This window comes from Geopseudomonas sagittaria (genome assembly GCF_900115715.1).
Classification (GTDB): Bacteria; Pseudomonadota; Gammaproteobacteria; order Pseudomonadales; family Pseudomonadaceae; genus Geopseudomonas; species Geopseudomonas sagittaria.
The window spans coordinates 227,945-283,905 of sequence record NZ_FOXM01000006.1 but is presented as its reverse complement, the minus strand read 5'-3'; the positions used below and the strand labels follow the sequence as shown (position 1 = coordinate 283,905).

Below are 55,961 nucleotides of genomic sequence, written 5' to 3'. Positions count from 1 at the left end.
GACGCTTCGAGGCTCGGCAGGCGCCGACGCGGCTGTATTCGGCGCTGCTCGGTCTCGAGCTGCACAGCCCGGATGGTGCCCATCTGGATCTGCCGCTGGAGAGCACCTTCGAATACGGCGTCCTGCCCCTGGAAGGCTCGCTGCAGATCGGCGCCGAGCAGTTCGCCGCCGACCAGCTGGCCTACCTGGGGCGCGGTCGCGATCGTCTGCAGCTGCATCTGGCGCCCGGCAGCCGGGTCCTGCTGCTGGGCGGCGAGCCGTTCGGCGAGGAGATCCTCATCTGGTGGAACTTCGTCGGCCACAGCAGGGCGCAGATCGCCCAAGCCCAGCGCGACTGGGAAGCCGGCAGCCCGCGTTTCGGCGGCGTGCCGGCCTACGACGGTACGCCGCTGGTGGCGCCGCCGCTGCCCTGGCGAAACAGCTGACGACGCGCCTGGTACGGCGCTTGCGCGCCACTAGTGGTGGCCCTCGGCATGCTGGGCGATCTGATCGGTCCGTGCCGCCATGATGAAGTCGTTGCGGTGCAGGCCGCGGATCTTGTGGCTCCACCAGGTCACGGTGACCTTGCCCCACTCGGTGAGCAGCGCCGGGTGATGGCCTTCCACCTCGGCGATGGCGCCGACCGCATTGGTGAAGTTCAGCGCCCGCTGGAAGTCGGGGAAGCTGAAGACCTTCTCCAGCTGCATGACGCCGTCGCGCACCTCGATGTTCCAGTCGGGAATCTGCCGGATCAGTTCGGCCAGTTCGCTTTCGGAAACCTGCGGCTCATCGGCGCGGCAGGCTTCGCAGTGGTCTTGGGACAGGGGATTCATGGCAGGGCTCCTCCGCGTTCGCTGCCCCATGAGTGTAGGGCGCTCCCGCCGGATTGCCGGCCCCCGCCGATGAATGCGCCAGGCCGTGGCGGCCCGGCAAGCCGTCGCCGCCGCTCAGATGACCGCAAGGCTGGCGGCCAGAGCGGCGAAGTCCGGCCGCTGGCCGACCTGCTCGACCAGGCACTGCTCCTGCAGCTGGCGCAGACGCTGCTGGCGGTCGAGCTGCTGGTCCGCCGGGCAGCGTTGCAGCAGCTCCTCCAGCAGGCAGCCGAAGGCGCGCGTTTCGATGCGTTGCAGCGTCTGGCCGCTCGAGCTGCCCGGATCGAAGAACGAAGCGGCGCCGAAGTCGCCGAGCAGGCAGTCGCCCGCCGGGTTGACCAGCAGGTTGTGGGCGTACAGGTCGCCATGCAGGATGCCGCGCTCGTGCAGGTGCGCCACCGCCGAGGCCACGCCGCGGGCGATGTGCAGGGCCTCGTCGACGCCGAAGCGCCGCTCGGCGGCGTAGCAGTCGCGGGTGCAACTGGCCAGCGACGGTGGCCCGGCCAGCGGCTGGAAGGCGGGGTCGATCAGCTCCAGCAACAGCCCCGGCGCGGCATCCGCCTGTTCGGCCAGCGGCCCGGCCACGCGGATCAGGTTGGGATGGCTGCCGGCGGCGATGCAGGCGGCCATCTCGCTGTGCGGCAGGCCGTCGCTGGTCACGCTGCCCTTGAACAGCTTGGCGGCCATCGGTTGCGCCGGCTGGCCGGCGAGGTGCCAGTCGGCGCGATGGATGACGCCGGAGGCGCCCTGTCCCAGCACCTCGCCCAATTCGATGCCGTCGCGGGCGATCGGCGGCTGCGGGTGCTCGGCCAGCACCTGCGCCTCGCGGGTGTCGCTGAACGGGTTGCCGGCGAAGGCCAGCCAGGTCAGCCGCGGCAGTTGCAGCAGCATCTCGGGCAGCCGCTCGAAGCGGTTGGCGGCGATGCGCAGCAGCTCCAGGCGCTGCAGTTCGGCCAGGCTGTCCGGCAGCGCGCGCAGATGGTTGCCGGCCAGCGCCAGCTTCTGCAGCCGGTCGCAGCTGCCCAGTTCGGCGGGCAGGCTCTCCAGCTGGTTGTCGGTGAGGATCAGCCAGCGCAGACGGGCGGGCAGGGCGGTCGCCGGCAGGTGCGCGATGCGGTTGGCCTTGAAGCCGACCATCTCCAGCTTCGCGCACTCGCCGAGCACTTCCGGCACCGCGCTGAACGCGTTGTCCGAGCAGAACAGGATGCGCAGCCGGTGCAGGCGCGCCAGGTCGTTCGGCAGGTAGCGCAGTTGATTGCCGGAGAGGTTGAGCACCTCCAGGCTGTCGGCGAGGTCGAAGATCTCTGCGGGGAATTCGGTCAGCTCGGCGGACAGATCGAGGCGGCGGATGCCGGCCAGTTCGCCGCGGCGCAGTTGTTCGAGGGTATGCATGGTTGTGTGTCGCCCTCAGATCGCCCGCTCGAAATAGGTGGCGGTGTCGGTCAGGCGCGCCACCTCTTCGACGTAGGCGCGCACCGCCGGCGGGAAGGCCAGGCCCTTGACCATGCTCAGGTTGCGCAGGCCGGGATAGAGCAGAACGTCGTCCCAGCCCAGGGTGTCGCCGTGGGCGCTGGGCAGTGGCAGCGGCGGCAGTGTTGCCAGCATCGCTTCAACCGTGGCCTTGTGCTCGGCGCTCTCCGCCAGGGCCTGGGCGAACGGGCGCTGGATGATCTGCTCCTTCTTGGCCTGGAAGTAGTCGCGCGCGGACTGGGTGGCGAACTCCGGCAGGCCGAGGGCGATGTCGCGGGGGAACAGCAGGCACCAGTTCGCCAGGCGCGCCTGGTTGATGTGCTCCTGGGTCGGCAGATAGTCGCCGTGCGGGCGGATCGGCCGCTGCGGGTTGCCCAGTTCGTCCAGCTTGCGGGCGATGTCCAGGCTCTCGCCCATGGCGCGACCGTCGTCGAACTGCAGGATCGGCACCTGCTTGGCGCCGATCAATTCGATGCAGGTCGCCTCGTCGTCGTTGAGCAGGTAGACCTGCTCGACCGGCACCTGCTTGTAGTGGGCGACCATCTCGGCGCGCACGCAGAACGGGCAGTGATCGTAGAGATAGAGCTTCATGCAGCCTCCTTGGTCAGAACAGGCGGCAGAGTTTAACCGTTCGATCCGTGCTTGAGCCTCTCCATGTTGTGCTTGATGACCTCCTTCACCGCCGCGGTCATCACCCCGGTGGAGATCCCCAGCATGAGCACGCCGTTGCCGGCCTCCAGCGCGCCAAGCAGACGCCAGCGCTCGGAGAGGACGATATCGCCGTAGCCGAGGGTGGCGAAGGTCACTCCCGAGTAGTAGGTCGACGTGGCGAACTCGTCGAACTCGCCGAGCAGCATGAACAGCCCGGCCCACAGGGCGATCTGCACGAAATAGCCGAGCATCATCAGCAGCATCACCAGCCCCAGCACCAGGCAATCCCACAGCAGGGTCTTGTCGCCTGCGCCAGCCCTGCTGGTGCGGGCGTAGTAGCTCACGTAGTAGCGCAGGCTCAAGACCACGATGTAGGCCTCCATCACCAGGCACAGCAGCATCACGGGAATGCCGACCAGCAGATTTAGCAGCATGGGTGAAACTCCTCAGCAGCCGGGCTGCCGCAGATGGCGGCGTTGGCGGTATTGGTCGAGCAGGTAGACCATCAGCCAGGCATACAGGCCGAGGGCGATGAACAGGCCCATGCGCAGGGCGAAGGCGCTGTAGACATCTTTGCCGTTGGCGCTGTCCTGCACCGACAGGCCGAGCAGGATGATCATGGTCACCAGGCTGTTCAGCCAGAAGCCGGGGCTTTGCCGGGTCGGACTGAAGCCGTAGAGCTTGCGCGCCAGCAGCAGGCCGAACAGCAGCATCCACAGGAAGAACATCCACAGGTGCACGAACAGGCCCAGGGCCCACCAGAACAGGATGGCCAGCAGGCCGCCGAGCAGGGTCGAGCCGATCAGCTCGCGCGCGGCATCACGCACCGTGGCGGTGCAGCTCTGCTGGCCGAGGCCGACCGATTTTAGAATGATCGCCATGTAGGTGGCCGGATCGATCAGCGCCAGCAGCCAGGCCGGCAACACCACCAGCGCGGCGCGCAGCGCCACCCAGCCGGCCTCCTCCGTGGACAGCGTCGGCTCGCTCGGCAACGCCTGCGCGCCGGCCGGTTCGGGAAACAGCCAGTGGCCGACGGGCAGCATCAGCACGGCGAGCAGCAGGTTCTGCACCAGGGCGCTGATGACCAGCAGCGCCAGGGCGAAGTCGGCGGTGCCGGCGGCCGAAATCATGGTCAGGCCGATCACCAGGAAGGTGGTGACCAGGTTGTTGCCGCCACTCAGCCCGTGGCGGAAGGCCAGGAACAGGCACAGGCCGACCAGCAGCACGCCGCTGAGCGCGGCATGGCGCAGCAAGGGGATCAGCAACAGGCCGCTGCCGGTGGTCAGCAGCACCACCAGCGTCAGGCCCAGCCCGGCCTTCAGCGACAGCGGGCGGTCGAACTTGGCGAGCAGGAACAGGGCGAACAGCGGAGCAATGAAGGGCAGCGGCAGGCCCAGGCCGAAACTGACCGCCAGGCACAGCGCGGTGCCGCTGGCCAGGCGCAGCGCACGCTGGGCGCGGGGCTCACGGCGGCTAGCCATGGGCGCGCTCAGTAGGCATAGGACAGCCAGCTCATCAGGTAGAGGAACAGACGGCCGAGCGGATTGAGCGGATTGCCCTCGCTGGGGAACGCCATCACCTCCGCCTGGCCGCCCACGCGGATACCGCGCAGCTTGGCCAACCGGGCCACCTCGCCGGGGGCGAGTTCGACGATCACCGGGAAGCGCTGCGCCGGGCGCAGCCAGTCGCGGCTGTTCTCCACGCTGGGCAGGGTGCCGGGCGCGGTGCTCTGCCCGACGCTGACGCCATAGCCGACGCTGCGCACCCGGCCGGTGAACACCTCGCCGGGCAGGGCATCCAGCACGATGGCGACCGGCGTGCCGGGTTCGACCCGGCCGAGGTTGTTCTCGGTCATTTCCGCATTGATCCACACATCCTGGATGGTGATCAGGGTCATCACCGGATTGCCCGCCGCCGCGAACTGGCCGACGTCGGTGCGCAGGTCGGTGATCAGCCCGGCCGAGCGAGCCCGCACCCGGGTATTGGCCAGGTCCAGCTCGGCCTTCTCCAGGGCGGTGGCGGCGCTGCGCAGCAGGGCGTTCTGCTCCTCGCTGCCGCCCTGCTGCTCGCGCGCCCGCTGCACTTCGGCGCGGGCCGCGGCGACCTGGCTGATGGCCTGTTCATGGCTGGCGCGCGACACCTCGAGGCGGCGCAGGGAAATGGTGCCCGGATCCTCGCGGTACAGCCGTTCGAGGCGCTCGCGGTCCTGCTGCGCCTTGAGTTCGTTGGCCTGGGCGGCGCGCAGGGAGGCCTGCGCCGACTCGATGCCGGCGGTGCTGGCGGCGATCTGCCGGCGGGTCGACTCGAGGTCGGCGCGCGCCCGCTCGACGGCGATCTGGTACTGCTGCGGGTCCACCTCGAAGAGGACTGCGCCAGCCTCGACCACCTGGTTGTTGCCCACCAGCACCCGGATCACCTTGCCGGCCACCTCGGCGGCCACCGGCACGACGAAGGCCTGCACCCGCGCCTGCTGGGTATAGGGCGTGAAACGGTCGGCCAGCAGGTACCAGAGCAGGCTGAGGGCGATCAGGCCGAGCACCCACTTCACCCCCTTGTTCACCGGGTCGGCGGGCGGCTTGGGCGGAGGAGGGGCCGGAGCCGGGGGCGCGGGTTGCGCTTCATCACTCATCTTCGCGCTCCTTGTCTGGCTGCGGGGCTTCACTGGCCGCTGGCGCATCCAGCAGTTCGCCCCAGTCGGTGCGTTGCTGCATCTGGGCGCGGCTGGCCGCATCGACCCTCGGCTGGGCGCTGTGCCAGCCGCCGCCGAGGGCCTTGTACAGGGCGATCAGGTTGCTCACTGCACTGTTGCGGGTGACCAGGTAGTTGTCCTGCTGCACCAGCAGCGCGCGCTGGGCATCCAGCACGCGCTGGAAGTCGGCGTAGCCTTCGCGGTACTGGGCGCTGGCCAGGGTCAGCGAGCGCTCGGCGGAGATCGCCGCCTCGCGCAGGATGATTTCGCGCTCCAGCGCCTTGCTCAGGCCGCGGGCGGCGTCGTCGGCCTCGCGCGCCGCCTGGCGCACGCTGTCGCGGTAGACCTCGATCAGCTGCTGCAGACGGGCGTCCTGCACGCGCACGTTGTTGCGGGTGCGTCCGTAGTCGAACAGGTTCCAGCGCAGGCTGGGGCCGCCGATCAGGTCGATGGTATCGGGCGCGCCATCCAGCGAGCTGGTGGACCAGACGATGCTGCCCAGCAGGCTCAGCGAGGGGTAGAGGTCGGCCTCGGCCACGCCGATCAGCGCCGACTGGGCGGCGACGTTGAGTTCGGCGGCGCGGATATCGGGCCGGCGGCGCAGCAGGTCGGCCGGCACCCCCTGCAGCACGGCGCGGTCGAGCAGCGGGATCAGCCCTTCCTTCTCGGCCAGTTCCGCCAGCGGGCCGGGCGGACGACCGACCAGCACGGCCAGGGCGTTGCGGGTGCGCGCCACCTGGTCCTCGAACTCGGGGAGGCTGCTCAGGGTGCCCAGATACTGGGTCTTGGCCTGTTGCAGGTCGAGCTCGTCGCTCTCGCCGCTGGTGAACAGCCGTTCGGTGATCTCGAAGCTGCGCTTCTGCTGCTCGGCGTTGCGGCGGGCGACGCGCAGCCGTGCTTCGGTGGTGCGCAGGGCGAAGTAGGTTTCCGCCACCTGGGCACGCAGCAGCACCAGCACGTCCTCGTAGTTGGCTTCGGCGGCGAAGTAGGCGGCATCGGCCGACTCGATGGCGCGGCTGAAGCGGCCCCAGAAGTCCAGCTCCCAGCCGATGTCGAAGCCCAGGCTGTGCTGCCAGAAACGGCTGTCCTGCGGGTTGCGCCCGCCGGACTGGTTGCGATCCAGATAGACACTGTCGGCGGTGGCCTGCTGCAGCTGCGGGTAGCGGCCGCTCTGGGCGATGCCCAGCTGGGCGCGCGCTTCCATCACCCGCAGGCCGGCGATCCTCAGGCTGGAGTTGTGGGCATCGGCCTCGGCGATCAGGCGGTCGAGCAGCGGGTCGTCGAACACCCGCCACCACTCGCGGATGTCGGGTTGTGCCCCTTGCTGGCTGGCCTGCTCGATGGCCGGGCTGCGCCACTGGTCGACCCAGGCCTCGCCCGGCGGCTGGAAGTCCGGCCCCAGGCGCACGCAGCCGCTCAGGCCGAGGACGCCGAGCAGCAACAGGCGGCCTGGGTGAGGTGAAGTCGACATGCTGCCGGCGCCTGGCCGTCAGGTCTGCTACTGGCTGCCCGGTCCGTCGCCCTTTGGCTGGTCCCTGACCCATTGCCAGAACAGCTGATAGCCGACCGCCAGCACCACCGGGCCGATGAACAGGCCGATGACGCCATTGGTGACCATGCCGCCCAGGGCGCCGATCAGCACCACCGGCATCGGCACATCGACACCGCGCCCGAGCATCAGCGGCTTGAGCACGTTGTCGACCAGGCCGGCGACGAACACGTAGACGGAAAAGACGATGGTCGCCGTGCTGACCCCCTCGGTGGTGAAGACGAAGGCGATCACCGGGACGGTGATCAGGGTGGCCGGCAACTGCATGATGCCCAGCAGCAGCACTGCCAGGGCCAGCAGGCCGGCGCCGGGGATGCCCTTGAGCACGAAGGCGACGCCGATCAGCAGCATCTGGATGAAGGCGATGCCGACCACGCCCTGCGCCACCGCCCGGATGGTAGCGGTGCACAGTGTGGTGATCTGCGGGCCCCGTTCCGGGCCGGAGAGGCGCGAGGAGATCTCCACCGCGCTGCGGCTGCCGCTCTCGCCGTAGGCCATGAAGACCCCGGCGATGACCAGGGCGACGATGAACACCAGCAGGCCCATGCCGAGACCGGCGAGCTTGCCCAGCAGGGCGATCACCAGCTCCTTGATCTGTGGGGTGAACTTCTGCGCCGCACCGGTGAGGTCGGTGGAGGCTTGCAGCCAGAAGGCATGCAGGGGCTTGCCCACCAGCGGCCAGCTGGCGACCGACTCGGCCGGCGGACGAATCTGCACATTGCCGCTCCTGACCATGGTCAGGGCATTTTCCACCGAGTCGGCCAGCGAGGAACCCAGCAGGTAGATCGGCACCATGAGGACTGCGATGGAGAACGCCACGATCAGCGTTGCGGTGCGACCGTCGTTGTTGCCCAGCCGGCCCCTGAGCCGCTGGTGCAGCGGATGGAGAGTGATCGCCATGATCAGCGACCAGAGCATCAGGTTGAGAAAGGGGTGGAAGATCTGGAAGCAGAACATCACCAGCACGGCGATCAGGCCGGCACGGATCAGTACATCGAGCAGGCCGCGGGACAGCGCCTTGTCAGAAGCAGGGGCGGGCAGCATCGATAGTCTCCATGCCAGTCGCTGAAGCGATGTGAAATCTCTCAACCCAGCATAGTTACTCCGCAGGCGGCGGAGGGCGGCAACAGAGTCCGAAGTGGTTGTTCGCGATGAGCGCGGTTGGAACCGGGCTACGCTCAAGTGGCTGCGCCTTGTTCGGCGGTTCCATGGCGCAGAACACTACGGCCTGATTTTTATCATGGCGGATGGCGGTTTATTGGCTGCTGTTCGGTTGTCGATTGGCCGTTGAGAACTAACCTGCAACCTAAAGTCATTGATCGCGTGGTCAGCACACAGGAGCAACACCATGAAGCGTTCCCGCATCGCCGTCACCGGGCTACTGTTTTCCGCACTGTTGCTCGGTGGCTGCGCGTCGCAAGTCACCAAGCCGGAACAGTATTCCGGCTTCCTCAAGGACTACTCGCGCCTGCAGCCGGCCACGTCCGCCACTGGCCAGCCGGTCATGCGCTGGATGGCGCCCGGCGTCAAGCTGGACAACTACCGGCACGTGATGGTGCAGTCGATCGGCTTCTATCCCGCCCCGACTCCCTCCGAGCAGATCGGTGCCCCGGCGTTGGCCGACTTGCAGACCTACACCTCCGAGCAGATCAAGGCCGCATTCGGGCGTCGCTTCCAGGTGCATGAGCCGAGTACCACACCGAAGGGCTCCCTGCCGGGTCCGCAAACCCTGGTATTGCGTGCCGCCATCACCGGTGTGGACACCAAGGCCGAAGGCCTCAAACCCTACGAGGTGATCCCGATCGCCCTGGTCACCGCCGCCGCGACGACTGCCGCGGGGGCGCGCGACCGCACCACCGAGCTGTTCGTCGAAGCCGAGCTGATCGATGCCAGTACCGGCCAGCCGGTGCTGCAGGTGGTGCGCAAGGGTTACGGGAAGGAACTGGAAAACAAGGAGGAGCAGGTCACCCTGAACACCCTCAAGGTCGTGATCGACGGCATCGTGCGCGATATCGAGAAGTTCGAGTAGAAGCCGGCGCCCAGGGCGTGGATGACGATCGGAACAGGCTGTGGCGCTGGCGCGATCGTCTGGCGCAGCGCCCGTCTGCTGCGGGCTGTGAGCTTCGTCGGTCACGGCTGAATGAAGCTCTGCAATGAACCGCGGAGCGCCATCGTGGGTGATGGCGGTGAGCTATCGTTGAGCGGAGAGGTCAAGGCCAGTCCGAGTTGCCAGGCACTGGGAGTCAGCATCCATGATCGTGGTTTTTTTTGTGGTAACGGTCCTTCTGGTGGTCATGGCTATCGAGGTGGGGTACCGGCTTGGCTTTGCCGTGCACAAGAGCTCAGAGGAGGAGAAGGAGTCGCCGGCCTCGGCGATTGCCGGAGCCACCATGGGCTTGCTGGCCTTCATCCTGGCGTTCACCTTCGCGATAGTCGCCGACCGCTACGACACGCGCAAAGCCCTGGTGCGCGACGACGCCAACGCGATTCGCACGGCCTTTCTGCGCGCCGACTTCCTCCCGGAGCCCGACCGCGAAAAGGCGGCAGGGCTTCTCGCTACCTACGGAGACATGGGGCTGGCGGCAGCGCGGGGGGGCGATGTCGACAGCGTCCGCAAGACGGTGGCCGAGATGAAGGGGATTCAGCGACAACTCTGGGCAATGGCGGTCGCCAATGCCCGCCTGGACATGAACTCGGATGTTGCAGCCCTGTATATCGAATCGCTGAACGAGATGATCAATGTGCATGCATTGCGGGTGAGCATCGGGATAGAAACGCGGCTGCCCCAGGAGATATGGCTGGTTCTATTCGCGCTGCTGATCCTGACCATGCTCGGCTTCGGCTATCAGACGGCGATTGCCGGTTCCGGGCGCTCATGGGCAATCCCGCTGCTGGCGATCGCGCTTTCGGTGGTGCTCACGCTGATCGCGTTGCTCGATCGCCCGGAGAGCGGCTATTTCAGGCCTTCTCAACAACCGCTGGAGGTCGTCCTGGCCGAGATGGCCACTGCCATCGAAAACCGTCAGCCGCGCTAGGTTGTTCCTGAGGGTGTCCGCTGATCCAGCTTGTCTAGCTGCAGAACCAGTGTGGAAGTCGTGAAACAGAAATGGGCCGTGCCCGGTATGGACCGGGTGGCTGAGCCGTTTTGAAACCAGGCTCACGAGCGCGCCGCAGTTTTTCTGCGCGTCATTCGTGTGACGGAGCCGATCGTTAACGGATAACCCCCATGGCAAAGACCACGCAGCCTCTCCTGATTTTCGGCATGACCCTGGCGCTGGTGCAGACGCTGCTCGGTGGCTGCGACAGCAAGGAGCCGCCGGCGGCGGCCGTACTGGAGGTTCCATTCGTCACCGTCGCCGCGCGTGATGTGAGCATTCCGCTGGATCTGATCGGCGAGACCATCGGCTCCACCGACGTGACCATTCGCGCCCGCGTCGACGGCTTTCTCGACGGCATCCATTTCAAGGAAGGCACCTTCGTCGACAAGGGTGCGTTGCTCTACACCATCGACCCGCAGCCGTTCCAGGCCAAGGTCGCGCAGGCCAATGCACTGCTGGCGCAGGCGCGCACCAGCCTGGTCAAGACCAAGTCTGATCTGGACCGCATCCGGCCGCTGGCCGCGATGAACGCCGTCAGCAAGCTGGACCTCGATGCTGCGGTGGCCAACTACGAAGCGGCGAGGAGCTACGTGGACGCGGCCATGGCCCAGGTCGAGCTGGCGAGGATCGAACTGGGTTACACCCGGATCCACGCGCCCGAGCGCGGGCTGATCGGCCTGTCCGAGGCCGAGGTCGGCGACTTCGTCAGCCAGCGCAACAACGGCGGCCTGCTCAACGTGGTCTCGCGCACCGACCCCATCGCCGTGCGGGTCTCCATCACCGAGCGCAGCTATCTCAACGCGGCGCGGCGGCTGGCCGACCAGCAGCAGGGCAGGGCCGCCAATGGCGCCATCCCCGCATCGCAGCAGCGCCCGCTGTCGCTGATCCTCGCCGACGCCAGCCTCTACGAGCAGCGCGGCGTGCCGACCAAGGTCGACCGCAACATCGATCCCACCACCGGCGCGCTGACCATCGAGGCCGAGTTCCCCAATCCGCAGGGGTTGCTGCGCCCCGGCATGTTCGCGCGCATCCGCTTCGATGCCGACGAGATCAAGGGCGCCATCCTGCTGCCGCAACGTGCAGTCAGCGAGCTGCAGTCGGTGCACCGGGTGTTCGTCATCAAGGCGGACGACACGGTGGAGGTGCGCCAGGTGCAGGTGGGCCAGCGCCTGGGCAGCGACTGGGTGATCGAGTCCGGCCTGCAGCCGGGCGAGCGGGTCGCGGTGGCGTCGCTGCTGCGCCTGCGTCCGGGCATGACCGTCAAGCCGCGCCCGGCCGATGCCAGCGAACTGCCGCCGGTGGCGGAGGGTGGCAAGAATGGGTGAGTTCTTCGTTCGCCGGCCCATCTTCGCGATGGTGATCTCGATCATCATCGTCATCGTCGGCCTGGTGGCGATGGGCAGCCTGCCCATCGCCCAGTACCCCGACATCACCCCGCCGGAGATCAAGGTGGAGACCACCTACGACGGCGCCAACGCAGTGAACGTCGAGCAGTCGGTGGCCACGCCGCTGGAGCAGAAGGTCAACGGCGTCGAGAACATGCTGTACATGAAGTCGACCAACGCCAGCAACGGACAGATGACCCTGTCGGTGGCCTTCGAGGTCGGTGCCGATCTCGACATCTCCAACGTGCTGGTGCAGAACCGCGTGTCCGAGGGCTCGGCGCAGCTGCCCGAGGACGTCAAGCGCCGCGGGGTGAAGGTCAAGAAGGCGCTGGCCTTCCCGCTGATGCTGGTGACCCTGCGCTCGCCGGGCGGCAGCTACAACGCCGACTTCCTCACCAACTACATGTCGATCAACGTGCTCGACGAGATCGCCCGCATCCAGGGCGTCGGCCAGGTCACCATCTTCGGCGGCGCGGACTATGCCATGCGTATCTGGATCAAGCCGGACCAGCTCAGCCGCCTGGGGCTCACCGTGCCGGACATCGTCACCGCTGTGCAGCAGCAGAACGTGCTGACCCCGGCCGGCAAGCTCGGCGGTCCGCCGGCGGCGCCGGGCACCGAGTTCGCCTACGCGGTGCAGACCCGCGGCCGCCTGGAGACGCCCGAGCAGTTCGGTCAGGTGGTGGTGCGCTCCAATCCGGACGGCTCGCAGGTGCTGCTGCGCGACGTGGCGCGCATCGAGCTGGGCGCCGAAACCTACAACCAGATCGGCGCCTTCGGCTCCAAGCCGGCGGCGGTGCTGGCGGTCTACCAGCTGCCCGACGCCAACGGTCTGGAGGTGGCGGAGAAGATCCGCGCGGCGATGGAGCTGATGAAGGAGCGCTTCCCGCAGGACGTCGAGTACGTGGTCTCCCTGGACACCACCAAGCCGGTGTCGGCGGGCATCAAGGAGATCGTCCGCACCCTGTTCGAGGCCACGGTCATCGTCACCCTGGTGGTGTTCATCTTCCTGCAGAACTTCCGCGCCACCCTCATCCCCACCCTGGCGGTGCCGGTGGCACTGATCGGCACCTTCGCGGTGTTCCCGCTGCTCGGCTTCTCGATCAACACCTTCTCGCTGCTCGGCCTGGTGCTGGCCATCGGCATCGTGGTGGACGACGCCATCGTGGTGGTGGAAGGGGTCTCGGAGAAGATGGAGCGGGGCATGGAGCGCCGCCAGGCCACCGTCGAGACCATGAAGGAGGTCAGCGGTCCGGTGATCGCCACCGCGCTGTCGCTCACTGCGGTGTTCGTGCCGGTGGCCGCCATGTCGGGCATCACCGGCCGGCTCTACCAGCAGTTCGCGATCACCATCGCCATCTCGGTCATCATCTCGGCGATCGTCGCCCTGTCGCTCAGCCCTGCGCTGTCGAGCACCCTGCTGCAGCCCCACGGCCATGGCAGCAAGGGCTGGCTGGGGCGCTTCTTCTCCGGCTTCAACCGCATCCTCGACGCGGCGACCGACAGGTACATCGGCCTGACCAGCCGCTTCACCCACCGCCCGCTGCGCGCGCTGGCGGTGCTCGGCGTGCTGGTGGTGCTGCTGGTGGCGTTGTTCCGCAGCGTGCCCGGCGGCTTCGTGCCCGAGGAGGACCAGGCCTACCTGATGGCCAACCTGCAGCTGCCCGACGCCGCCTCGCTGGAGCGCACCCACGCCGCCGCGGCCAAGGTCGAGGCGATCCTCGCCGCCGAGCCGGCCATCGAGTCCTACACCACGGTGACCGGCTACAGCTTCCTGTCCGGCGCCTCGTCGACCAACAACGCCTTCTTCTTCATCCAGCTCAAGGACTGGGACGAACGACCGGCAGCCCAGGACAAGGCCACCAACGTGGCGCACCGTCTGAACGGCAAGCTGGCGGCGGTCAACGAGGGCATCGCCATCGCCTTCGGCCCGCCGGCCATTCCCGGCCTCGGCACCGGTTCCGGCTTCTCGATCATGCTGCAGGACCGCGTCGGCAACAGTCCGGACTACCTGGCCGAGCAGACCCGGGCGTTCATGGAGGCGGCCGGCAAGCGCCCGGAGATCGCCGGGCTGTACACCACCTACCGGGCCACGGTGCCGCAGATCTACATGGACGTGGACATCCAGAAGACCATGAAGCTCGGCGTCACCCCGGCGGACGTCAACCAGACCCTGGGCTCGTTCCTCGGCGGCGCCTACGTCAACGACTTCAACCGCTTCGGCCGGCTGTACAAGGTCTACGTGCAGGCGGAGAGCGACTACCGCAAGGATCTCGCCGACGCCTCGCTGTTCTACGTGCGCAACGCCGCCGGCGCGATGGTGCCGATGAACACCCTGCTTACCGACGAGTCCACCAACGGCCCCGAGTTCACCTACCGCTTCAACATGTTCCGCGCCGCCGAGGTCACCGGCCGCCCGGCGCCGGGCTACAGCTCGGCGCAGGCGCTCAAGGCGCTGGAGGAGGTGGCGGCCGAGGTGCTGCCCAGCGACATGTCCTACGCCTGGAACGCCATGTCCTACCAGGAGAAGGCCGCCGAAGGCAGCGGCAGCATGGTGTTCGTCATGGCGCTGGTGTTCGTGTTCCTGATCCTCGCCGCGCAGTACGAGAGCTGGTCGCTGCCCTTCGGCGTGCTGTTCGGCACGCCCATCGCCATCTGCGGGGCGATGTTCGGCCTGTGGCTGGCGCGCTTCTTCAGTTCCAGCTACGAGAACAACGTGTTCGCGCAGATCGGCCTGGTGATGCTGATCGGCCTGGCGGCGAAGAACGCCATCCTGATCGTCGAGTTCGCCCGCACCGAGATCGAGAAGGGCAAGGGCCCGGTGGAGGCGGCGCTGGCGGCGGCGCGGCTGCGCTTCCGGCCGATCCTGATGACCTCGTTCGCCTTCATCCTCGGGGTGATTCCTCTGATCCTCGCCAGCGGCGCCGGCGCCGAGGCGCGCAAGATCATGGGCATGACCTCGTTCGCCGGCATGCTGACCGCCACGGTGGTCGGTGTGGTGCTGGTGCCGGGGCTGTTCGTGATCGTCGAAAAGTATCTGGGTGGCAAGAAGAAAAAAGCGCCTGCCGCCGCCAGCAGCGAGGAGTCCAAGCCATGACGGGATTCGTCAGGCGGCCGCTGGCAGCGGCCATGCTGTTGGCGGGGTTGCTGGTCGGCGGCTGCATGGTCGGCCCCGACTACCAGCGCCCGCCGCTCGATGTGCCGATCACTTACAAAGAGCCGGCCGCCATCGATCCGGCGTTCGCCAACCTCGACTGGTGGGAATTGTTCGCCGACCCGAGGCTCAAGGCGCTGATCGAGGAGGCGCTGGCCAACAACCGCGACCTCGGCGTGGCGGTCGCGCGCATCGCCGAGGCGGCGGCGCTCCTGCGCATCGAGCGGGCCAACCAGTACCCGTTCCTCGATGCCGAGGCGGGCGCCGGGCGCTCATCGCAAAGCCGCAACATCCTGCCGACCGCCGAGACCGAGAGCAGCTACTTCTTCAACGGCGCCGCTTCCTTCGAGATCGACCTGTGGGGCAAGCTGCGCCGCTCGACCGAGGCGGCGCGGGCGGAGTTGCTGGGCAGCGAATCCAGCGCGCGCAACGTGACCATTTCGCTGATTGCCGCGGTGGCCACCAGCTACTTCCAGTTGCTCGACCTCGACGACCGCCTGCGCATCGCCACGCGCACCCTGAAGTCGCGCGAGGACGCCCTGGGCATCATCAAGGCGCGTTACGAAAAGGGTACGGTGCCCGAGCTTGACGTCAACCAGGCCGAGATCGAGGCCGCCGACGCCCAGGCCTCGGTGGCCGCCTTCGACCGCGCGGTACGCCAGACCGAGAATGCCCTGAGCGTACTGGTGGGCTCGCGTCCACGGGACATCGAGCGTGGTTCGCAATTGGCGCAACAGGCTATGCCGGTCGAGGTGCCGGCGGGGCTGCCGCTGACCTTGCTGGAGCGGCGCCCGGACATCCTCGCCGCCGAGCAGCAACTGGCCGCCGAGACCGCGCGCATTGGCGTGGCCCGCGCCCAGCGCCTGCCATCCCTTTCCCTTACTGGCAGCTTCGGCTATGCAAGCCGCGATCTGAGCGATCTGGTCGAGGGTGACAGCGAAAATTGGGGGATCTTCGGCAACTTCTTCGCGCCCATCTTCAACGCGGGTCAGCTCAAGGCGGTGGAAGAGGCCCAGCGCCAGCGTGCCGAGCAGGCGCGTCTGGGCTACGAGCAGGCCGTGCTCAACGGCTTGCGCGACGTGGACGACTCGCTGACCGGCCTGCGGACCTCGCGTGACGAACACATTGCCCGTCAGCGCCAGCTTGCGGCGGCACGCACGGCGGCGCGGTTGTCGCGGGCACGCTATGACGGCGGTCTGGTCAGTTACCTGGAGGTGCTGGATTCGGAGCGCAGTCTGTTTCAGGCCGAGCTGCTGGAATCGGAGACCCGCCAGCAGCAGTTGAGCGCGGTGGTGAGCCTGTATCGTGCGCTGGGTGGTGGCTGGTCGCCGTCCGACGACCAGTGAGCTCCTCTGTGCCAGGAGGTTTTATGTTGGCGCGCGGGCGATTCCTGATGGCCTTGGTGCTGTTCCTCGCCGTATGGCCTGGCGCATCCGCCTACGCAGGGCAGGTGCTGGACACCGTCAAGGCCCGCGGCGAGTTGCGCTGCGGCGTGAGTGAAGGCATTCCCGGCTTTTCCGAGCAGGATGCCGACGGTCGCTGGCGCGGTCTCGACGCCGACTTCTGCCGTGCGGTGGCGGCGGCACTGCTGGGCGACGCAGAGAAGGTGGCGTTCCTGCCGCTCAGGAGCTCTACCCGTTTCCCCGCCCTGCAGGCACGCAAGATCGACCTGCTGGTGCGCAATACCACCTGGACGCTGACCCGCGAGGCGCTGCTGCAGGTGCAGTTCCCGGCGGTACTGTTCTATGACGGCCAGGCCTTCATGGTGGCGAAGTCCAGCGGCATCGCCCGTCTGGCCGATTTCAAGGAGGGGCGGGTCTGTGTCGGCAAGGGCACCACGCACGAGGGCAACCTGGCCGACCATGCCCGTATCCACGGCCTGGCCTGGCAGCCGTTGGTGCTCGATTCGGCGTCGGCGGTGGCCGAGGCCTTCTTTGCTGGTCGCTGTGATGCCTACACCTCGGACTCCGCGGAACTGGCCGCCATGCGCCTGCGTGCGCCGGGCGGCCCCGAGGCGTTCGTGATCCTGCCGGAGCGCATTTCCAAGGAGCCGCTCGGTCCGGTGCTGGCAGCGGAAGATACGCAGTGGACCAGCCTGGTGCGCTGGGTGCTGTATGCCCTGGTGCTGGCCGAGGAACACGGCGTGACCCAGGCCAATGTCGAAACGAAGGTGCGGGAGTTCGGCGGGGCGACGGGGCTCCTGCTGAGCGGCCACGATACTCGCCTTGCACGGGCGCTGGGAGCCCGAGACGACTGGGTGATCCGGGCGGTGCGGGCGGTCGGCAACTATGGCGAGCTGTATGAGCGCAATCTCGGTTCCGCCAGTCCGCTCAACATCGAGCGGGGATTGAACCGGCTATGGAGCGACGGCGGGCTGATGTACGCGCCGCCGATCGACTGACGGGGGAGGGCGCATGACCGACCTGCAGATCTACCTGACCCTGGGCGTCTTCACAGCGGTGATCCTGGCGATCGCCTTCGATGTGATCGACATGGCCGTGGCGACCCTGCTGGGGGTGGGCGTGCTGCTGGTCAGCGGGATTCTCCGAGAGGACGAGCTGGATGCCGCCATGCGCATGGCAGGTGGCCCCATTTCCCTGCTGTTCGGCGGTATGGTGGTGGCGCGCGTGCTGGGCAGCACCGGTATCTTCGAGCGGGTCGGCGGGATCTACCTGCGCGCCAGCGGGGGCAGTGGCAAGCGCTTCCTGATCCTGCTGGTGCTGCTGGTCGCCCCGGTGTGCGCGTTCCTGCCCAACGCCACCACGGTGATCCTGCTCGCCCCGGTGATCATCAGTGTGGCTCGCGCGCTCAAGGTGGATTTCGTCGGCCCCATGGTGCTGACGGCGATCGTCAGCAATGCCGCCGGCATGCTCACCCTAGTGGGCGATCCGGCGACCTTCCTGGTCGGCAGCTCGATCGGCATGAGCTTTGTCCAGTACCTGCAGATGGTCAGTCTGGCCGGCCTGCTGGCTGTGCTGGTGGTCATCCCGCTGTTGCCCTGGCTGATGCCCGAGGTATGGAAAACCAGGGTCGCGCTGCCGCCACCGGAGCCGCCCGTGCCCCTCAAGAGGCCGGGCTTCGCGTTGCTGGCGCTGGCCGTGCTGGCCCTGATGGTGGGGCTGTTCCTGTTCGGCGAGCAGCTGCCGGTGCGTATCGTGCCGCCTGCAGTGGCGATCATCGCCGCCAGCCTGGCACTGCTGGTGGTCTATTCGGTGCATATCGAGCCGGTCGAAGCGGTGCTGCGCGATATCGACTGGAAGACGCTGGTGTTTCTCGGCGCGATCTTCTGTCTGGTGCAGGCCTTCACCCAGACCGGGCTGCTGCAAGGCTTCGCCCTCAAGCTGCATGCCTGGTTCGGAACCGAGTTCACTCTGGTGGCGCTGGCCCTGCTGGCGGGTATCGGCGTGCTTTCCAGTCTGCTGGCGAATATCCCGGTGGTGGCCGCGGCGCTGGTGATGACCAAGGGCTACCTGGTGGCCGCCGAGGCGGTGCCGGAGATAGCCCTGGCCGCGAGCTTCACTGACTGGCCGGCCGCCACCCTGCCGGTGTTCATCGCCCTGATGTTCGGTGCCACGCTGGGCGGCAACGCCACGCTGATCGGCGCCTCGGCCAATATCGTCACGGTCGGCATCTGTGCCGGGCAGGGCGAGAAGGTGACCTTCGTGCGCTTTTCGCGTTACGGCGTACCGATCACGCTCGTGCAGCTGACGGTATCGGCGCTTTACGTGGTCGCGCTGTTCTGGCTGGCCGGCTAGTCATGGAGAGGGAAGGCTCTGCAGGCCGGGACTACAGAGCCGCCGAACTACAGACTGGCGGGTGGCTTTCCGGGCTCGGCAAGGGGGCTTGAGCGATGGGCAGATTCTCCGTGGCGGCACTTGGCGTGGCGGGGTTGTGCATGGCGGTGGTTGGCTGCGCGAGCATCGGGCCGGGCACGGTGGAGCGCGACCGGCTGGACTACTCGGCAGCGGTGGGCGACTCGTGGAAGAGCCAGATGCTGCTCAACCTGGTGAAGATCCGCTACGGCGACGCGCCGGTGTTCCTCGATGTCGGGCAGATCGTCGCCGGCTACTCGTTCCCGCGCAGTTTCGCGGCCAGCGCGGCGGTCAACCAGTATGACGGCACCCCGGCGGCCAATGCCATCACCAGCTCGGTGGGCATGGCGGCCGGGGCTACCTTCAACGACAGTCCGACCATCACCTACACGCCCATGAGCGGCGAACGCTTCGCCCGTTCGCTGATGACGCCAATTCCACCCTCGGTGATCCTCAATATCATCCAGGCCGGCAATCCGGTGGAGGAGGTGTTCCGCACCTCGGTCCAGTCGGTGAACGGCGTCGACAACCGCCGGGTCGGCCGCCTGTTCGTGCGCCGGGCCAACCCCGAGTTCTACGCCCTGCTGCCGAACCTCGAGCGACTGCAGTCGTCGGGCGACATCGGCATGCGCGTCCAGCAGACGGGGGGCGAGCCGACGCTGCAGATGATTTTCCGCCCGAGGACCGCGGCCGCCGAGGAAAGCGCGCTGCGCAATGTAGCGCGGCTGCTCGGCCTGGATCCCGCCGCCCGGGAATACCGTGTCATCTACGGGACGGTGGCCGGCAACGACCGGGAAATCGCCCTGCTGACCCGCTCGATCTACGAGATTCTCGTCGACATCGCGGCGTACATTTCGGTGCCCGAGGCGCACGTAGCGGAGAAGCGGGTGCGGCCGACCGCGGAAGGCGATATCGGACCCGGCGGGGCGATTCCGCCACTGATTCAGGTGGCGACTTCTGCCCAACCGCCGAGCGACGCCTTCGTGGCCGTTCCCTATCAGGGCTACTGGTTCTACATCGACAACCGGGATATCCCTTCCAAGCAGGTGTTCTCGTCGATCATGTTTCTCTTCACCTTCGTCGAGACCCGAGGTCATGAAGCCGCGCCCATCCTGACCATTCCGACGACGCGCTGAGACGGGCTGAAAGGAGATAGCGAATGAGGCTCAACAGTGCGGTACTGGTGTTTCTCGGCATGCTGTTACTGCCAGGTCTGGGAGCGGTGCATGCCAATCCCCGCTCAGCGGAGCGCAGCCCGCTGCCGATGACCATCGGTTTCCAGGCGAACACTGACTGGCTGTTGCTGGTGGCCAGGGATCTGCAGCTGTTCGAACAGGCCGGTCTGCGGCCGACGTTCGTCAAGTTCGTCGCCGGGCCGCCGATGATTGCCGCGGCGCGGGAGCAGAGCATCGATGTGGCCTCCATCGGCAGCGTGCCCTTCCTCAGCGGACTGACCCAGGGCGTCGACTGGGTGGTGGTCGGGATCAATCCGGAGAACGCCTACGGCGAGGGCCTGGTCGCCCGCAAGGACAGCGGCATAGAAACGGTCGCCGACCTGGCCGGCAAGCGCATCGGCTTCTGCCGCGGCTCGACGGCCCACTTCGGACTGATGATGGCCCTGCGCCAGCTGGGCATCCGCCGCGATCAGGTCCAACTGTTCGACATGACTCCCGCGGAGCAGTTGAGCGCGCTGGCCAGCAACAAGATCGACGCCGCCATGGTCTGGGAACCCTGGATGCAGAAGATGGTGCATGAGGCGAACGGCCGCCTCATCGTCACCGAGGGAGGGATGGGCATCTACGCCTCGGTGTCGGTCTACGCTGCGCGCAGCGAATGGCTGCGGGACAACCGGGAGGCGGCAGTGCGCTTTCTTCGCGCGCTGCTGATGGCCAGCGACGTCATGCAGAAGAGCCCCGAAATCGGCATCAAGGCGCTGGCGCAGGAGATGAGCATCAAGGAGGAGTGGGCCGAGGCGATTTACGAAAACTCACCACCGCCCGATCTGTCCCTTTGGGTGGATCCCCGCTATCGCTATTCGCTGGTCAAGGGGGCGGAGTTCCATCGCCGCCTCGGCTATCTGGTGACCTTCCTGCTCGAAGAAGAGGTGATTGCCGAGGAAGTGGATGTCCGCAATATCCTCGATGTGTCGGTCATCTCCGAGGCCTTGAAGGCGCAGGAAGCCGGTCGCTGAGGGAGCGATTGGCAATCGTCGGCTCCCTCAGAAACGCCAGGTCATGTTGCCCGTCAGGGTCTGAACCCAGGCGTCCTTGAACTCGCCAGAGAGGCGCTCACCGGAAAGCGACTTGGTTTGCTCGACCGGCATGTCGCCGAACCAGATCAGGTCCCAGCTGACGTTCAGGTCGGTGTCTCGATCCAGGCGATAGGTCGCCCCGGTGCCCAGGCGCCATGAAGCCGCCATGGGCAGCAATACCGAGCGGTCGGAGTCGGACACGGCTGACGAGTCGTAGGCGGCGCCGACGTTCCACAGCAGCTGCGGGGTCGCCTGGTACTGGGCGCCCATGGCGAGCTGCCAGGTATCCTTGTAGTTGGCATCGATGGTCCGCGCTTGTGCGGTGCTTGCAGTGGTGTCGACTTCCACGCCGATCTCGCCGAACTCCGACCAGTCCTGCCAGTTGAGGGTCGCCAGCACGGCCCATTGCTGATCGAGCTGCTGATAGAGGCTGAGCGTCAGGGTTTGTGGCACCGTCGTGTCGAGCTGGATCTTCGAATTGTCCAGACGCGCCAGGGCGGGGCCGGAGCCATCGACGTTCAGGTGTTCGTCAAAGTCCAGATCGATCGGGCTGGTATAGGCGAGACCGATACGCGTACCTGGCCGTGGGGTATGGATGACTCCTATCCTGGCGCCATAGCCCCAGGTCTGGTCTTCATAGGAGAACTGCCCGTCCGCACGCTCTAGCAGAGCGAACGGTGCCCGATCGATCGCCGCCTCGGTCTCCAGCATGGTGTACATGGCCCTGAGCCCAACGCCCAGCGACCACGCGTCGTTGACGCGATAACTCGCACTGGGCACCAAAGACACACCGATGATGCTGGAGTCCTGGACCTGATAGCGCCCCGCCCAGTCATCGTCATAGTCCAGCGCCAGACCGAAGTCGCCGTAGAAACCAAAACCAAGGCTCCAATGCTCATCCACCTGAAGACTTGCGAACAGGTTGGCGCCTGGTATCAGCGGCAGCGCATTGCCGCCGTTACCCCCGGTGCTGGTTGTCGAGCTGTCGCGCTCGAAGCTGAGGTCGCCAAACAGGAGTTGGGCGCCGGCAGCGATTTGCGTACCGTCGAGATAACTCATACCGGCCGGGTTGCTGGCGATGGTCGCGGGCCCCTGCGCCCGGGCCGCGCTACCCGCATTGACCAGGCCCGTATTATCGGTGCCGATCTCATCCAGCAAGATCCCGCCGGCATGTGCCCATATGGGCAGGCCGAGACAGAGCAGACATCCAGTCAGCGGCTTGAGCATCATCAGTCCCCCTGCAGTTCGGTGTGGGCGGGGCCCCGGGCACTACTCCTCCTCGACAAGCGCCTGCAGCCGTCCGGAGTTCACGGCCTCCACCAGCACCGCGTGGTCCTGCTCGGTCTGGTCAGCATAGGCCAGGGCGAAGTCGCCCAGTGCCTCGTCGAAGGTGTCACCCTTGCCCAGGTAGCCGCTGATGGTCGCGGCATCGCCCGACTTGGCATGGGCGCGGGCCAGCACCAGGCCACAGAGTCCGGCGTAGCGCTTGAGTTGTGTGGCTGAAATTCCCTCCATGGGGATGGACATTTTCATGTCGCGCAACTGACGCACGAAAAAGTCACGCCCACCTCGGCCGCGCGCCCAGCCGAGAAAAATGTCGCTGGAGGACTGCATCAGCCGTTGCCCCATGACGATGCGCTGGCCCTGATTCTCATAGTGGCTTTTCCCCGCATAGGGCTCGAGGACCGAGTGACAGGCTTCCTTGAGCTGGAGAATCAGCGGGTGGTTTTCTTCGGAGAACATCAGCACGATGAAGCAGCGAGTGCCGACGCTGCCGATGCCCACCACCTTTATGGCGGCGTCCACCATGCGATAACGGTCCAGGAGCACACGGCGTTCGTCTGACAGTGTCGCCCGGTAGTCCTCCAGTCCCTCGTGAACTTTGTCCATGAACTCGGGATCGGCGACGTGGTAGATGATCGGCGGTTGATCGACGATGCGGGGGTGCCCGGCCACCTGCTCGGCCAGCTTGGGGAAGACGTTTTCGACCACCCGCTCGCGGGCCTTGTCGGCGAGTTGCTGGCGCAGCTTTCTCACCTTTTCATCCGGCGCCATCTCGATCAGGGTTGCCTCGTCCAGGCGCGAGTACCAGACCTCCAGAGGGTTCATCCTGGAGTATTCGCGCAGGTTCTCCCGATAGGCGAGCACACAGGCCACAGCCGCGTCCCGCGACTCGCTATCGGACAGCCGGTTGTCGCGCCCGGCGACCGCGAAACTGGCGGCCAGCCGTTTGATGTCCCATTCCCAGGGGGCGGGAAGGGTTTCGTCGAAGTCGTTGAGATCGAGGACCAGATTGCGTTCCGGAGTGGCGAACAGGCCGAAATTCATCAGGTGGCAGTCGCCGCAGGCCTGCACCCGGATGCCGGTGTCGGGGGTGGTGGCGAGATCGTGGGCCATCAGCGCTGCCGAGCCGCGCAGGAAGGCGAAGGGGCTGCGCAGCATGCGGCCGTAGCGGATCGGCACCAGTTCCGGCAGGCGGTCCTTGTTGGATTTCTCGAGGATGGCAATGGGATCGCGGTGCTTGGTTGGTGGCGTCCAGGCGGCATGGCTGCTGCGCGAGACCTTATCGCGCAGCGCTCGCCCGGTGTTGATGCGCTCGTCGCGGGAGCGGAAAACCGGGGCGGCCTCGGCGGCTTTGGTCTTGGTCTTGCTGGTCGATTTCTTCCCGGTGCTCATGGCTGCCCCTGCTGGATTGCTGTTGCGCAGCTGCGCTCTGTAGTGGTCATCAGTTGGCCGTGGTATTCACGTCCAGAACCTAAAACGGTCTTCCCAGATAGAAATAGAAGCTGCTGTTGCCATCCTCTGCATGCCCGTAGCCCAGATAGACGGGACCGAGCGGGCTGTCCGCGGCGATGAAGATGGCGGCGGACCTGAGCCAGTCCTCCGAGTTGCCGGGTACCAGCGGCTTGCCGATCCGGCTGGCCTCCAGCGAAAAGCCGCTGTAGGCACCCTCGAAAATGCTGCCCTCCAGGATCCGGTGGTAATACATCAGCCTGGCGAACTCCAGTTCCTCGCCCAGCAACTGGCCGGTGGAGTAGCCGGATCCCGTCAGGAATCCGCCCCACTGGAACTGGTCGTAGCGCGGCAAGGGGTCGTCGCCGAGCTTGTCGCCGACCTTGATGCCGAGGTTGACGGTGTGGTTGCCGAATGAAATCGCGCCATTGGCGTCGGCGTCCCACTTGGTGTATTCGTCGTCAGCGCCGAGCGTGTCGGTCGAGTCGAAGATGCTGGCTCCGGCGCGCCAGCCCGAGCGTGGGAAGTGCACGCTGTCGAGCTGGTCGAGCGTCAGCCGGGCGGTGAATGCCCCCTGGATGATCCGCGACTCGCCCGGCGAGAGAGCGTCTGGCCCGGTGTCCAGTTGCGGTTTGAGGCGGCCACCCAGCATGCCGACACGCAGTTCGCCATAGCGGCTGAACTGGCTGCCCAGGTCCACGCCGGCGAGCATGGAGGTCTTCTCGTAGGTCGCCACGCGGTCGTCGTCCCGGTAGAGATCGGTCGTGGTCCGCTCGATGGCGGCATGGGGCGCGATGAACAGCGGGCTATCGGCGCTGAATGGCTGGTAGAGCTCGGTGTACAGGCCCGAGGTGTGGCCGAGTTGCACATCGGTGCGCCACTCGGCGCCGCGGTCGTTGAGCCAGGTCTTGCGATAGCTGCCGAGGATGTTGAAGAACGCATCGCCGCTGAAATCGCTGGACAGACCCAGGCCGAAGCGCAGGTAGTTGGGTCCCCAGGCTTTCTCCACCGCATCCACCGCCAGGATGCGTTTGCCCGGTTCCTCGATGAAGCGGTAATTCACGTGCTCGAAGTCGTCGCTGCCGTAGAGGCGGCGCATGTCGCGGTCGAGCGTCGTCTGGTCGATCGGTTCGCCGACCTTGGTGTCCAGGGCGGCATGCGCGGTCTGCGGATGCACGCGCTTGAGGTTCTCGAAGCGGATCTCGTCGACCGGGCGCAGGTCGGGCACCACGGCGACCATCTGGCGTTCGCGCAGCGCGGCGTATTCGCCGGCCGGGATGGACAGCCGGGCGAGCCGGTCGGCGACCTTGCGTGCCGCCACCTCACCCAAGGGGGCGATCTGTTCCAGATGGTCGAAGTCACCGGTGGAAAAGTCGCCCAGCTCCGGGGAAATGAGGATGTCGTCGGGTTGAAGCGTGGCCAGCGAGGCCTGCACGTTCTGCTCGGTGAGGATGCTGAGCATCTGGTTGGACACGCCGAAGATCCCGGTCAGTTGTTCGCGCTTGAGCAGCGGTGTGCCGACGTTGACGGCGATGATGATGTCGGCGTCCAGCTCCTCGCGGGCGGTCTGCACCGGCAGGTTGCTGGTGAGCATGCCGTCGACCAGGATCCTGCCGTCGAACTCGGCCGGCGCCACTGCGCCGGGCACCGACATGCTGGCGCGCATCACGTTGGCCAGCTCGCCGTCGCGGAATACCACGGCCTTGCCGGTCACCAGGTCGGTCGCCACGGCTCGATAGGGAATGGGCAGCCTGTCGAACTGGTGGTGGCCCCTGGCCTTGGCCAGCCGGCGCAATACGGTTTCCAGCTGCACCCCGGAGACGATGCCCTTGCCGAACTTCAACTCGCCCTTGTCCAGACCGACCTCGGGGCTGAACAGGATGCCGTAGTCGTCCTGCTTGCGGCGCATGGAGCGTTCCTGGCGCGGTGGGTCTTCCTTGAACAGCATCTCGGTGGAGATGACCTCCAGCACCGCCTCCATCTCCGGCACCGACGAGCCGGTCGCGTAGGTGCCGCCGACCAGGGCGCCCATGCTGGTGCCGGCGATGCAGTCGATCGGCACGCGGTACTCCTCGAGCACCTTGATCACCCCGACATGCGCCGCGCCGCGCGCGCCACCGCCGGAGAGGACCAGGCAGATCCGCGGCCGTTTGAGACTGCCCGCCGATGGCGATGAGACGGCGGAGTCCGCCGGTACGGCGATGGCTGGAGGTACGGCAGCCACCGCCAGTGCTACAGCGACAAGGGCAGCCCAATCACGTAATTGCATCCCCATTTCTCCCTGTTTGCGCTGGCCCTGAATGGTGCAGTTCACTGCGCTGTATCGATCTCGTCGTTGGCTACGTCGGCGGGCAACGGGGTGGTTGCCTCGCGGATGCGTCTGGAGAAGTCCGCTGCCTGGTCCGCAGCCTGGGCACGGGCGTTGACATGGGTCCGCTGCTGCAGTTCGGCGAACGGCAGACCGTGGCTGTCCAGGCGGCCCTGCTCGTAGAGGAATTCCGGCAGGTAGCCGCTGGCGAGGATCCTCCAGTCGAAGGGCAGGTGGCTCGGGTTGACCCGGGTATTCATCCAGATGGTGGTAGTGCAGTTGGTGGTCAGGGTGTTGTAGAACTCGGCGCGCTCGTGCAGCGCGTTGATCCGTTGCAGGTACTCGAGGAACAGGCGCCGGGCGTTGTCGAGGTCGCCCTGCAGCCGGTAGACGTAGACCTCTTCCGGCGGGTCGCGTCGGTAGTTGGTGCGCAGGCGGATCACGTCACGCTCGTCGGCCACCACGTAGTACAGCTCATACTGGCGGAAGAAGCCCTTGAGGGTGGAGTAGCCTTCGCCCTTTTCCTTGCGCGTCTCGATGGACACGGCGAGGTGGTCGCCGCCGCCAAAGTCGAAGCTGAGGAAGATGTGGGCGATGGCCGGCCCCATCCAGTAGACGGCGACCAGATCCACGCCTTGCAGCTTACGCAGGTCGAAGCGCTTGTCGTACCAGGCCGGTGTGTAGTCGGTCTCGCTGCGGTACGCGAAGTTGCGGATGTTGTGCATCGTGATCAGGTCGCCTTCGATGCTGGCGTGCGGCAGTTCGGCGACGTCCGTCAGCCAGTCGCGCTGATTGGAGGGCTCGATGCCGTGCCACCAGACGCCCAGTACCACGAGCACGACGAAGTAGCTGCCCATCGCCCGCCAGCGCCAGCGCGGCATGCAAAGGGCAATCAGGGCTGCCAGCGAGGCAAGGCCAAAGGCGGCGGCCAGGCCGTTGCGCAGCGTGTCGTCGCGCGGCCCCGAGAACATGATGGCCAGCACGCCCCATCCGCCGACGGCAACAATCAGCAAACCGAGCAGCAGCAGGCCGGCAACGGCGGCAATGCGGATCGGAGGTTTTCTCATAGGGCTCCGCCCTGATGTGGGTGCATCAACTGCTGCTGTTGAGTTGGACAACGCGCTAACAGCTTGCCCGCGCAAGCGCATGAATCGAAATGGGCTAATCGCCCTCGCTAAACAGGGCACCACCGACTATTGGAAGTCTGGCGGGTTTATATGGCTTGTCCAATCGCGCAGTGCAGTTCGGTTGCATGGGAGCGGGCCGGCGAGCGGGCAGGCTGCCTCATGAACGCCTGGGGCTGGATGGCTGGACTATGCTTTTCCAGTTGGGAATCCCCTTGCCAAACCCTCTGCAACAGGAGTGGTGCCCGTCATGAAACACCTCGCCTCGATTTATACCGCCACGCTCCTCTCGATGGTGTGTCTTGGCGCCACTGCCGAGACGGTAACGCCGCTCCAGGGGCAGTCGCCCGAGACCATCCAGCAGGACATCAGTGCCTGCCAGTCCCAGGCTGGCAGCACAAGCAGCAGCACGACGAGCCCGCAAGCCGGCGGACGGGCACGTGGCGCCGTTGCCGGCGCGGCGGCAGGTGCGGCAGCTGCCGAAGTTCGTGGCCGCCAGCACGAGGAGCTCTACGATCGCGTCGACGAGGACATCCGGCAGGAGTACCGGCAGAACCAGGCGAGGGAGACGGCGGCGGCAGGGGCGGTAGTCGGCGGCGCCCGGCAGCGCCAGGAGCGCCGCGAAGGTCGCCGCAACGCCGAGCAGAACAGTGCGGCGGCTTCCTCCGCGTATACCAGTTGCATGCAGCAGCGCGGGTATCAGGTAACGCCTTGATCTGATCAGGGTAGCTATTCAGTACCAAGCCTTTCGAGCAGCTGATACGGCTTCTAGGCTCCGTGATCCATAGTCATTGATTGCCCCGACCCACTCGGGAGTGAGGCCGGCTGCTGGGCCGGCGGGCGAGTCACTCGCCGTGGCGGATATCCAGGCGCAGCGAATGGATGAACGGCTTGCCATCGACCATGTGCAGCAGGGCATTCTCGAGGATCAGCAGCTCCTTGGTCTCACCGGCGCTTTCCAGCTGCTCGCTGATGCGCGACACGGCCAGTACGCCGCCGGCCGCCGCCAGCAACTCCGGCTGGGCACGTTCATAGCGATAGCCTGCGACCTTGGCGAAAGTCGCCTGCCACAACGCCGCAAGCTCCGTGCGAGTCAGTGTCTGCCAGGTCGGGCTGTCCGGCAGGCGCACGCGAATGCTTGCGTCCTCCTTGAGCGCGGCGACTATCCCCGACGCATCCTTGCGCTGGGCGGCGGCATCGATGGCGGCCAGGGTTTCGAGCACGGCACGCTGTTCGCTCGCCCCCGGCTTGGTCGTCATCTTGCCGGAACCCTCGAGGGTATCGAGAAATGTGCGGGCTTCTGGGCTGCCACCCTCAAGCGCGGCGGTACGGATCCAACTCAGCCCCGCCAGCTGCTCTCCCTGGTTGTACAGGTGCTTGCCCAGCGCCCACTGTGCGTCGACGCTGTCCAGATCGGCGGCGCGCCGATACCAGTCCAGCGCCGCTTCGCGGTCGACCGTCACGCCCAGACCCAGCTCGTAGGCCTTGCCGACTTCGGACATGCCGATGGGGTCGCCAGCCTCTGCCGCGCGGCGATACCACTTCAGCGCCTCGGCATGGTTCTGCGTCACCCCCAGCCCGGCGGCCAGCATGTTGCCGGTATTGAGCATGCCCTGACGGTTGCCGGCTTCGGCCAGCTTGGAAAAGCGCGCATAGGCCTCCTCGAACTGGCCCATCTTGTACACGGCGTAGGCATCCAGCGCCTGGATCATCTCGCGGGCGACATGCTGCTGGTCATCGTCCGCGAAGGCGGTAGAGCAGGCCAGCAGCAAGGGCAGGGCGCAGCGCAGGGCAAGGCGGGCAGGGCGGCGGGACATGGTCGATCACCTTGGGGGAGTGGTGGGTCGAACCTATTCGGTGCGCGGTGCGGTGTCGTTGGTACCAAGGTGTGGCTGCGGGGCGACCTTGGTACTGGACACTGGGCTTGCTGAGTTGCGGCATATGCTGTGTCCTTCTTCGGCACCAGCGAAGGCTACTGGCTGTCGTTGCAGATGGCCTACGACCTGGAGAAAGCCCACCGAGCAGGGCGGTACGACGGCATACCGCGACATGCGGCATAGGTGAGAAAGCAAGGAAAGCTTGACGGATCAGCGTGCCCGCCAGGCGCAGTAGCCGAACCATATCAGTTGCAATCCCAGTGCGAAAAACACGGCAGCCGGCAACCACGGGCCGATCAGCTCGATAATGAACAGGAGCAGCTGGCCATTTCTTCGCGTGGGGTGATACTGCCCCGAGGCTATCAGCCAGGCGAACAGCGCCAGGCCGCAGCCGGCGAAGGCGATGAAGGCCCCAGTACCTTGCTGCTGATGTCACGGCGCGGATCAATGCGTTTGGCCGTGTGCTCGCGCAGCAGCAGGGTCAGTAGCAGCAGGAATATGAATAGTCCGGACGCGGCGACCAGCACACCCAGTTCCAGAGGCCGTTGCACGGTGATGAGGAACAGGATCGGCAGGAATAAGGCGAGGATCAGCAGTTGCAGGAGGAGGCGGAGGAGGCGCATGACGGGTCCTTGTCGCGCGAGGGTATTCCCGGGGTTAGCCATGAGTCCTTGCAGATCACGGGATTCAGGTATGAGTCAGGGTAGCACGGTCAAGTGCTCGACCCAGACCAGCTCGCAGGCGCCAGCGCCGGTGTCCTCCCGGCTGAGGGAGCTGACCCACTGGAATCCGTCATCGCCCTCGACGCTGACCAACTGACCTGACAGGCTGATGCGCGCACCAGCCTTCAGACTATTCAGGACCGACGCCACCGCAGCGTTGCCCGGGATCATGTGCATATTGGCGCTGTGCCTTTCGATCTCCCGGCGCGGAATTGGAAACTCGTCGGTTCGCCAGTAATACCACCGGTTGCTCTGGCGGATCTCGATCCCCCGGAGTACCTGCGGGTCGGCCATGGGGCCCCAGCCCAGAGCCAGGTCGGTGGGCGAGAGCTGTGCTCCGCGGTCGAAGCGGTAGTCTTCACGCCCCAGCACCATGGCCTCTCCCAGCTGGAAGGGCTGCAGGGTCTGCAGGCGATGATTGCCGATCCGCAGCTGGCCGACGGCCAGGTCGCCACTAACCTGGGGCATTTGCGGCGAGGGAGTCAGCACGATCCAAACCAGCCACAGGCCGGCCAGCCATACGGTCAGTTTGAAAAGGCGCATCGGTTCATCACTCGCGGCGTCTGGGGAGGGCGAGTTTAACCGCAGCCGCGCAGCCAATGCCTCGGCTTCGTGCTATGTTCCGCGCCTTGCAACGTGTCCTGGAATCACCGATGAAATTCATTCACCAACGCGAGCAGCTGAACGAGGATGACCTGGTCGTCATCGAAAGCTCGCAACCCTGCAACATCCGCCTGATGAACGACGCGAACTTCCGCGCTTTCAAGAACGGCGCCCGCCACAGCTACATCGGCGGTCACTTCGAGCGCTTCCCAGCGAGGATCCGCGTGCCTGGCAACGGCTTCTGGAACATCACCCTCGACACCGTCACCCGCCGGGCGATCAGCGTGACGCGCAAGCCGAAGCTGGAATACTCGATCAAGATCGTGCGCCGTTCGGGGGCGAAGTAGCGCTTTCGGCGGTCTACAGGCAGGTCCTGTGATCGAGATACGACAAGGCCCGCTTCGCGGGCCTTGTCACTTACTGCATCACCATTCAGTCGTCATAACCCAGATTCGGCGCCAGCCAGCGCTCGGTCACGCTGAGTTCCTGCTCCTTGCGCTTCGAGTAGCTCTCCACCTGATCCTTGTCGACCTTGCCCACGGCGAAGTACTGCGCCTGCGGGTGGGCGAAGTACCAGCCGCTGACGGCGGCGGCGGGGAACATGGCGTAGTGCTCGGTGAGGGTCACGCCGCTGGTGCCCTGTGGGTCGAGCAGCTGGAACAGGGTGCCCTTCTCGGTGTGGTCCGGGCAGGCCGGGTAGCCGGGGGCGGGGCGGATGCCCTTGTACTGTTCCTTGATCAGTTCCTCGTTGCTCAGCGTCTCGTCCTTGGCGTAGCCCCAGTACTTGGTGCGCACTTCTTTGTGCAGCCACTCGGCGCAGGCTTCGGCGAGGCGGTCGGCCAGCGCCTTGACCATGATGCTGTTGTAGTCGTCGCCCTTGTCCTGGTAGGCCTTGGCCAGCTCCTCGGCGCCGATGCCGGCGGTGACGATGAAGCCGCCCATGTAGTCGGTGACGCCCGAGTCCTTCGGCGCGACGAAGTCGGCCAGCGACAGGTTGGGCTTGCCGTCCGGCTTGATGGTCTGCTGGCGCAGGTGGTGCAGGCTGGCCAGCTTCTCGCCGTTGGCGCCGTAGACTTCCAGGTCGTCGTCCTGCACCTGGTTGGCCGGCCAGAAGCCGAACACCGCCTTGGCGCGGATCAGCTTCTCGTCGATCAGCTTCTTGAGCATGGCCTGGGCATCGGCGTACAGCGCGGTGGCCGCTTCGCCGACCACCTCGTCGGTGAGGATGCGCGGGAACTTGCCGGCCAGGTCCCAGGAGATGAAGAACGGCGTCCAGTCGATGTACTCGGCCAGGGTGGCCAGGTCGATGTCGTCCAGCTCCTTGACGCCGGTGAAGGAGGGCACCGGGGCCTGGTAGCCGGTCCAGTCGAACTGCGGCTTGTTGGCCACCGCCTTGTCGTAGCTGAGGCGCTCGGTGCGCGAGCTGCGCGCGGCGGTGCGCTCGCGCACTTCGGCGTAGTCGGTCTTCAGCTTGGCCACGTAGTCGGGCTTGAGTTCTTTGGACAACAGGGTGGTGGCCACGCCGACGGCGCGCGAGGCGTCGGTGACGTAGACCACCGCGTCGTTGCTGTACTGCGGCTCGATCTTCACCGCGGTGTGCGCCTTGGAGGTGGTGGCGCCGCCGATCATCAGCGGCAGCGAGAAGCCCTGGCGCTGCATTTCCTTGGCGACGTGGACCATTTCGTCCAGCGACGGTGTGATCAGCCCGGACAGGCCGATGATGTCGCACTTCTCTTGCTTGGCGACCTGGAGGATCTTCTCCGCCGGCACCATCACGCCGAGGTCGACGATGTCGTAGCCGTTGCAGCCGAGCACCACGCCGACGATGTTCTTGCCGATGTCGTGGACGTCGCCCTTCACGGTGGCCATGAGGATCTTGCCCTTGGCTTCCGGCTTGTCGCCCTTTTCCGCCTCGATGAACGGGATCAGGTGGGCCACCGCCTGCTTCATCACGCGGGCGGACTTGACCACCTGGGGCAGGAACATCTTGCCGGCGCCGAACAGGTCGCCGACCACGTTCATGCCGCTCATCAGCGGGCCTTCGATGACCTCGATGGGCCGCGCGCACAGCTGGCGGAACTCCTCGGTGTCCTCGACGATGAAGGCGGTGATGCCCTTGACCAGCGCGTGCTCCAGACGCTTGCCGACTGGCAGGCTGCGCCACTCCTCGGTTTCGGCTTCCTTGACGCTGCCGTCGCCCTTGTACTGGTCGGCGATGGCCAGCAGCGCTTCGGTGGCGCCTTCGTGGCGGTTGAGTACCACATCCTCGACCGCGTCGCGCAGCTGCTTGGGGATCTCGTCGTAGATCTCCAGCTGGCCGGCGTTGACGATGCCCATGGTCAGGCCGTTCTGGATCGCGTGGAACAGGAACACCGAGTGGATCGCCTCGCGCACCGGGTTGTTGCCGCGGAACGAGAAGGACACGTTGGACACGCCGCCCGAGCTCAGGGCGTAGGGCAGGTGGTCGCGGATGTAGGCGCAGGCCTCGATGAAGTCGACCGCGTAGTTGTTGTGCTCCTCGATGCCGGTGGCCACGGCGAAGATGTTCGGGTCGAAGATGATGTCTTCCGGCGGGAAGCCGACTTCGTTGACCAGGATGTCGTAGCTGCGCTGGCAGATCTCGCGCTTGCGCGCGGCGGTGTCGGCCTGGCCGGCCTCGTCGAAGGCCATTACCACCACGGCGGCGCCGTAGCGCTTGCACAGGCGGGCGTGGTGCTTGAACTGCTCGACGCCTTCCTTCATCGAGATCGAGTTGACGATGCCCTTGCCCTGGATGCACTTGAGGCCGGCCTCGATCACTTCCCACTTGGAGGAGTCGATCATGATCGGCACGCGCGAGATGTCCGGCTCGCCGGCGATCAGGTTGAGGAAGGTGACCATCGCCGCCTTCGAGTCGAGCATGCCCTCGTCCATGTTGATGTCGATCACCTGGGCACCGGCTTCCACCTGCTGCAGGGCGACTTCGAGGGCCTCGGTGTAGTTCTCCTCGCGGATCAGGCGGGCGAAGCGGGCCGAGCCGGTGATGTTGGTGCGCTCGCCGACGTTCACGAACAGCGAGTTGCGGTCGATGGTGAAGGGCTCGAGGCCGGACAGGCGGCAGGCCTTGGGAATATCCGGAATGGCGCGCGGCGGGTACTTGGCCACCGCCTCGGCAATCGCCTGGATGTGCGGCGGGGTGGTGCCGCAGCAGCCGCCGATGATGTTGAGGAAGCCCGACGCGGCGAACTCCTCGACCACCGCGGCCATCTGCGCCGGGGTCTCGTCGTATTCGCCGAAGGCGTTGGGCAGGCCGGCGTTGGGGTGGGCGGACACATGGGTGTCGGCCTTGGTGGCCAGCTCTTCCAGGTACGGGCGCAGGTCCTTGGCGCCGAGGGCGCAGTTGAGGCCCACGGAGATCGGGTTGGCGTGGCGCACTGAGTTCCAGAACGCCTCGGTGGTCTGCCCGGACAGGGTGCGGCCGGAGGCGTCGGTGATGGTGCCGGAGATCATGATCGGCAGCTCGACGCCTTCTTCCTCGAACACCTGCTGCACGGCGAAGATCGCCGCCTTGGCGTTGAGGGTGTCGAAGATGGTCTCGATCAGGATCAGGTCGGCGCCGCCGGCGATCAGGCCGCGGGTGGCCTCGGTGTAGTTCTCCACCAGTTCGTCGAAGGTGACGTTGCGGTAGCCCGGGTTGTTGACGTCCGGGGAGATCGAGCAGGTGCGGCTGGTCGGGCCGATCACGCCGGCGACGAAGCGCGGCTTGTCCGGGGTCTCGGCGGTCTTGGCGTCGGCCACTTCACGGGCCAGGCGCGCGCCTTCCACGTTCAGTTCGTAGGCCAGCGTCTCCATGCCGTAGTCGGCCTGCGACACGCGGGTGGCGTTGAAGGTGTTGGTCTCGAGGATGTCGGCGCCAGCGTCCAGGTAGGCCTTCTCGATGGCCTGGATCACGTCCGGGCGCGACAGCAGCAGCAGGTCGTTGTTGCCCTTGACGTCGCTCGGCCAGTCAGCAAAGCGCTCGCCGCGGTAGTCCTCTTCCTGCAGCTTGTAGCTCTGGATCATGGTGCCCATGCCGCCGTCGAGGATCAGGATGCGTTCCTTGAGGGCGTTGTGGAGGGCCTGGAGGCGGGCGGCGCGATCGGACATGGGGACTACCTGGAAAGGGTGAATCGAAAGGCGGGAATGATAGCAAAGCTGCATGGTTCTGGAGCGGGCTAGGGATGGCCATGAATTCTGCTCATGTTGAGGGGCCCTGTTGATGGCTCCCACGCTTGATGGCTTCCACGCGGAGCGTGTGAGCCGGAGCCCTGGACGCTCCGCGTCCATCGGTTCAAGTTGACAGCCGGGCCTGCAGGTGTCCGGCTCAGGCTCTGTGGGAGGCCCGATCTCGGGGCGATGCTCTTGTACCTTGGCGGACCTGCGGTCCGTATCGCCGCGAGGGCGCGCCTCCTACAGTTCGACAAGAGCGGCTAGAATCCCCCATCACACGCCACGGACAGCCCCATGCCCATTTTCTTCCTGCTGCTGGCCAGCCTTCTGGTCAGCCAGCCGCTGTCCGCTGCGTCGCTGTCGTATTCCCGTGACGTGCAGCCGATTCTCACCGCCAAGTGCGTGGCCTGCCATGCCTGCTACGACGCGCCCTGCCAGCTCAACCTGGGCAGCGCTACCGGCATCCAGCGCGGCGCATCAAGGGTGCCGGTGTACAACGGCAAGCGCATCGAGGCCGATGCCACCACCCGGCTGTTCGTCGATGCGCAGACGGAGGAGGGCTGGCGCGCCCGCGGCTTTCACTCGGTGCTCGGCGGCGGCGATGCGGCGCTGGTGGCGCGCATGCTGGAGCTGGGGCGCAGCCATGCGCCGCTGCCGGGCAGCAAGCTGCCCGAGGATCTGGATATCGGCATCCGCCGCGAGACGCAGTGCCCTCGCCCTGAGGAGTTCGCCGACTTTGCCCGCAAGAATCCCAGGGCCGGCATGCCGTTCGCCGTCACCGGGCTGAGCGATGGCGAGTACGCCACCCTGCGCCAGTGGCTGGCCGAGGGGGCGTCGCTGGATGGCGAGCCGCTCGCAGCGAATGCCTCGGAGGCCGCGCAGATCGCCGAGTGGGAGTCGCTGCTCAACCGTCCCGGCACCAGCGAGCAACTGGCGGCGCGCTGGCTGTACGAGCACCTGTTCCTCGCCCATCTGTACTTCGTCCAAGGCGCCAGCGGGCACTTCTTCGAGCTGGTGCGCTCGCGCACGCCCAGTGGCGAGGCGGTCGACGTGATTGCCACCCGCCGGCCCAACGACGACCCCGGTACACAGGTCTTCTATCGTCTGCGCCCTATTCAGGGCGTGATCGTGCACAAGACCCACATCACCTACCCGCTGAGTCGCGGCAAGCTGGCGCGGGTCGAGGAGCTGTTCTTTGCCGGCGACTGGAAGGCCGAGGCGCTGCCCGGCTATGGCCCGCAGCGCCGCGCCAATCCGTTCGAGACCTTCGCCGCCATTCCCGCCCGCGCGCGCTACCTGTTCATGCTGGATGACGCCGAGTACTTCGTGCGTACCTTCATCCGCGGGCCGGTGTGCCGCGGGCAGATCGCCACCGACGTGATCCGCGACCACTTCTGGACCCTTTTCCAGGCCCCCGACCATGACCTCTATCTGACCGATGCGGCCTACCGCGAGCAGGTCACGCCGCTGCTGGCGCTGCCCGGCGTGCAGGACGACCTGGCGCAGCTGCCGCTGTACTGGAGCGCATCCCGCGCCAGGCGCAATGCCTACGAGGCGGCGCGCCGCGAGGCCTACTCGCACCTGCCGCACCCGAGCTGGTCGCACATCTGGGCCGGCAACGACAACGCGCTGTTGAGCATCTTCCGCCAGCACGACAGCGCCTCGGTGCGCAAGGGCCTGATCGGCGCCGTGCCGCAGACCCTGTGGTGGCTGGACTTCCCGTTGCTGGAGCGCACCTATTACCAGCTGGTGGTCAACTTCGACGTGTTCGGCAACGTCTCCCACCAGGCGCAGACGCGTCTGTACTTCGACCTGATCCGCAACGGCGCCGAACAGAACTTCCTGCGCCTGATGCCGCCGGCGCAGCGCCAGGCCATTCTCGGTGACTGGTACCAGTACAGCGGCAAGCTCAGGTTGTGGCTGGATTACGAAGGCATCGACCGCCACACGCCCAGCGGCCTGCGCCTGCCGGCAGATCATCCCAAGGCGGCGTTCGCCGAACGCCTGCTGGAGCGCTATGGCACCCTGAATGCGCGGCCCGATCCGCTCAATCGCTGCCGCGACGGCCGCTGTTTCCGCCCCGCGGCGATCCCGGCGCTGCAGCGCATCGACCAGCGCCTGAGCAGTCTGGCGGCCAGGTCGCTGGCCGAGCTGCCGGCCATCGAGTACCTGCCGGAGGCGACCCTGCTGCGCGTCGAGCTGGATGGCGGCGGGCGCGAGGTGTACAGCCTGCTGCGCAATCGCGCGCACAGCAACGTGGCCTTCATGCTCGGCGAATCGCTGCGCTACCAGCCGGAGAAGGACACCCTGACCCTCTATCCGGAAGTGCTGACCAGCTACCCCAACTTCCTGTTCAGCCTGCGCGAAGGCGAGGTCAACGCCTTCGTCGCCTCGCTGCAGCAGGCGCGCAACGCGGCCGACTTCGAGAGGATCGTGCTGCGCTGGGGGGTGCGTCGAACCCATCCGCAGTTCTGGGCGTTGTTCCATGACCTGAGCGAGCATATCCGCGAGACCGATCCGGTGGAGGCGGGGATTCTGGACATGAACCGCTATCAGAACCTGTAGGCTTGCCCGGCCTGTTGAAGTGCGCGCCGACTGGTCTGCAGGTTTATTCCTACTAAAATGCTGGGACTTTATCCGCGCCCCGGCATGGCGTACACTGCGCCCATATTTGCGAGGAGTCGCCATGAGCAACATCACCATCACCGAATCGGCTCAGGAATATCTGGCCGACCTGCTGCAGAAGCAGAACACTCCGGGTATCGGCATTCGCGTTTTCATCACCCAGCCGGGCACCCAGTACGCCGAGACCTGCATCGCCTACTGCAAGCCCCACGAGCAGAAGCATGAGGACACCCCGCTGGCGCTGAAGGACTTCACCGCCTGGCTGGATGCGGTGAGCGTACCCTTCCTCGAGGACGCCGTGGTCGACTACGCCACCGATCGCATGGGCGGCCAGCTGACCATCAAGGCGCCGAACGCCAAGGTGCCGATGGTCAACGAGGACAGCCCGCTGCCCGAGCGCATCAACTACTACCTGCAGACCGAGATCAACCCGGGCCTGGCCAGCCACGGCGGCATGGTTTCGCTGGTCGACATCGACGACGAAGGCGTGGCCATCCTGCGCTTCGGCGGCGGCTGCCAGGGTTGCGGCATGGTCGACACCACCCTCAAGGATGGCGTCGAGAAGACCCTGATGGAGCGCATCCCGGAGCTGAAGGGGGTACGTGACGTCACCGACCACAGCAACAAGGAAAACGCCTACTACTGAGTCGCGTCTATTCTTGTTGCAGGATACGAAGGGCGGGCGACCGCCCTTCGTAATTTTGCTTATCAGGAAAGCATCTAAGTCACTATCTCGCGGTTTGCTAGTTTCATCTGTGCAACGCCAATCCTCCTTCGGGACGTATTAGCGGATAACCAGGATGGAACATGCACAAGTCAATGCTGCGTCGACTGCTTGTCGTCGACCTTTTCGATGAATTCTCGCCTCTTCTTTCAGAAATACAGAATGCCGGCTGGGCAGTCGATCTCTGCTCCCTGGACGAGGCATTCGATCGTCAGGCCGAGGTCGGCCTGATACGCCTGGGGCCTTGTCTGGACACCGGGGGTGAACTGTTGCGGCGTAGGCCGATGCAGTGGATCGCCGCTCTCCCGCCGGATACCTCGCTGGACGGCAGCCTTGGCCTGTTCGTTGGCGAATGGTGCTTCGACTTCCACTCCTTGCCCTTCGACCGGCAGCGGCTGCTGCTCTCTCTGGGACACGCTCTGGGCATGGCTGCGCTGCGTCGGGCCGAGCAGGTCGACGCGGGTGACGAGTTGCTCGGCAATGCGCCGTGCATGCGCGAGCTGCGCAAGCTGCTCGGCAAGCTCGGGCCGACCGACTCGCCAGTGCTGATCCGCGGCGAGAGTGGGACCGGCAAGGAGCTGGTGGCCCACGCCCTGCACCGTTTGTCGCGGCGCGCCGCGCAGGCCTTCGTGGCGATCAATTGCGGAGCGATTCCCGAGCAGCTGATCCAGTCCGAATTGTTCGGCCATGAGAAGGGCGCCTTCACCGGCGCCCACCAGCGCAAGGTCGGCCGCATCGAATCGGCCCATGGCGGCACCCTGTTCCTCGACGAGATCGGCGACCTGCCGCTGGACCTGCAGGCCAACCTGTTGCGCTTCCTGCAGGAGGGGCAGATCGAGCGGGTCGGCGGTAACCAGCCGATCCAGGTCAATGTGCGGGTGCTGGCGGCCACCCACATCGATCTCGAGCAGGCGGTGGAGCGTGGGCGTTTCCGTGAGGATCTCTATTACCGGCTGAACGTCCTGCAGGTGCATACCAGCCCCTTGCGCGAGCGGCTCGAGGACGTGCCAGCCCTCGCCCGGCACTTTGCCCAGTTGTACGCCGACGAGGTCGGCCGGCGTCCGCGCACGTTCAGTGAGGAGGCGCTGCGGGCGATGGGCGAATACGCCTGGCCGGGCAACGTGCGCGAGCTGGCCAACCGCGTGCGCCGCGGCCTGGTGCTGGCCGAGGGACGGCAGATCGAGGCGCCGGACCTGGGTTTTTGTGGCGCTTGCGGACCGACGAGCCTGGACTACAGCCTCGAGAGCTACAGGCTGCAGGCCGAGAAGCAGGCGTTGAGCGACGTGCTGCGCCAGTACTCGGCGAACCTCAGTCGCGCAGCCCGAGCGCTCGGCGTGTCGCGGCCGACCTTCTACCGACTGCTGAACAAGCACGGGATTCGTTGAGCGCGAGATGACGCAGACAGCAGAAAAGGCCCCTGCCGGATTCCTCCCGGCAGGGGCCTTTGCCGTGGTGAGACCGCCGCGGTGGCTTCAGAAGTAGTAGGGGAATTTCAGGCTGAAACTGAAGTCCGGCGCGTCCGGGGTCAGGCCGATCGACAGGTTGGGCACCATGGTCAACTGGTCGCTGAGCGCATAGGTCATGCCGATATTGAAGTAGGCGGCATTGGCGTTGCTGCTGGAAACCGTCTGCCAGCTGCCGCCATCCGGCCGGATCTTGCTCTTCTGGCTGATCAGTTGCGAGTAGGACATCGAGAGGCTCATGCGCTCGTTGAGGGCAAAGGCCATGCCCAGGCCATACTGGAACCAGTTGCCCATCTTGACCTTGCCAGCGACCTTCTGGTTCTGGGCCGGGCTGATGTCGTCGAAGGACTCCTCGAGGTTGTAGGTGTAGGACAGGTTGCCGAACAGCACGGCCGGGTCCACGGTCTTGACCACCGAGACGCCCGGAGTGACCGACCACACGCCGTTGCCGGTGGGCAGGTCTTCGGGAACCGACAGGTTGTCGTTGTCCGGCGACTGCACCAGCTTGATGCCGTAGGGGTCTTCGCCGGTCGGCGCCTTCACCCGCAGGCTGAACACCGCATCCGGCACGCCTGCGCTTTCGTCGAGGAACTTGTAGGCCACCCCGATGCTGACGTCGCCGAGTCGGGGGTCGCCGGTGACGGTTTCCGAGGAAACCTGGGTGGTTGAACCGCCCGCGCCAGCCGACTCGTAGGTGGATTCCCGATAGACCAGCGGCACGTTGAGATCGAATTGCCAGCGATTGCCCAGGTTGTAGCGCCCGGTCACGTCCAGGGTGAAGTTGTCGGAATTGATCTGGTCGACGTTGATGTTGCCGAGAAAGATGGCATCCAGCAACAGCAGGCCGTTGAGGCCCAGCTGGCGGGTGTCGTAGTGGCTGTAGGTCAGGCCGGTTTCCAGGCTGAACCTCCCTTCGCCGAAGAAGCCACTGGCTTCGTCGTAGATGTTCTCGACACTGCGCGCCGGGCTGCTGTCTTCGCGCAGGCTTTCGCCGTAGCCGGCCGCGGCTTGGCTGGTGGAGGAGGGCGAGCGCGCCAGGCGCTGTGGCTGGGGCACGGCAGGCTGTGCCTCGACCTCGCGTACCCGCTGCTCCAGCACCATCAGCGCTCTCTGCTGGGCGTCGTAACGCTGACGCAATTCGATCAGGGCCTGCTGCAGTTCTCTTACCTCGGCATCCGAGGCGGCATACAGGAGTGTCGAAGGCAGTAGCGCGGCAATGCCTACTGCCACGCGAAGCGAATATGACGGAGCCATGGGAAGTCCCTGTCGCGATTATTTAACAAGTATCCAGCGTAGATCAGTAACCCGCAGGGCGCAGGGCGCGCAGGTGATCCAGGTTGGCGCCGATCGAGCTTGCCGGCACCGGCGTGTCGCGCAGTAGCACATCCAGCGCGGTCAGGTTCCTGACCATATTGCCCGCGCCGCCGATATTGGCGTGCTGTTGCAACCCGCCGCCCCCTAGTTGCTGCAGGCTGCTGCCCTGGCCAAGTGCGTTGATGGCGATCCTGAAGCCGCCGTCGCTCGCGCTGATCTGCACATTGCCGGCCTGGGTGGCCTCGATCTGGTTGGCGAATTGCTGGCCGGTATTAGCCGTATTCGGGGCTGAGCCGCCGCGTTTCACGTTGATGACGAAATTGTTGGATGCGCTATTGAAGTCGCCGGCCGCGCGGACGCTTTGCGCCACGCCGTTGATGCTGCTCAGCCCCTCGCCGCCCTGGATTTGTCCGCTGCCTGCAGGCGGGGCGCTGTGGTCGCCGTTTCGGGTGATGGTCGAAACGTTGAACTGCGGCTGGAACATCCCTTCGCTCGCCTGCATGTGGACCGCGCCTGCAAGCACCTGGCCGCTGGCGTTCTCCCACACGCTGCTCATGGTCACGCCAAAGTGGACGATGTGCCCCGGCATGACGAAACGGCCGCGCAGTTGGGACAGTTCCTGGTCGCTCAGCTCGACCGGCTGCAACGGGTTGCTGGCCTGGGCGCAAATGCTGGCGGCAATGCAGCTGGCAGCCAGTAATGCATGAATCTTCATGTCGACCTCCGGAGACTTCCTGTCCGTGATGTCAGAATGATTCGTCTGTTATCAAAAGAAATCGCTCTGGATGAATCCATGCTCCATCAGCTCGGCATCCTTGACGGGTTGGAATGCATTCAGGCGATCTTTGGCTGACAGCGGCCTGGGCGGATTCAACAGGGCGTTGGTCTTGTCGTACTCCCGGCCAATCACGGCGAAGACGATGCCATTCCAGCCTTTGAGAAAGTCTTCGACTGCGTAGCGCTTGTGTCCGAAAACCGGATCTCCGATATAAACCCAGCCATTTTGGGTGCGTTGCAGGACCACGAAGTGTTTGTAGCCGCGGACTTCCTGCAGCACGATGGCCGGCACCTTGAGTTGCTCGAGTCCGGCAGCGGGGACGCGATAGCCGCGGGCGCGCATGCCGAGGTTTTCGACATAGCGCTTCATGTCGAGCATGGAAAAGCCTTGGGTGCGGACCAGTTCATGGTCGGCACCGGCCAGCATGCCGTTGATCACGAACGTCTCGTCCACATCGAAGCGATAGGCTTCGCGCAGGATGGTGGCCAGGGCGGCGGCACCACAGCTGAAGTCGGTTTTCTGTTCCACCAGATTGCTGAAGCGCCGCTCGCGGATGCTTTCGACCTGCTTGAACGCGATGGCGCCGCCGGGGAGTACGGCGAAAGGGACTTGTCCGGCTTGCAGCGCAACGCTCAGGCAACACAGGACGGGCAGGATGACCAGACGCATGGGACACACTCCCTATGGCTATAAGGGCAGCCCTGCGGGTGCAGGGCTCCCTTCGCGCGTGGTTACTTAGTTGCCGTTGTTGCTGCAGGCATTGCAGCCGACGGCGACAGCCAAGGTGTTCAACTGCTGGTTGCTGCTGCCGGAGGCGATGTTGACACCGATGTTGCCGCTGGCGTCGTTGAGCGAGTCGCTGAGGGTGGCGCTGTTGATGACCGGATTGGCGAAGGTCACGCTCTTGGTGAAGGTGACGGTGGATGCCAAAGTGCGGTCGCCGGCCTCCTCGATGGAGCTGCTGGCCGAATGGCTTTCGTTCTTCTCCGCACTGGCCTGGCTGCTGGACTGGTGGGTCCTCTCAAACTCGGCCTCGAAGGACTTGTCGACGGAGAGGGAGTCATCGGCCGTGGAGGAAGAGGTCTTGTCCACGCTCTTGGTGACGACCAACTCTGCTGCGGACTCCTGGCTGCTGCTCCAGGACTTGTCGACGTTGACATCGATATCCGCGGTGCCCTCGACCTCAAGCTCGAACTCGCCGCGCGAGCGCTCAACTTCGATTTCCAGGTCGATGTCGGCACTGGCGTCGACCACCAGGCTCTTGTTCGACTCGGCAGAGGAGCTGCTCGACTGGCTCGCGTCGACCACGACATCCAGGGTGGAGCTGTAGGTACGGTCGGAACTCGCGGACGAGTCATGGCTGGCCGAGAGCGAAGCCGAAGCGGTCGCCGACTCGGAGCTCGACTTCTGGAACGAAGCATCCCAGGAGTGGCTCGATTCACTGGATTCATCTCTCGAGTAGTTGTTGCTCCAGTCCTTGGTGACATCGAGGCTTTTCACGACGGTGTAGCTGGCGGCCTTGTTCTGGACACCGCCACGCAGGTCCTGATTGCCGGTCGCAGTGGCTGTCGCATCCCAGCCCCTGGCCGTGGCAATCGCCAGGGCGTTCTGCTGCTGGTTGAGGTTGCCGCTGGCGGCGTTGACGCCGATGTTGCCGGAGGCGCCGTTGCCGGAGCCATCCATGGTCGCTGTGTTGCCGCCGCCCAGGTTGTAGGTCCAGCCGTCATTATCCTGGTCGATGGTGGAGGTGGCTTCGGCGCTGCCAAAGACGAACTGCTCGTCGGCGGTGGCAATCGCAACGTTGTTGGCCTGCTGGTTCATGTCGCCGGCGGCCACGTTGGCGCCGATGTTGCCGCTGCTGCTCAGCGAGTTCTCGATGTTGACGGAGTTTTCGGTCCCCTCATTGGTGACCTGGGCCTCGCCGATGTACTGGTCGCGGCCTGCGTAGGCAGTGGCGTCGCCAGCGTTGCGGTCCAGCAGAGGGTCGCGATCATGGTGGCGACCACCCGATTGGTTTGCCTGGGCCGCGATCGCCATTGCTGCAGCCATGGCGAATACCAGCGGTTTCAGAGCCATTGACACTTTCATGGTAGTTCTCCTTGCGGTTTTTTATGCAACACGTGTTGGTCTTGCGTTGGATAACGAGTCAATCCATGACCCTGATGCTGACGGTGTTGGCCATCCGGTTTCCCACCCCAGCGCTCTGGTTCAGCTGAACTACACCACTGCTCCCGGCGAAGGCCTGCCTGTCGATAGCGACGGCACGCTCTCCCGAACTTGTCTCAGCCGCACCTGAGTTCTGCGCAGGCATCACGTTCTGCTGCGCGAGGATGCTGTCATCCACGCTTTGTGCAGCAGAGCCGACGCTCACGCGAAAAGAGTTGATCTGTTGCGTGCCGGCGCCAGCCGACTGATTGACGCCCAATACCCCGGAGCCATTGCTGAAGGCGCTGCCGGTGATGTTGGCCTGGGCATCCATGGCGGTATCGATTCCGTCCAGCTCCTGGTACTGGCGAAAGTCGCTGGTGGCGTTGGCATTGGCGCCAAACGCCAGTGCCCGGCCGTTGATCTGTTGCTGCTGGCTGCCGGCGGCCTGGTTGACCGACAGCACGCCCTGGTAGGTTCTGCCGCTGTTGTCGATTGTCGAGAGGTTGCTGACCTGCACTGGCACCTGTTCGGCGAGGCTGACGACAGGTATGGCCATGGCGATAAGCAGAGCGAGACGCCGCATGTCAGCGATCTCCGGTGAGGATTTTCAGCGGAGCCAGCCCCTGCTGCAGGCTCCGATTGATCTGGTTGGAGACGCTGCTGCCGGCTCCGCCGCCCTGGCCGGCGCGCATGCCGGGCAGCCCGTGTGCAGAAGCTTGCGATGAGTTGCCCAAGCCCGGCAGCTGTCCGCCGGGGAGCATCTGGCGTTGCAGGCTGGAGCCGCTGGTAACCCCGGCAAAGTCGGCATCAGTCAGTTCGTACGAGCTGGTCGCCCGGATGACGGTGCTGGAGGGGTTGGCATTGACGGTGCGTGGGTCGGGATCGGGGACCAGGGCGGGGCGGGTGGCAATCCGCGGCTGTACGTCGCGGGTGATGACGATGATTCCGTCGGCAGCGTAGGCGGGGATGGCCGCCCCTAGGCTTGAGAGCACCAGCGTGGCCAGCAGTGCCGAGCGAGAAATCCTTGAAGCGTTTCGATCCATGGCAGCGGTTCCTGCGCGATTCAGACCCTTTTGCGTGCAAGATCTGAGGCATGCCCCGTGCCAGTCGCTCGATCTTCAATTGAATCAGTGGGTTGGCATTCTCCCTGCACAGCTGGCAAGGCGCGGTGTCAATTCGTTGAGACAGTCGGTGGCGGGTTTCAGGGCCTGGACCGCTGAGTGCGCTGCCTGCAGGGGGATCGGGGCTGTTGCAGGCTTGATACACTTCGACCGCAAAGGGCCGGCAGGCCCGTGCTCGCGGTATCGGCGGGCGCCGATCTGTATCAATCGTGTGACACCCACCCGTTGCTGGGTCACTGCAAGGCTGCCACTGGCATAACGCAAGGAGAGAACATGCATCCATTCACCGCTACCCGACCGCCACACCTGGCCTGGCTACTCGGACTTGCCGGTCTGATCCCGTTCATCAGTGGTGCGCTGGGTATCTGGCTCACGCCGGTGGGCTGGCGCCCGCTGGTCCTGGCCGCGCTGCTCGACTATGCGGCGGTGATTCTCGCCTTCATGGGGGCGATTCACTGGGGCTTGGCGATGCGTGCCGAGCAGGACGATCTGCGCGCGCAGATGCAGCTGGGCTTGTCGGTGATTCCGCCACTGGTTGGCTGGGCAACCGTGTCCTTCGGTCTGCCGGTGGTGCTGGCCATTCCGCTGTTCGTCGTGGCGTTCATCGGCCTCTATCTGGCCGACCTGCGTGCGGTGCGCCTGGGGCTGGCGCCGATCTGGTACAAGCCGCTGCGCAGGGTGTTGACGGTCGTGGTGGTCCTCAGCCTGCTGGCGGCCTGGGGCGGCGTGCTGACCGCCTGAGGCCTGCCGGCGGACCGATCAGCAGGTCAGCTGGTCGGCCTGGCGGTACAGCATCAGCAGCTTGCGGGTGACGGTCTGCTGCAGGTCGTTGCGCTCGAAGGCGGACAGGTGCGGCAGGTTGACCAGCTGCAGGCGGTGCAGGTGCAGATAGGGCATGCGCTGGTCGAACTCGCGCAGGTCGCCCTTGACCAGTACCGGCAGGAACACATCACCGCTCTGCTTCAACTTGCTGATGATCTGTGCCAGGGCGCTCTTGAACGGGCGCGCCTGCAGCATCTCGCCATTGCTCCCCAGTCGCGCCAGCAACAGCCCCTTGTGGTCCTGGAACTGGCCTGGCAGCACGCACAGGCCGGTCTTGCGGACCGATGAAGGCGAGATGTGGTGCAGGGTGTCGTGAAACGCGTAGGGGTTGGGCAGCACGACCATCTTGCGGCCGATTTCGCTCGGGAAGTGCAGGCCGTAGTTGGTGTACAGCTGGCTCACCGATTCGGAATAGACGCACAACCGGTTCTCGAACAGGCGGATGAAGCGCTCGGCCAGGTCGCGTTTTTCCACGCGGTCCAGATCCCAGATCAGGTCTGGGTTGGATTTCTTGCTGAGGTCGACTTCCTGGAAGCTGATGGATGTGCTCATTGCGACGGCGCCGTACAGGGTGGGGGTGGTTGTCGGCCGCAGGCGAGTTGGCTGCGGGCTCTCGACCCTTCCATGGGCAGGCGACAACGGACAATTGCCGCAGTATGCGTAAAGAACATGACAACTCACCAGTCGTGTCGCACAAATTTGCGAGCAAAGTCGGTCATCTGCGCGCGCGCGGGCAGATTGACGGATCGCCCTGATCCCGGTCAACACGCTTTGGCGCAGGACCTGCAGCCAGGTGGCCGGCTCTGGTAGGATGCCGCCCGGCCGCCGCGCAGTACTCCGCTGGAACTGCTCCGCTCGGCATTCATCAATTCATGGAACAGCGCGCGACAGGCGCGTGACGGGGAGTTTTTGCATGGAGTTCTGGACCGCCATTCAGGCGCTGATCCTGGGTATCGTCGAGGGGCTGACCGAGTTCCTGCCGATCTCCAGCACCGGTCACCAGATCATCGTCGCCGACCTGATCGGCTTCGGTGGCGACCGCGCCAAGGCGTTCAACATCATCATCCAGCTGGCGGCGATCATGGCGGTGATGTGGGAGTTCCGCCAGCGCATCATCGACGTGGTGCTGGGGCTGCCGCGCGAGCGTCAGGCGCAGCGTTTCACCATCAACCTGCTGGTGGCCTTCTTCCCGGCGGTGATTCTTGGCGTGGCCTTCGCCGACCTGATCGAGCACTGGCTGTTCAACCCGATCACCGTGGCCAGTGCGCTGGTGATCGGTGGTGTGGTCATGCTCTGGGCCGAGAAGCGCCAGCACACCATCGAGGTGGAGGCGGTGGACGACATGAGCTGGAAGCACGCGCTGAAGATCGGTTTTGCGCAGTGTCTGGCGATGATCCCCGGCACCTCGCGCTCGGCCTCGACCATCATCGGCGGCCTGCTGTTCGGCCTGTCGCGCAAGGCGGCCACCGAGTTCTCGTTCTTCCTGGCCATGCCGACCATGGTCGGTGCCGCCGTGTACTCCGGCTACAAGCACCGTGCGCTGTTCGAGGGCGGCGGCGATCTGCCGGTGTTCGCCGTGGGCTTCGTCACCTCGTTCGTCTTCGCCATGCTCGCCGTGCGCGCGCTGCTCAAGTTCATCGCCAACCACAGCTACGCGGTGTTCGCCTGGTATCGCATCGGTTTCGGCCTGCTGATCCTCGCCACCTGGCAGCTGGGCATGATCGACTGGAGCACGGCGCAGGGCTGATGAAGGCCAGAGCCACGCCCGCAGGGCGCAAGCGGGAGCAGGACAGACGCGGGGAGTGGCCGCTCAAGGTGGCGACCTTCCTGGCCTTGTGCGTGCTGCCGCTGGGTGGGGCGTTGCGGCTGCTGCTGGATCTGGCGCAGCCGTGGGCCTTGCTGGCCTATGGCGGGGCCAGTCTGCTGATCCTGGCGCTGTACTGGCACGACAAGCGCAGTGCCCGCCAGGGGCAATGGCGCACGCCGGAAAACACCCTGCACGCCGTCGAGCTGCTCGGCGGCTGGCCGGGCGCGCTGCTGGCGCAGCAGGTGTTGCGGCACAAGACCCGCAAGGTCTCGTATCAGCTGGTGTTCTGGGGGATTGTCGCGCTGCACCAGGCGTTCTGGGTTGACTGGCTGCTGCTGGGCGGGAGGTTCGTTCGCCAGATGCTGGCGCCGTTGGCAGGATTGCTGTAGGAGCGGGTGGGGCCCGCTCCTCAGCCAATCAGCCGGCCCTTGCGGCCGGCTGGGCACTTCAGGTCAGCACGTCAGACCAGCACGCCCTGGCTGCGCAGGTAGTCGTCGTAGGTGCCGCTGAAGTCGATCACACCATTTTCCGACAGCTCGATGATGCGGGTGGCCAGGGAGCTGACGAACTCGCGGTCGTGGCTGACGAAGATCAGCGTGCCCGGGTAGTTCTCCAGCGCCAGGTTGAGCGCCTCGATCGACTCCATGTCCAGGTGGTTGGTCGGTTCGTCCATCACCAGTACGTTGGGCTTCTGCAGGATCAGCTTGCCGAACAGCATGCGCCCCTGCTCGCCACCGGAGATGACCTTGACCGACTTGAGGATCTCGTCGTTGCTGAACAGCATGCGGCCGAGGGTGCCGCGTACCAGCTGCTCGCCACCCTGGGTCCACTGACCCATCCAGTCGAACAGGGTCATGTCGTTTTCGAAGTCGGAAGCGTGATCCTGGGCGTAGTAGCCCAGCTCGGCGCTCTCGGTCCATTTCACCGAGCCGTTGTCCGGGAACAGTTCGCCGACCAGGGTGCGCAGCAGGGTGGTCTTGCCGATGCCGTTGGGGCCGATGATGGCCAGGCGCTCGCCGGCTTCCACGGTGAAGCCGAAGTTCTTGAACAGCGTCTTGCCATCGAAGCCCTTGGACATGTTCTCGACGGTCACCGCATTGCGGTGCAGCTTCTTGGTCTGCTCGAAGCGGATGAACGGGCTGACCCGGCTGGACGGCTTGACCTCGGCCAGCTGGATCTTGTCGATCTGCTTGGCGCGCGAGGTGGCCTGCTTGGCCTTGGAGGCGTTGGCCGAGAAGCGGCTGACGAAGGTCTGCAGCTCGGCGATCTGCGCCTTCTTCTTGGCGTTGTCGGCCAGCAGCTGCTCGCGCGACTGGGTCGCGGCGGTCATGTACTCGTCGTAGTTGCCCGGGAACAGGCGCAGCTCGCCGTAGTCCAGGTCCGCCATGTGGGTGCACACGCTGTTGAGGAAGTGGCGGTCGTGGGAAATGATGATCATGGTGCTGTTACGCGCCGTGAGGATGTTTTCCAGCCAGCGGATGGTGTTGATGTCCAGGTGGTTGGTCGGCTCGTCCAGCAGCAGCACGTCCGGGTTGGAGAACAGCGCCTGGGCCAGCAGCACGCGCAGCTTCCAGCCGGGGGCGACTTCGCTCATCGGGCCGAAGTGCTGGGCCAGCGGGATGCCCAGGCCGAGCAGCAGCTCGCCGGCGCGCGATTCGGCGGTGTAGCCGTCCATCTCGGCGAACTCGGTCTCCAGCTCGGCCACGGCCATGCCGTCTTCCTCACTCATTTCCGGCAGCGAGTAGATGCGGTCGCGCTCGGCCTTCACCTTCCACAGTTCTTCGTGACCCATGATCACGGTGTCGATCACGTTGAAGTCTTCGTAGGCGAACTGGTCCTGGCGCAGCTTGCCCAGGCGGGTGTTGGCGTCGAGCATCACCTGGCCGCCAGACGGCTCGAGGTCGCCGCCGAGGATCTTCATGAAGGTCGACTTGCCGCAGCCATTGGCGCCGATCAGGCCGTAGCGGTTGCCGTTGTTGAACTTGACGGAGACGTTTTCAAACAGGGGCTTGGCCCCGAACTGCATGGTGATATTGGCGGTGGAAATCACAAATCTGTCCCGGAAGGAGCGCGCTGATGCGCAAAAAAGGCGCAATTGTAGCGCTTTGCGGCAGCGGCGGCAGCCCAAAGGATCGACGGTTTCTCAATCCTGATAACCGTGATGGGCGTCACGCCGTGCTTGATGCAGAATGATGGTCTTTCAGATCAACCTGTTACGGCGTTTATCTCGATGAACATCACGGAAATGCTGCGCATCCTGGCCAGCCAGGATGGATCCGACCTTTATCTTTCGACCGGTGCGCCGCCCTGCGCCAAGTTCAACGGTGTGCTGCGTGCGCTGAGCAAGGAGCCGCTGGCGCCGGGCGACGTGGCGAAGATCGCCGCCGAGGTGATGGATGCCGAACAGAAGGTCGACTTCGAGCGCGAGCTGGAGATGAACCTGGCGATCTCGCTGCCCAACATCGGCCGTTTCCGGATCAACATCTTCAAGCAGCGCAACGAGGTGTCCATCGTCGCGCGCAACATCAAGCTGGACATCCCGCGCTTCGAGGACCTCAAGCTGCCGCCGGTGCTGCTCGACGTGATCCTCGAGAAACGCGGCCTGGTGCTGTTCGTCGGCGGTACCGGTTCGGGCAAGTCGACCTCGCTGGCGGCACTGATCGACCACCGCAACCGCAACCACAGTGGTCACATCATCACCATCGAGGACCCGGTGGAGTACGTGCACAAGCACAAGAAGTCGATCATCAACCAGCGCGAGGTTGGCGTGGACACCCGCAGCTTCCAGGCGGCGCTGAAGAACACCCTGCGCCAGGCGCCGGATGTCATCCTGATCGGCGAGATCCGCGACCGCGAGACCATGGAGCACGCCCTGGCGTTCTCGGAAACCGGCCACCTGGCGATCTCCACCCTGCACGCCAACAACGCCAACCAGGCGCTGGACCGGATCATCAACTTCTTCCCCGAGGAACGTCGCCCGCAGCTGCTCAACGACCTCGGCAACAACCTCAAGGCGTTCGTCTCCCAGCGTCTGGTGAAGACCGTCGACGGCAAGCGCCGCGCCGCGGTGGAGATCCTCATGGGCACCGCGACCATCCGCGACCTGATCAAGCGCGGCGATTTCAACCTGATCAAGGAGGTCATGGAGAAGTCGCGGCCGCTGGGCATGCAGACCTTCGATCAGGCGCTGATCGATCTGGTCAACGAGGGCGCGATCAGCGAAGAGGAAGCGGTGAAAAACGCCGACTCGGCGAACAACGTGCGTCTCAAGCTCAAGCTGCACCGCGAGGGCGAGGGCGGTCAGGCCAAGCCCGACGATACCTCGACCTGGAGCCTGGAGCCGACCATGGACGAGGAAGAGGAACAGCCCTTCGTCTGACCCCTCCCAGCGCCGTCCCGATGACGGCACCCGCACCACCAGCAATGCCGGCATGGACGCGAGTCGACGCCGGCATTGCTGTTTCAGCTGCGCAGGTAGACCAGCACCAGATGCCAGCCGAACTGGGTCTTCAGCGGGCCCTGCACCTGGTGCAGCGGCTTGCGGAACACCACGTTCTCGAACGGCTTGACCATCTGCCCCGGGCGGATCTCGCCGAGATCGCCGCCGCGCTTGCGCGAGGGGCAGAACGAGTGCCGCCGTGCCAGGGTGGCGAAATCCTCACCCTTGGCCAGGCGCGCCTTGAGCTGCTCGGCTTCGGCGGCGGTCTTGACCAGGATGTGGCGGGCCATGGCGATGGGCATCGGCGGACTCCTCGAGTGGATGGCGAAGGGCGCGCAGTTTAGCGCGCGAGCCACGGCCGGTCATGTCCGCTCGGCGACTAACTAAAAGGCCGCTGCGTCCGTGGGCGGCAGCGGCCTTTGTCATTTCAGGAAGGCGGATCAGTAGACCCAGACTTCCACGCGACGGTTCTTGCGCCGGCCGTCCTCGCTGTCGTTGGAGGCTACCGGCAGGGCATCGCCCAGGCCGCTGATTTCACGGACCAGCACGCCACCCTTGACCAGCTCGCGCTGTACCGCCATGGCGCGCAGCTTGGACAGCAGCAGGGCGCGGTCGCGGTCGTCGTGCTTGGGATCGCCGAAGCCGACCAGCACGACCTGGCTCATCATCTTGTTGTTCGCGCGCAGGTAGCCCAGGACCCGCCGCACGTCGCGCAGGGCCTTGTTGTCGAGTTCGGAGCTGCCTTCGGCGAAGCGGAAGTTGACCGCCAGGCGCTGGGCGTTGTTCACCAGTGCGCTGTAGCTGTCCGGCATCTCGCCATGGGCGTCGACCTTCATGGCCTTCACGGTTTGGGCGATGAAGCCGGTCTGCGCGACGATTTCCTGGCCACGCGGGCTGTGGGCGAAGCGCACCAGCTGCTGGGCCCAGGGATTGCCTTCGCCCGGCTTCATGTACAGGAACAGGCGGCGCGACAGCGGGTAGTCCTCGGTGGCCACCAGCTCGGTAGTCGGCAGCATCGGTTGCGAGTCGCCGGTGCTGACCGCCAGCGCCTTGGCCTGGCGGATGTAGGGCAGGCCGATGAAGCCGATGCCCTGCGGGTCCTTGCTGACCGAGTCGGACAGCAGGGTGCTCGATTCGAAGCGCTTGGCCGTCGCGGCCAGGCTCTTGCCCTGGCTGCTCAGCACCAGCTCCTTGAAGGTATCCCAGGTGCCGGAGTTGTCGTCGCGGGCATACAGGTTGATCGCGCCACCGCGACCGCCCAGCTCCTCCCAGGTCTTTACCTCGCCGGCGAATACCTGGGCCAGCTGTGCGACCGACAGCGCCGTCAGCGGGTTGCTGGGGTGCAGGATCACCGCCAGACCGTCGATGGCGATCACCTGTTCGCCTTCGGGGCTCCTCAGGTCACCGAGGCGAGCCAGGCTGGCGGCTTCGCTATCCTTGATCGGGCGCGAGGAGGCGGCCAGCTCGGCGCTGTTGTCGCCGAGGGCGACGAAGCCGGTGCCCGAGCCGTGGGCGGCGACGGCGATGTTGACCAGGCGCCCCTGGTCATCACGCGCGGTGATGCGCTGCTCGTTCTCGCCGCTGTCCTCGATACGCACATTGGCAAAGCCTTCCTTCTCCAGCATGCCGCCGACCAGCGCCGGCCCCAGCTTGGCACCGATGGTGTTGGAGCCCTGCAGGCGCAGGGCCGGCTTGCCGTCGGCGGGCAGGGGCAGGGCAGCAAAGCTGCCGAGCGGCGTGGCAATGGCCAGCAGCCCGCCGAACAGCAGGCGGGCAGTGAAGGGAACACGGCGGAGGGGGCGCAGCATGGCGGCAGGCAACCTTGTTGGTCAGGTTTGAAGTTGCCGCGCAGATTAAGTCAGTGCGATGACCGTTCTGTTACAGATCCGCCGTAAAAGCGTGAGCTGGTTCACGCTAGCTCAAGCCATATCGGTGCGTGGTCGGAAGGCTTGTCCATGCCGCGCAGCTCGTAGTCGATGCCCGCCGCCTGCAGACGGGGGGTGAGGCCGCTGGAGGTCATGATCAGGTCGATGCGCAGGCCGCGCTTGGGCTGGTCCTCGAAACCGCGACTGCGGTAGTCGAACCAGCTGAAGCGGTCGCAAACCTCGGGGTGCAACTGGCGGAAGCTGTCGACCAGGCCCCAGGCGTGCAGGCGGGCCATCCACTCGCGCTCTTCGGGGAGGAAGCTGCACTTGCCGCTGCGCAGCCAGCGCTTGGCGTTCTCCGCACCTATACCAATATCAATGTCTTGCGGAGAGATGTTGAAGTCACCCATCACCACAACGGCCTGTTCGGGGCTGAACTGCTCCTCGAGCAGACGCTGCAGGTCGGCGTAGAACTGCGTCTTGGCGGGGAACTTGGTCGCATGGTTGCGGCTCTCCCCCTGCGGGAAGTAGCCGTTGAATACGTGCAGCGGCTGGCCGCGCTCGTCGGTGAAGGTGGCGCCGATGAAGCGGCGCTGCGAGTCCTCGCCGTCCCACGGGAAGCCCTTGAGCAGATTCTGCGGTGCCTGGCGCGATAGCAGGGCGACGCCGTAGTGACCCTTCTGGCCGTGGTACTCGACGTGGTAGCCAAGCGCCTCGATGTCGGCCTGGGGAAACTGCTCGTCAGCCACCTTGGTTTCCTGCAGGCCGATGACATCCGGCTGGTGCCGCTCGATCAGCTCGGCAAGTTGATGAGGTCTTGCGCGCAATCCATTGATATTGAAGGAAACAAGTTTCATGTTGCGATGGTTCCGTGACTTGAACGGTAAGCCGCGATGCTAGCCGATCACGTGGTTGGGAGTAACAGTGCAAACTGCATGGGTTTGCCGCTTCTGGCCCATGCTAGGCTTCTGGCGGAGCTATCCAGCAGCAGGCGTCGGATGATGATCCTTGCTCAATACATCATGTTTTGCGTGTAACTAATTGATAAAAAAGGAGATAGGTAATGAGTCAAGTAACCCTGAAAGGCAACCCGGTGCGTGTCGACGGCAACCTGCCGCAGGTCGGCAGCCAGGCCCCGGCCTTCCACCTAGTGGGCACTGACCTGGCCGAGCACACCCTGGCCGACTTCACCGGTCGCCGCAAGGTGCTGAACATCTTCCCCAGCATCGACACCCCGACCTGCGCCACCTCGGTGCGCACATTCAACGTCGAGGCGGGCAACCTGGATAACACCGTGGTGCTGTGCATTTCCGCCGACCTGCCGTTCGCCCAGAAGCGCTTCTGCGCCTCCGAAGGCCTGGACAACGTGATCAACCTGTCCACCATGCGTGGTCGCGAGTTCCTCCAGGACTATGGCGTGGCCATCGCCGAAGGCCCGCTGGTCGGCCTGGCCGCCCGCGCCGTGGTGGTGCTGGACGAGCACGACAAGGTGCTGCACAGCGAGCTGGTTGCCGAGATCGCCGACGAGCCGAACTACGCCGCGGCACTGGCAGTACTCTGACCTGCCTCAGGCTCGATGGGCTGCCCGGCGGCCCATCGGGTTTGGCAACTGCCCGTCCGGGAACAGGCCCCGCCAGCAACTGCTGCGCCGAGGCTGTCGTGCTCTGCCTTGCGTGGCTTGTCCTCACGCGACGTGACGGGCAATCCGCAACTCATCCATTGGCCTGCTCGCCCGGTGGTCATCGGCAGTCGTGACTGGATGTCGCCTGCCTGCAAGTCGCGATTCGTCAGCTAGGTTTAAAGGAGTCAGGGTGCCTGGATGGAGTGCAGCGAATGGCCAAGGGCAAGAAGAAAGACAAAGAATCGGCGAGCCTGCCGGCAGAGCAGGAAAGGCTGGGCCGCAAGGAGTACGACGAGGAGCTGAAGCGGCTGCACGTCGAGCTGGTCAAGCTGCAGCAGTGGGTGGTGGCCAAGGGCCTCAAGATCTGCGTGGTCTTCGAAGGCCGCGACGGCGCCGGCAAGGGCGGTACGATCAAGGCACTCACCGAGCGGGTCAGTCCGCGGGTATTCCGCGTGGTGGCTTTGCCGGCGCCCAGCGACCGGGAAAAGACCCAGATGTACGGGCAGCGTTACCTGGCGCACCTGCCGGCAGCTGGCGAGGTGGTGATCTTCGACCGCAGCTGGTATAACCGCGCCGGCGTCGAACGGGTGATGGGTTTCTGCAGCGAGGAGCAGGCGCAACGCTTCCTCAACATCGTGCCGCTGTTCGAGAAGATGATGATCGAGTCCGGGATCATCCTCATCAAGTACTGGCTGGAGGTCAGCGCCGAGGAGCAGGAGCGCCGCCTGGCCGACCGCATCCACGACGGACGCAAGATCTGGAAACTGTCGCCCATGGACCTCAAGTCGTTCACTCGCTGGGACGACTACACCCGCGCCCGCGACGAGATGTTCGCTGCCACCGACACCTCATGGGCACCTTGGTACGTGGCGCGCTCCGAGGAGAAGCGCCGGGTGCGCCTGAACATCATCAGCCACCTGCTGCAGCACGTTCCCTACGGGGACATCACCCAGGCAGAGAAGATCAAGCTGCCCAAGCGCAAGGTCGGCCAATACCAGACCGCGCCCTATCCGTTCCGGATGGTCGACGAGCGCTTCTGAAGCGGCGGCACGGGATGAGAAAAAGGCCCGCGGACTCAGGCCGGCGGGCCTTCGTCGTGCCGTGACGCTCAGCGGAAGGTCACCCCCGCGTGCTCCGTGCTGACACGGGTACCCGCGCGGCCCTGGACGATCGCCTCGATCTGCGCCAGCGAACCGATCACCGCCACCCTGCCGGTAAGACGGGCGAACTCGCAGGCAGCCTGCACCTTGGGGCCCATGGAGCCGGCGGCGAAGCCGAGGCGCTCCAGCTCGTCTGGGTGGGCCTCGGCGATGGCCTTCTGCGTCGGCTGGCCCCAGTCGACATAGGCCGCATCGACGTCGGTGGCGATCACCAGCAGGTCGCAGTCCAGCTGCCGGGCCAGCAGGGCCGAGCAGAGATCCTTGTCGATCACTGCCTCCACGCCCTGCAGCTTGCCGTCCCGGTACAGGGTCGGGATGCCGCCACCGCCGGCGCAGATCACCACCGAGCCCTTCTCCAGCAGCCACTGGATCGGGCGGATCTCGATGATCCGCTGCGGGCGCGGGCTGGCCACCACGCGGCGGAACTGGTTGCCATCCGGGGCGATGCTCCAGCCCTTGTCACGGGCCAGGCGCTCGGCTTCTTCCTTCGGGTAGACCGGGCCGATCGGCTTGGTCGGTGTCTGGAAGGCCGGATCGGCGCCGTCCACCACCACCTGGGTGAGGATGGTGGCGAAGGGCACCTCGACTGGCAGCAGGTTGCCCAGCTCC

Annotated in this window: 48 protein-coding genes and 1 pseudogene (2 of these 49 running past the window's edge); 21 read left to right on the top strand and 28 right to left on the bottom strand. The window is 65.6% G+C overall.

What is annotated here, in order from left to right; all coding sequences use genetic code 11:
* Positions 1-425 carry the final stretch of a pirin family protein gene (locus BM297_RS10105; RefSeq protein WP_092430817.1) on the top strand. Its footprint begins 520 nt before the window's first position, so only the last 425 of its 945 coding nucleotides appear in the window; its start codon lies beyond the left edge, outside the window; it ends in the stop codon at positions 423-425.
* A gap of 30 nt (positions 426-455) precedes the next feature.
* Here the strand turns inward: BM297_RS10105 and BM297_RS10100 are convergent, their stop codons facing one another.
* The 8 genes from BM297_RS10100 to BM297_RS10065 form a co-directional block, all read right to left on the bottom strand.
* Positions 456-812: a 4a-hydroxytetrahydrobiopterin dehydratase gene (locus tag BM297_RS10100; RefSeq protein WP_092430815.1), complete on the bottom strand. Its 357-nt coding sequence runs from the start codon at positions 810-812 to the stop codon at positions 456-458.
* A 114-nt stretch (positions 813-926) separates the two neighbouring features.
* Positions 927-2,243: a leucine-rich repeat-containing protein kinase family protein gene (locus BM297_RS10095; RefSeq protein WP_092430813.1), complete on the bottom strand. Its 1,317-nt coding sequence runs from the start codon at positions 2,241-2,243 to the stop codon at positions 927-929.
* Positions 2,244-2,258: 15 nt separating this feature from the next.
* Positions 2,259-2,912 carry a glutaredoxin 2 gene (gene grxB, locus BM297_RS10090; RefSeq protein WP_092430811.1) on the bottom strand — a complete coding sequence of 218 codons (654 nt, stop codon included), beginning with the start codon at positions 2,910-2,912 and terminating at the stop codon, positions 2,259-2,261.
* A gap of 32 nt (positions 2,913-2,944) precedes the next feature.
* The gene (locus tag BM297_RS10085) at positions 2,945-3,406 is read right to left on the bottom strand and encodes a potassium channel family protein (protein ID WP_092430809.1); all 462 of its coding nucleotides are present in this window, start codon (positions 3,404-3,406) and stop codon (positions 2,945-2,947) included.
* A 12-nt stretch (positions 3,407-3,418) separates the two neighbouring features.
* A complete protein-coding gene (locus BM297_RS10080; RefSeq protein WP_092430807.1) occupies positions 3,419-4,453 on the bottom strand; it encodes a DUF2955 domain-containing protein in 1,035 nt (344 codons plus the stop codon).
* An 8-nt stretch (positions 4,454-4,461) separates the two neighbouring features.
* Positions 4,462-5,601, bottom strand: coding sequence for an HlyD family secretion protein (locus tag BM297_RS10075; RefSeq protein ID WP_092430805.1), 1,140 nt, complete (start codon positions 5,599-5,601; stop codon positions 4,462-4,464).
* Entirely contained in the window at positions 5,594-7,132 is a 1,539-nt protein-coding gene (locus tag BM297_RS10070) for an efflux transporter outer membrane subunit (RefSeq protein WP_092430803.1), read from the bottom strand. The genes BM297_RS10075 and BM297_RS10070 overlap by 8 nt, the downstream gene beginning before the upstream one ends.
* Before the next feature lie 27 nt (positions 7,133-7,159).
* Positions 7,160-8,254 (bottom strand): AI-2E family transporter, encoded by a 1,095-nt coding sequence (locus BM297_RS10065; protein WP_092430801.1) that lies wholly within the window; start codon positions 8,252-8,254, stop codon positions 7,160-7,162.
* 304 nt (positions 8,255-8,558) lie between these two features.
* Here BM297_RS10065 and BM297_RS10060 point away from each other — a divergent pair, with 304 nt between their 5' ends.
* The 9 genes from BM297_RS10060 (at position 8,559) to BM297_RS10020 (ending at position 20,850) form a co-directional block, all read left to right on the top strand.
* Entirely contained in the window at positions 8,559-9,239 is a 681-nt protein-coding gene (locus tag BM297_RS10060; protein ID WP_092430799.1) for a DUF3313 domain-containing protein, read from the top strand.
* A gap of 223 nt (positions 9,240-9,462) precedes the next feature.
* Entirely contained in the window at positions 9,463-10,245 is a 783-nt protein-coding gene (locus BM297_RS10055; protein ID WP_092430797.1) for a bestrophin-like domain, read from the top strand.
* A 191-nt stretch (positions 10,246-10,436) separates the two neighbouring features.
* Positions 10,437-11,633, top strand: a complete 1,197-nt coding sequence (locus BM297_RS10050) for an efflux RND transporter periplasmic adaptor subunit (RefSeq protein ID WP_092430795.1) — start codon at positions 10,437-10,439, stop codon at positions 11,631-11,633.
* Positions 11,626-14,790, top strand: a complete 3,165-nt coding sequence (locus BM297_RS10045) for an efflux RND transporter permease subunit (protein WP_092430793.1) — start codon at positions 11,626-11,628, stop codon at positions 14,788-14,790. The genes BM297_RS10050 and BM297_RS10045 overlap by 8 nt, the downstream gene beginning before the upstream one ends.
* Positions 14,787-16,193, top strand: coding sequence for an efflux transporter outer membrane subunit (locus BM297_RS10040; RefSeq protein WP_092430791.1), 1,407 nt, complete (start codon positions 14,787-14,789; stop codon positions 16,191-16,193). The genes BM297_RS10045 and BM297_RS10040 overlap by 4 nt, the downstream gene beginning before the upstream one ends.
* Positions 16,194-16,240: 47 nt before the next feature.
* On the top strand, positions 16,241-17,248 hold the full coding sequence (locus tag BM297_RS10035) for an amino acid ABC transporter substrate-binding protein (RefSeq protein WP_217648258.1): 1,008 nt from the start codon (positions 16,241-16,243) through the stop codon (positions 17,246-17,248).
* Positions 17,249-17,261: 13 nt separating this feature from the next.
* Entirely contained in the window at positions 17,262-18,602 is a 1,341-nt protein-coding gene (locus tag BM297_RS10030; protein ID WP_092430787.1) for an ArsB/NhaD family transporter, read from the top strand.
* 95 nt (positions 18,603-18,697) lie between these two features.
* Complete coding sequence (locus BM297_RS10025) at positions 18,698-19,795, top strand: hypothetical protein (protein WP_139231047.1); 1,098 nt, start codon at positions 18,698-18,700, stop codon at positions 19,793-19,795.
* A gap of 23 nt (positions 19,796-19,818) precedes the next feature.
* Complete coding sequence (locus BM297_RS10020; RefSeq protein WP_092430783.1) at positions 19,819-20,850, top strand: ABC transporter substrate-binding protein; 1,032 nt, start codon at positions 19,819-19,821, stop codon at positions 20,848-20,850.
* A gap of 27 nt (positions 20,851-20,877) precedes the next feature.
* Here the strand turns inward: BM297_RS10020 and BM297_RS10015 are convergent, their stop codons facing one another.
* From BM297_RS10015 to BM297_RS10000, 4 genes are all read right to left on the bottom strand, one after another.
* Positions 20,878-22,137, bottom strand: a complete 1,260-nt coding sequence (locus BM297_RS10015; protein WP_245768245.1) for an OmpP1/FadL family transporter — start codon at positions 22,135-22,137, stop codon at positions 20,878-20,880.
* 42 nt (positions 22,138-22,179) lie between these two features.
* Positions 22,180-23,586: a DUF2252 domain-containing protein gene (locus tag BM297_RS10010; protein ID WP_092430779.1), complete on the bottom strand. Its 1,407-nt coding sequence runs from the start codon at positions 23,584-23,586 to the stop codon at positions 22,180-22,182.
* A gap of 79 nt (positions 23,587-23,665) precedes the next feature.
* Complete coding sequence (locus tag BM297_RS10005; protein ID WP_217648257.1) at positions 23,666-25,912, bottom strand: patatin-like phospholipase family protein; 2,247 nt, start codon at positions 25,910-25,912, stop codon at positions 23,666-23,668.
* 41 nt (positions 25,913-25,953) lie between these two features.
* The gene (locus BM297_RS10000; protein ID WP_175526631.1) at positions 25,954-27,018 is read right to left on the bottom strand and encodes an Lnb N-terminal periplasmic domain-containing protein; all 1,065 of its coding nucleotides are present in this window, start codon (positions 27,016-27,018) and stop codon (positions 25,954-25,956) included.
* Between the two features lie 307 nt (positions 27,019-27,325).
* Here BM297_RS10000 and BM297_RS09995 point away from each other — a divergent pair, with 307 nt between their 5' ends.
* Entirely contained in the window at positions 27,326-27,790 is a 465-nt protein-coding gene (locus tag BM297_RS09995; protein WP_092430775.1) for a YMGG-like glycine zipper-containing protein, read from the top strand.
* 130 nt (positions 27,791-27,920) lie between these two features.
* Here BM297_RS09995 and BM297_RS09990 read toward each other — a convergent pair whose 3' ends face one another.
* The 3 genes from BM297_RS09990 to BM297_RS09975 all read right to left on the bottom strand — a co-directional run bounded on the left by BM297_RS09990 (position 27,921) and on the right by BM297_RS09975 (position 30,217).
* Complete coding sequence (locus BM297_RS09990) at positions 27,921-28,892, bottom strand: tetratricopeptide repeat protein (RefSeq protein WP_092430773.1); 972 nt, start codon at positions 28,890-28,892, stop codon at positions 27,921-27,923.
* Positions 28,893-29,314: 422 nt separating this feature from the next.
* Positions 29,315-29,575 (bottom strand): hypothetical protein, encoded by a 261-nt coding sequence (locus BM297_RS09980; RefSeq protein WP_092430771.1) that lies wholly within the window; start codon positions 29,573-29,575, stop codon positions 29,315-29,317.
* 75 nt (positions 29,576-29,650) lie between these two features.
* Complete coding sequence (locus BM297_RS09975; RefSeq protein ID WP_092430769.1) at positions 29,651-30,217, bottom strand: hypothetical protein; 567 nt, start codon at positions 30,215-30,217, stop codon at positions 29,651-29,653.
* A gap of 110 nt (positions 30,218-30,327) precedes the next feature.
* Here BM297_RS09975 and BM297_RS09970 point away from each other — a divergent pair, with 110 nt between their 5' ends.
* Complete coding sequence (locus BM297_RS09970; protein ID WP_092430767.1) at positions 30,328-30,624, top strand: DUF1883 domain-containing protein; 297 nt, start codon at positions 30,328-30,330, stop codon at positions 30,622-30,624.
* Between the two features lie 85 nt (positions 30,625-30,709).
* Here BM297_RS09970 and metH read toward each other — a convergent pair whose 3' ends face one another.
* Entirely contained in the window at positions 30,710-34,402 is a 3,693-nt protein-coding gene (gene metH, locus BM297_RS09965) for a methionine synthase (RefSeq protein WP_092430765.1), read from the bottom strand.
* 357 nt (positions 34,403-34,759) lie between these two features.
* On the opposite strand from metH, the gene BM297_RS09960 reads away from it, so the two are divergent.
* The 3 genes from BM297_RS09960 (at position 34,760) to BM297_RS09950 (ending at position 39,199) form a co-directional block, all read left to right on the top strand.
* Positions 34,760-37,030, top strand: a complete 2,271-nt coding sequence (locus tag BM297_RS09960; RefSeq protein WP_092430763.1) for a fatty acid cis/trans isomerase — start codon at positions 34,760-34,762, stop codon at positions 37,028-37,030.
* 121 nt (positions 37,031-37,151) lie between these two features.
* Positions 37,152-37,736: a Fe-S biogenesis protein NfuA gene (gene nfuA / locus BM297_RS09955; RefSeq protein WP_092430761.1), complete on the top strand. Its 585-nt coding sequence runs from the start codon at positions 37,152-37,154 to the stop codon at positions 37,734-37,736.
* Positions 37,737-37,897: 161 nt separating this feature from the next.
* Positions 37,898-39,199, top strand: coding sequence for a sigma-54 dependent transcriptional regulator (locus BM297_RS09950; RefSeq protein ID WP_092430759.1), 1,302 nt, complete (start codon positions 37,898-37,900; stop codon positions 39,197-39,199).
* Between the two features lie 87 nt (positions 39,200-39,286).
* On the opposite strand, the gene BM297_RS09945 is transcribed toward BM297_RS09950, so the two are convergent.
* From BM297_RS09945 to BM297_RS09920, 6 genes are all read right to left on the bottom strand, one after another.
* Positions 39,287-40,531, bottom strand: a complete 1,245-nt coding sequence (locus BM297_RS09945; protein ID WP_092430757.1) for a transporter — start codon at positions 40,529-40,531, stop codon at positions 39,287-39,289.
* A 43-nt stretch (positions 40,532-40,574) separates the two neighbouring features.
* Positions 40,575-41,306 carry a hypothetical protein gene (locus BM297_RS09940; protein ID WP_092430755.1) on the bottom strand — a complete coding sequence of 244 codons (732 nt, stop codon included), beginning with the start codon at positions 41,304-41,306 and terminating at the stop codon, positions 40,575-40,577.
* 51 nt (positions 41,307-41,357) lie between these two features.
* Positions 41,358-42,038 (bottom strand): C39 family peptidase, encoded by a 681-nt coding sequence (locus BM297_RS09935; RefSeq protein ID WP_092430753.1) that lies wholly within the window; start codon positions 42,036-42,038, stop codon positions 41,358-41,360.
* A 66-nt stretch (positions 42,039-42,104) separates the two neighbouring features.
* On the bottom strand, positions 42,105-43,457 hold the full coding sequence (locus tag BM297_RS09930; protein ID WP_139231046.1) for a heme utilization protein: 1,353 nt from the start codon (positions 43,455-43,457) through the stop codon (positions 42,105-42,107).
* A gap of 58 nt (positions 43,458-43,515) precedes the next feature.
* Positions 43,516-44,100, bottom strand: coding sequence for an adhesin (locus BM297_RS09925; protein ID WP_092430749.1), 585 nt, complete (start codon positions 44,098-44,100; stop codon positions 43,516-43,518).
* 1 nt (position 44,101) lies between these two features.
* Positions 44,102-44,560 carry a hypothetical protein gene (locus BM297_RS09920; RefSeq protein ID WP_092430747.1) on the bottom strand — a complete coding sequence of 153 codons (459 nt, stop codon included), beginning with the start codon at positions 44,558-44,560 and terminating at the stop codon, positions 44,102-44,104.
* 351 nt (positions 44,561-44,911) lie between these two features.
* On the opposite strand from BM297_RS09920, the gene BM297_RS09915 reads away from it, so the two are divergent.
* Complete coding sequence (locus BM297_RS09915) at positions 44,912-45,379, top strand: DUF3429 domain-containing protein (protein WP_092430745.1); 468 nt, start codon at positions 44,912-44,914, stop codon at positions 45,377-45,379.
* 18 nt (positions 45,380-45,397) lie between these two features.
* Here BM297_RS09915 and BM297_RS09910 read toward each other — a convergent pair whose 3' ends face one another.
* The gene (locus BM297_RS09910) at positions 45,398-46,012 is read right to left on the bottom strand and encodes a hypothetical protein (protein WP_092430743.1); all 615 of its coding nucleotides are present in this window, start codon (positions 46,010-46,012) and stop codon (positions 45,398-45,400) included.
* A 361-nt stretch (positions 46,013-46,373) separates the two neighbouring features.
* On the opposite strand from BM297_RS09910, the gene BM297_RS09905 reads away from it, so the two are divergent.
* Positions 46,374-47,207: an undecaprenyl-diphosphate phosphatase gene (locus tag BM297_RS09905; RefSeq protein WP_092430741.1), complete on the top strand. Its 834-nt coding sequence runs from the start codon at positions 46,374-46,376 to the stop codon at positions 47,205-47,207.
* Positions 47,198-47,656: pseudogene (locus BM297_RS09900) on the top strand (DUF1294 domain-containing protein); the annotation flags it as partial. The gene BM297_RS09905 and the pseudogene BM297_RS09900, both read left to right, overlap by 10 nt.
* A 71-nt stretch (positions 47,657-47,727) precedes the next feature.
* Here the strand turns inward: BM297_RS09900 and BM297_RS09895 are convergent.
* Positions 47,728-49,317 carry an ABC-F family ATPase gene (locus BM297_RS09895; protein WP_092430737.1) on the bottom strand — a complete coding sequence of 530 codons (1,590 nt, stop codon included), beginning with the start codon at positions 49,315-49,317 and terminating at the stop codon, positions 47,728-47,730.
* A 180-nt stretch (positions 49,318-49,497) separates the two neighbouring features.
* On the opposite strand from BM297_RS09895, the gene BM297_RS09890 reads away from it, so the two are divergent.
* A complete protein-coding gene (locus BM297_RS09890) occupies positions 49,498-50,646 on the top strand; it encodes a PilT/PilU family type 4a pilus ATPase (RefSeq protein ID WP_092430735.1) in 1,149 nt (382 codons plus the stop codon).
* An 83-nt stretch (positions 50,647-50,729) separates the two neighbouring features.
* On the opposite strand, the gene BM297_RS09885 is transcribed toward BM297_RS09890, so the two are convergent.
* The 3 genes from BM297_RS09885 to xthA all read right to left on the bottom strand — a co-directional run bounded on the left by BM297_RS09885 (position 50,730) and on the right by xthA (position 53,428).
* Positions 50,730-51,008, bottom strand: a complete 279-nt coding sequence (locus tag BM297_RS09885) for a peptidylprolyl isomerase (RefSeq protein WP_090311409.1) — start codon at positions 51,006-51,008, stop codon at positions 50,730-50,732.
* A gap of 138 nt (positions 51,009-51,146) precedes the next feature.
* Positions 51,147-52,514, bottom strand: a complete 1,368-nt coding sequence (locus BM297_RS09880) for a substrate-binding domain-containing protein (RefSeq protein ID WP_092430733.1) — start codon at positions 52,512-52,514, stop codon at positions 51,147-51,149.
* 101 nt (positions 52,515-52,615) lie between these two features.
* Complete coding sequence (gene xthA / locus BM297_RS09875) at positions 52,616-53,428, bottom strand: exodeoxyribonuclease III (RefSeq protein ID WP_092430731.1); 813 nt, start codon at positions 53,426-53,428, stop codon at positions 52,616-52,618.
* Between the two features lie 206 nt (positions 53,429-53,634).
* Between xthA and tpx the strand changes: the two genes are divergently transcribed.
* Positions 53,635-54,132 (top strand): thiol peroxidase, encoded by a 498-nt coding sequence (gene tpx, locus BM297_RS09870; protein ID WP_092430729.1) that lies wholly within the window; start codon positions 53,635-53,637, stop codon positions 54,130-54,132.
* Between the two features lie 272 nt (positions 54,133-54,404).
* Positions 54,405-55,232, top strand: a complete 828-nt coding sequence (gene ppk2 / locus BM297_RS09865; protein ID WP_092430726.1) for a polyphosphate kinase 2 — start codon at positions 54,405-54,407, stop codon at positions 55,230-55,232.
* A gap of 68 nt (positions 55,233-55,300) precedes the next feature.
* Here the strand turns inward: ppk2 and arcC are convergent, their stop codons facing one another.
* On the bottom strand, positions 55,301-55,961 hold the 3' portion of the coding sequence (gene arcC / locus BM297_RS09860) for a carbamate kinase (protein WP_092430724.1). It continues 266 nt past the right edge of the window; 661 of the gene's 927 nt are visible here — the last part of the coding sequence; its start codon lies off the right edge, out of view — the gene reads right to left on this strand; the stop codon is at positions 55,301-55,303.

Excerpts from the sequence above, each read along its gene's own strand:
- BM297_RS10100 (WP_092430815.1), bottom strand. The coding sequence starts at position 812 with ATGAATCCCCTGTCCCAAGACCACTGCGAAGCCTGCCGCGCCGATGAG.
- BM297_RS10095 (WP_092430813.1), bottom strand. The coding sequence starts at position 2,243 with ATGCATACCCTCGAACAACTGCGCCGCGGCGAACTGGCCGGCATCCGC.
- grxB (WP_092430811.1), bottom strand. The coding sequence starts at position 2,912 with ATGAAGCTCTATCTCTACGATCACTGCCCGTTCTGCGTGCGCGCCGAG.
- BM297_RS10085 (WP_092430809.1), bottom strand. The coding sequence starts at position 3,406 with ATGCTGCTAAATCTGCTGGTCGGCATTCCCGTGATGCTGCTGTGCCTG.
- BM297_RS10080 (WP_092430807.1), bottom strand. The coding sequence starts at position 4,453 with ATGGCTAGCCGCCGTGAGCCCCGCGCCCAGCGTGCGCTGCGCCTGGCC.
- BM297_RS10075 (WP_092430805.1), bottom strand. The coding sequence starts at position 5,601 with ATGAGTGATGAAGCGCAACCCGCGCCCCCGGCTCCGGCCCCTCCTCCG.
- BM297_RS10070 (WP_092430803.1), bottom strand. The coding sequence starts at position 7,132 with ATGTCGACTTCACCTCACCCAGGCCGCCTGTTGCTGCTCGGCGTCCTC.
- BM297_RS10065 (WP_092430801.1), bottom strand. The coding sequence starts at position 8,254 with ATGCTGCCCGCCCCTGCTTCTGACAAGGCGCTGTCCCGCGGCCTGCTC.
- BM297_RS10060 (WP_092430799.1), top strand. The coding sequence starts at position 8,559 with ATGAAGCGTTCCCGCATCGCCGTCACCGGGCTACTGTTTTCCGCACTG.
- BM297_RS10055 (WP_092430797.1), top strand. The coding sequence starts at position 9,463 with ATGATCGTGGTTTTTTTTGTGGTAACGGTCCTTCTGGTGGTCATGGCT.
- BM297_RS10050 (WP_092430795.1), top strand. The coding sequence starts at position 10,437 with ATGGCAAAGACCACGCAGCCTCTCCTGATTTTCGGCATGACCCTGGCG.
- BM297_RS10045 (WP_092430793.1), top strand. The coding sequence starts at position 11,626 with ATGGGTGAGTTCTTCGTTCGCCGGCCCATCTTCGCGATGGTGATCTCG.
- BM297_RS10040 (WP_092430791.1), top strand. The coding sequence starts at position 14,787 with ATGACGGGATTCGTCAGGCGGCCGCTGGCAGCGGCCATGCTGTTGGCG.
- BM297_RS10035 (WP_217648258.1), top strand. The coding sequence starts at position 16,241 with ATGGCCTTGGTGCTGTTCCTCGCCGTATGGCCTGGCGCATCCGCCTAC.
- BM297_RS10030 (WP_092430787.1), top strand. The coding sequence starts at position 17,262 with ATGACCGACCTGCAGATCTACCTGACCCTGGGCGTCTTCACAGCGGTG.
- BM297_RS10025 (WP_139231047.1), top strand. The coding sequence starts at position 18,698 with ATGGGCAGATTCTCCGTGGCGGCACTTGGCGTGGCGGGGTTGTGCATG.
- BM297_RS10020 (WP_092430783.1), top strand. The coding sequence starts at position 19,819 with ATGAGGCTCAACAGTGCGGTACTGGTGTTTCTCGGCATGCTGTTACTG.
- BM297_RS10015 (WP_245768245.1), bottom strand. The coding sequence starts at position 22,137 with ATGCTCAAGCCGCTGACTGGATGTCTGCTCTGTCTCGGCCTGCCCATA.
- BM297_RS10010 (WP_092430779.1), bottom strand. The coding sequence starts at position 23,586 with ATGAGCACCGGGAAGAAATCGACCAGCAAGACCAAGACCAAAGCCGCC.
- BM297_RS10005 (WP_217648257.1), bottom strand. The coding sequence starts at position 25,912 with ATGCAATTACGTGATTGGGCTGCCCTTGTCGCTGTAGCACTGGCGGTG.
- BM297_RS10000 (WP_175526631.1), bottom strand. The coding sequence starts at position 27,018 with ATGAGAAAACCTCCGATCCGCATTGCCGCCGTTGCCGGCCTGCTGCTG.
- BM297_RS09995 (WP_092430775.1), top strand. The coding sequence starts at position 27,326 with ATGAAACACCTCGCCTCGATTTATACCGCCACGCTCCTCTCGATGGTG.
- BM297_RS09990 (WP_092430773.1), bottom strand. The coding sequence starts at position 28,892 with ATGTCCCGCCGCCCTGCCCGCCTTGCCCTGCGCTGCGCCCTGCCCTTG.
- BM297_RS09980 (WP_092430771.1), bottom strand. The coding sequence starts at position 29,575 with ATGCGCCTCCTCCGCCTCCTCCTGCAACTGCTGATCCTCGCCTTATTC.
- BM297_RS09975 (WP_092430769.1), bottom strand. The coding sequence starts at position 30,217 with ATGCGCCTTTTCAAACTGACCGTATGGCTGGCCGGCCTGTGGCTGGTT.
- BM297_RS09970 (WP_092430767.1), top strand. The coding sequence starts at position 30,328 with ATGAAATTCATTCACCAACGCGAGCAGCTGAACGAGGATGACCTGGTC.
- metH (WP_092430765.1), bottom strand. The coding sequence starts at position 34,402 with ATGTCCGATCGCGCCGCCCGCCTCCAGGCCCTCCACAACGCCCTCAAG.
- BM297_RS09960 (WP_092430763.1), top strand. The coding sequence starts at position 34,760 with ATGCCCATTTTCTTCCTGCTGCTGGCCAGCCTTCTGGTCAGCCAGCCG.
- nfuA (WP_092430761.1), top strand. The coding sequence starts at position 37,152 with ATGAGCAACATCACCATCACCGAATCGGCTCAGGAATATCTGGCCGAC.
- BM297_RS09950 (WP_092430759.1), top strand. The coding sequence starts at position 37,898 with ATGCACAAGTCAATGCTGCGTCGACTGCTTGTCGTCGACCTTTTCGAT.
- BM297_RS09945 (WP_092430757.1), bottom strand. The coding sequence starts at position 40,531 with ATGGCTCCGTCATATTCGCTTCGCGTGGCAGTAGGCATTGCCGCGCTA.
- BM297_RS09940 (WP_092430755.1), bottom strand. The coding sequence starts at position 41,306 with ATGAAGATTCATGCATTACTGGCTGCCAGCTGCATTGCCGCCAGCATT.
- BM297_RS09935 (WP_092430753.1), bottom strand. The coding sequence starts at position 42,038 with ATGCGTCTGGTCATCCTGCCCGTCCTGTGTTGCCTGAGCGTTGCGCTG.
- BM297_RS09930 (WP_139231046.1), bottom strand. The coding sequence starts at position 43,457 with ATGAAAGTGTCAATGGCTCTGAAACCGCTGGTATTCGCCATGGCTGCA.
- BM297_RS09925 (WP_092430749.1), bottom strand. The coding sequence starts at position 44,100 with ATGCGGCGTCTCGCTCTGCTTATCGCCATGGCCATACCTGTCGTCAGC.
- BM297_RS09920 (WP_092430747.1), bottom strand. The coding sequence starts at position 44,560 with ATGGATCGAAACGCTTCAAGGATTTCTCGCTCGGCACTGCTGGCCACG.
- BM297_RS09915 (WP_092430745.1), top strand. The coding sequence starts at position 44,912 with ATGCATCCATTCACCGCTACCCGACCGCCACACCTGGCCTGGCTACTC.
- BM297_RS09910 (WP_092430743.1), bottom strand. The coding sequence starts at position 46,012 with ATGAGCACATCCATCAGCTTCCAGGAAGTCGACCTCAGCAAGAAATCC.
- BM297_RS09905 (WP_092430741.1), top strand. The coding sequence starts at position 46,374 with ATGGAGTTCTGGACCGCCATTCAGGCGCTGATCCTGGGTATCGTCGAG.
- BM297_RS09890 (WP_092430735.1), top strand. The coding sequence starts at position 49,498 with ATGAACATCACGGAAATGCTGCGCATCCTGGCCAGCCAGGATGGATCC.
- BM297_RS09885 (WP_090311409.1), bottom strand. The coding sequence starts at position 51,008 with ATGCCCATCGCCATGGCCCGCCACATCCTGGTCAAGACCGCCGCCGAA.
- BM297_RS09880 (WP_092430733.1), bottom strand. The coding sequence starts at position 52,514 with ATGCTGCGCCCCCTCCGCCGTGTTCCCTTCACTGCCCGCCTGCTGTTC.
- xthA (WP_092430731.1), bottom strand. The coding sequence starts at position 53,428 with ATGAAACTTGTTTCCTTCAATATCAATGGATTGCGCGCAAGACCTCAT.
- tpx (WP_092430729.1), top strand. The coding sequence starts at position 53,635 with ATGAGTCAAGTAACCCTGAAAGGCAACCCGGTGCGTGTCGACGGCAAC.
- ppk2 (WP_092430726.1), top strand. The coding sequence starts at position 54,405 with ATGGCCAAGGGCAAGAAGAAAGACAAAGAATCGGCGAGCCTGCCGGCA.